The 56,728-nt window shown below is 66.5% G+C and carries 48 protein-coding genes and 1 pseudogene (1 of these 49 cut by a window edge); 14 read left to right on the top strand and 35 right to left on the bottom strand.

Annotated elements, in window-relative coordinates; translation table 11 throughout:
- From ACF8LI_RS21500 to ACF8LI_RS21490, 3 genes are all read left to right on the top strand, one after another.
- Positions 1–189, top strand: partial view of a carboxymuconolactone decarboxylase family protein gene (locus tag ACF8LI_RS21500; RefSeq protein ID WP_012204485.1) — the 3' portion only. It extends 210 nt beyond the left edge of the window; the window shows 189 of its 399 coding nt (coding positions 211–399); its start codon lies off the left edge, out of view; the stop codon is at positions 187–189.
- Positions 190–199: 10 nt separating this feature from the next.
- Entirely contained in the window at positions 200–1,063 is an 864-nt protein-coding gene (locus ACF8LI_RS21495; protein ID WP_392414043.1) for an NAD(P)-dependent oxidoreductase, read from the top strand.
- A 132-nt stretch (positions 1,064–1,195) separates the two neighbouring features.
- A complete protein-coding gene (locus ACF8LI_RS21490; RefSeq protein ID WP_034391666.1) occupies positions 1,196–2,179 on the top strand; it encodes a tripartite tricarboxylate transporter substrate binding protein BugD in 984 nt (327 codons plus the stop codon).
- Positions 2,180–2,353: 174 nt separating this feature from the next.
- On the opposite strand, the gene ACF8LI_RS21485 is transcribed toward ACF8LI_RS21490, so the two are convergent.
- Genes ACF8LI_RS21485 through ACF8LI_RS21475 form a run of 3 tightly spaced genes read right to left on the bottom strand, consistent with a single transcriptional unit; the run spans position 2,354 to position 4,257 of the window.
- Positions 2,354–2,566, bottom strand: a complete 213-nt coding sequence (locus tag ACF8LI_RS21485) for a DUF2788 domain-containing protein (protein WP_012204482.1) — start codon at positions 2,564–2,566, stop codon at positions 2,354–2,356.
- A gap of 56 nt (positions 2,567–2,622) precedes the next feature.
- Positions 2,623–3,456: a DUF2189 domain-containing protein gene (locus ACF8LI_RS21480; RefSeq protein ID WP_392414042.1), complete on the bottom strand. Its 834-nt coding sequence runs from the start codon at positions 3,454–3,456 to the stop codon at positions 2,623–2,625.
- A gap of 30 nt (positions 3,457–3,486) precedes the next feature.
- A complete protein-coding gene (locus tag ACF8LI_RS21475) occupies positions 3,487–4,257 on the bottom strand; it encodes an HAD family hydrolase (protein WP_392414041.1) in 771 nt (256 codons plus the stop codon).
- 91 nt (positions 4,258–4,348) lie between these two features.
- On the opposite strand from ACF8LI_RS21475, the gene hemH reads away from it, so the two are divergent.
- The 4 genes from hemH (at position 4,349) to ACF8LI_RS21455 (ending at position 7,943) form a co-directional block, all read left to right on the top strand.
- On the top strand, positions 4,349–5,446 hold the full coding sequence (gene hemH, locus ACF8LI_RS21470; RefSeq protein ID WP_141834017.1) for a ferrochelatase: 1,098 nt from the start codon (positions 4,349–4,351) through the stop codon (positions 5,444–5,446).
- Positions 5,447–5,592: 146 nt separating this feature from the next.
- Positions 5,593–6,567: a sulfurtransferase gene (locus ACF8LI_RS21465; protein ID WP_017404609.1), complete on the top strand. Its 975-nt coding sequence runs from the start codon at positions 5,593–5,595 to the stop codon at positions 6,565–6,567.
- Between the two features lie 93 nt (positions 6,568–6,660).
- Positions 6,661–7,758, top strand: coding sequence for a YeeE/YedE thiosulfate transporter family protein (locus ACF8LI_RS21460; RefSeq protein WP_016454056.1), 1,098 nt, complete (start codon positions 6,661–6,663; stop codon positions 7,756–7,758).
- 11 nt (positions 7,759–7,769) lie between these two features.
- Complete coding sequence (locus ACF8LI_RS21455; RefSeq protein ID WP_016449605.1) at positions 7,770–7,943, top strand: hypothetical protein; 174 nt, start codon at positions 7,770–7,772, stop codon at positions 7,941–7,943.
- A gap of 13 nt (positions 7,944–7,956) precedes the next feature.
- On the opposite strand, the gene ACF8LI_RS21450 is transcribed toward ACF8LI_RS21455, so the two are convergent.
- From ACF8LI_RS21450 to ACF8LI_RS21405, 10 genes are all read right to left on the bottom strand, one after another.
- On the bottom strand, positions 7,957–8,952 hold the full coding sequence (locus ACF8LI_RS21450) for a rhodanese-like domain-containing protein (protein WP_016454055.1): 996 nt from the start codon (positions 8,950–8,952) through the stop codon (positions 7,957–7,959).
- A gap of 110 nt (positions 8,953–9,062) precedes the next feature.
- Positions 9,063–9,983: an alpha/beta fold hydrolase gene (locus ACF8LI_RS21445; protein WP_392414040.1), complete on the bottom strand. Its 921-nt coding sequence runs from the start codon at positions 9,981–9,983 to the stop codon at positions 9,063–9,065.
- 62 nt (positions 9,984–10,045) lie between these two features.
- A complete protein-coding gene (locus ACF8LI_RS21440) occupies positions 10,046–12,250 on the bottom strand; it encodes a 3-hydroxybutyrate oligomer hydrolase family protein (protein ID WP_392414039.1) in 2,205 nt (734 codons plus the stop codon).
- 52 nt (positions 12,251–12,302) lie between these two features.
- Entirely contained in the window at positions 12,303–13,370 is a 1,068-nt protein-coding gene (locus ACF8LI_RS21435) for a branched-chain amino acid ABC transporter permease (RefSeq protein WP_392414038.1), read from the bottom strand.
- Between the two features lie 13 nt (positions 13,371–13,383).
- The gene (locus ACF8LI_RS21430; protein WP_392414037.1) at positions 13,384–14,385 is read right to left on the bottom strand and encodes a branched-chain amino acid ABC transporter permease; all 1,002 of its coding nucleotides are present in this window, start codon (positions 14,383–14,385) and stop codon (positions 13,384–13,386) included.
- Complete coding sequence (locus ACF8LI_RS21425; RefSeq protein ID WP_046240153.1) at positions 14,382–15,125, bottom strand: ABC transporter ATP-binding protein; 744 nt, start codon at positions 15,123–15,125, stop codon at positions 14,382–14,384. The genes ACF8LI_RS21430 and ACF8LI_RS21425 overlap by 4 nt, the downstream gene beginning before the upstream one ends.
- Complete coding sequence (locus tag ACF8LI_RS21420) at positions 15,122–15,904, bottom strand: ABC transporter ATP-binding protein (RefSeq protein ID WP_043791655.1); 783 nt, start codon at positions 15,902–15,904, stop codon at positions 15,122–15,124. Before ACF8LI_RS21420 ends, ACF8LI_RS21425 begins: the two co-directional genes overlap by 4 nt.
- A 3-nt stretch (positions 15,905–15,907) precedes the next feature.
- On the bottom strand, positions 15,908–17,101 hold the full coding sequence (locus ACF8LI_RS21415) for a substrate-binding domain-containing protein (protein WP_017406780.1): 1,194 nt from the start codon (positions 17,099–17,101) through the stop codon (positions 15,908–15,910).
- Between the two features lie 348 nt (positions 17,102–17,449).
- The gene (gene msuE / locus ACF8LI_RS21410; protein WP_016454049.1) at positions 17,450–18,031 is read right to left on the bottom strand and encodes an FMN reductase; all 582 of its coding nucleotides are present in this window, start codon (positions 18,029–18,031) and stop codon (positions 17,450–17,452) included.
- Positions 18,032–18,327: 296 nt separating this feature from the next.
- On the bottom strand, positions 18,328–19,230 hold the full coding sequence (locus ACF8LI_RS21405) for a LysR family transcriptional regulator (protein ID WP_016449615.1): 903 nt from the start codon (positions 19,228–19,230) through the stop codon (positions 18,328–18,330).
- A 111-nt stretch (positions 19,231–19,341) separates the two neighbouring features.
- Here ACF8LI_RS21405 and ACF8LI_RS21400 point away from each other — a divergent pair, with 111 nt between their 5' ends.
- From ACF8LI_RS21400 to ACF8LI_RS21390, 3 genes are all read left to right on the top strand, one after another.
- Positions 19,342–20,316: a Bug family tripartite tricarboxylate transporter substrate binding protein gene (locus ACF8LI_RS21400; RefSeq protein ID WP_392414036.1), complete on the top strand. Its 975-nt coding sequence runs from the start codon at positions 19,342–19,344 to the stop codon at positions 20,314–20,316.
- A gap of 54 nt (positions 20,317–20,370) precedes the next feature.
- Positions 20,371–21,228 carry a substrate-binding domain-containing protein gene (locus tag ACF8LI_RS21395; protein WP_392414035.1) on the top strand — a complete coding sequence of 286 codons (858 nt, stop codon included), beginning with the start codon at positions 20,371–20,373 and terminating at the stop codon, positions 21,226–21,228.
- A 119-nt stretch (positions 21,229–21,347) separates the two neighbouring features.
- Positions 21,348–22,451 carry a porin gene (locus ACF8LI_RS21390; RefSeq protein ID WP_310637094.1) on the top strand — a complete coding sequence of 368 codons (1,104 nt, stop codon included), beginning with the start codon at positions 21,348–21,350 and terminating at the stop codon, positions 22,449–22,451.
- 32 nt (positions 22,452–22,483) lie between these two features.
- On the opposite strand, the gene ACF8LI_RS21385 is transcribed toward ACF8LI_RS21390, so the two are convergent.
- Positions 22,484–22,762, bottom strand: a complete 279-nt coding sequence (locus tag ACF8LI_RS21385; RefSeq protein ID WP_392414034.1) for a hypothetical protein — start codon at positions 22,760–22,762, stop codon at positions 22,484–22,486.
- Between the two features lie 236 nt (positions 22,763–22,998).
- Between ACF8LI_RS21385 and ACF8LI_RS21380 the strand changes: the two genes are divergently transcribed.
- The gene (locus ACF8LI_RS21380) at positions 22,999–23,244 is read left to right on the top strand and encodes an AAA domain-containing protein (RefSeq protein WP_392414033.1); all 246 of its coding nucleotides are present in this window, start codon (positions 22,999–23,001) and stop codon (positions 23,242–23,244) included.
- A 263-nt stretch (positions 23,245–23,507) separates the two neighbouring features.
- Here the strand turns inward: ACF8LI_RS21380 and ACF8LI_RS21375 are convergent, their stop codons facing one another.
- Positions 23,508–26,600, bottom strand: a complete 3,093-nt coding sequence (locus tag ACF8LI_RS21375; protein WP_392414032.1) for a DEAD/DEAH box helicase — start codon at positions 26,598–26,600, stop codon at positions 23,508–23,510.
- A 566-nt stretch (positions 26,601–27,166) separates the two neighbouring features.
- The gene (locus ACF8LI_RS21370; protein ID WP_392414031.1) at positions 27,167–27,817 is read right to left on the bottom strand and encodes a helix-turn-helix transcriptional regulator; all 651 of its coding nucleotides are present in this window, start codon (positions 27,815–27,817) and stop codon (positions 27,167–27,169) included.
- A 379-nt stretch (positions 27,818–28,196) separates the two neighbouring features.
- Between ACF8LI_RS21370 and ACF8LI_RS21365 the strand changes: the two genes are divergently transcribed.
- A complete protein-coding gene (locus tag ACF8LI_RS21365) occupies positions 28,197–28,736 on the top strand; it encodes a hypothetical protein (protein WP_392414030.1) in 540 nt (179 codons plus the stop codon).
- Positions 28,737–28,855: 119 nt separating this feature from the next.
- On the opposite strand, the gene ACF8LI_RS21360 is transcribed toward ACF8LI_RS21365, so the two are convergent.
- Positions 28,856–29,521, bottom strand: coding sequence for a LexA family protein (locus ACF8LI_RS21360; RefSeq protein ID WP_392414029.1), 666 nt, complete (start codon positions 29,519–29,521; stop codon positions 28,856–28,858).
- Between the two features lie 299 nt (positions 29,522–29,820).
- Between ACF8LI_RS21360 and ACF8LI_RS21355 the strand changes: the two genes are divergently transcribed.
- Entirely contained in the window at positions 29,821–30,534 is a 714-nt protein-coding gene (locus ACF8LI_RS21355; protein ID WP_392414028.1) for a hypothetical protein, read from the top strand.
- Entirely contained in the window at positions 30,534–31,277 is a 744-nt protein-coding gene (locus ACF8LI_RS21350) for a hypothetical protein (protein WP_392414027.1), read from the top strand. Before ACF8LI_RS21355 ends, ACF8LI_RS21350 begins: the two co-directional genes overlap by 1 nt.
- Before the next feature lie 18 nt (positions 31,278–31,295).
- On the opposite strand, the gene ACF8LI_RS21345 is transcribed toward ACF8LI_RS21350, so the two are convergent.
- The 18 genes and pseudogenes from ACF8LI_RS21345 to ACF8LI_RS21260 form a co-directional block, all read right to left on the bottom strand.
- Positions 31,296–33,824: a TonB-dependent siderophore receptor gene (locus ACF8LI_RS21345; RefSeq protein ID WP_392414026.1), complete on the bottom strand. Its 2,529-nt coding sequence runs from the start codon at positions 33,822–33,824 to the stop codon at positions 31,296–31,298.
- Positions 33,825–33,935: 111 nt separating this feature from the next.
- Positions 33,936–35,042 (bottom strand): FecR domain-containing protein, encoded by a 1,107-nt coding sequence (locus ACF8LI_RS21340; RefSeq protein ID WP_046988654.1) that lies wholly within the window; start codon positions 35,040–35,042, stop codon positions 33,936–33,938.
- Positions 35,043–35,162: 120 nt separating this feature from the next.
- Positions 35,163–35,708, bottom strand: a complete 546-nt coding sequence (locus tag ACF8LI_RS21335; RefSeq protein ID WP_250439545.1) for a sigma-70 family RNA polymerase sigma factor — start codon at positions 35,706–35,708, stop codon at positions 35,163–35,165.
- A 162-nt stretch (positions 35,709–35,870) separates the two neighbouring features.
- Positions 35,871–37,037 (bottom strand): DUF4272 domain-containing protein, encoded by a 1,167-nt coding sequence (locus tag ACF8LI_RS21330; protein ID WP_392414025.1) that lies wholly within the window; start codon positions 37,035–37,037, stop codon positions 35,871–35,873.
- Between the two features lie 96 nt (positions 37,038–37,133).
- The gene (locus tag ACF8LI_RS21325; protein WP_061289062.1) at positions 37,134–38,666 is read right to left on the bottom strand and encodes a sigma-54-dependent Fis family transcriptional regulator; all 1,533 of its coding nucleotides are present in this window, start codon (positions 38,664–38,666) and stop codon (positions 37,134–37,136) included.
- A gap of 42 nt (positions 38,667–38,708) precedes the next feature.
- Complete coding sequence (locus ACF8LI_RS21320; protein ID WP_016449629.1) at positions 38,709–39,029, bottom strand: metalloregulator ArsR/SmtB family transcription factor; 321 nt, start codon at positions 39,027–39,029, stop codon at positions 38,709–38,711.
- 140 nt (positions 39,030–39,169) lie between these two features.
- Entirely contained in the window at positions 39,170–41,692 is a 2,523-nt protein-coding gene (locus ACF8LI_RS21315; protein WP_277849673.1) for a TonB-dependent receptor, read from the bottom strand.
- An 86-nt stretch (positions 41,693–41,778) separates the two neighbouring features.
- Positions 41,779–42,816 carry a siderophore ABC transporter substrate-binding protein gene (locus tag ACF8LI_RS21310; RefSeq protein ID WP_392414024.1) on the bottom strand — a complete coding sequence of 346 codons (1,038 nt, stop codon included), beginning with the start codon at positions 42,814–42,816 and terminating at the stop codon, positions 41,779–41,781.
- Between the two features lie 64 nt (positions 42,817–42,880).
- Positions 42,881–43,852: an iron chelate uptake ABC transporter family permease subunit gene (locus ACF8LI_RS21305; protein WP_392414023.1), complete on the bottom strand. Its 972-nt coding sequence runs from the start codon at positions 43,850–43,852 to the stop codon at positions 42,881–42,883.
- Positions 43,852–44,856: an ABC transporter permease gene (locus ACF8LI_RS21300; protein WP_392414022.1), complete on the bottom strand. Its 1,005-nt coding sequence runs from the start codon at positions 44,854–44,856 to the stop codon at positions 43,852–43,854. The genes ACF8LI_RS21305 and ACF8LI_RS21300 overlap by 1 nt, the downstream gene beginning before the upstream one ends.
- Positions 44,853–46,658, bottom strand: a complete 1,806-nt coding sequence (locus ACF8LI_RS21295) for an ABC transporter ATP-binding protein (protein ID WP_392414021.1) — start codon at positions 46,656–46,658, stop codon at positions 44,853–44,855. Before ACF8LI_RS21295 ends, ACF8LI_RS21300 begins: the two co-directional genes overlap by 4 nt.
- A complete protein-coding gene (locus ACF8LI_RS21290; RefSeq protein ID WP_392414020.1) occupies positions 46,652–48,466 on the bottom strand; it encodes an ABC transporter ATP-binding protein in 1,815 nt (604 codons plus the stop codon). The genes ACF8LI_RS21295 and ACF8LI_RS21290 overlap by 7 nt, the downstream gene beginning before the upstream one ends.
- Positions 48,467–48,629: 163 nt before the next feature.
- Positions 48,630–49,667 (bottom strand): FecR domain-containing protein, encoded by a 1,038-nt coding sequence (locus ACF8LI_RS21285; RefSeq protein ID WP_392414019.1) that lies wholly within the window; start codon positions 49,665–49,667, stop codon positions 48,630–48,632.
- A 9-nt stretch (positions 49,668–49,676) separates the two neighbouring features.
- On the bottom strand, positions 49,677–50,195 hold the full coding sequence (locus ACF8LI_RS21280) for a sigma-70 family RNA polymerase sigma factor (RefSeq protein WP_016449637.1): 519 nt from the start codon (positions 50,193–50,195) through the stop codon (positions 49,677–49,679).
- Between the two features lie 103 nt (positions 50,196–50,298).
- Entirely contained in the window at positions 50,299–51,603 is a 1,305-nt protein-coding gene (locus tag ACF8LI_RS21275; RefSeq protein WP_392414018.1) for an SGNH/GDSL hydrolase family protein, read from the bottom strand.
- Between the two features lie 1,121 nt (positions 51,604–52,724).
- Positions 52,725–53,199 (bottom strand): annotated as a pseudogene (locus tag ACF8LI_RS21270) (RHS domain-containing protein); the annotation flags it as partial.
- 81 nt (positions 53,200–53,280) lie between these two features.
- Positions 53,281–53,478 (bottom strand): hypothetical protein, encoded by a 198-nt coding sequence (locus tag ACF8LI_RS21265; protein WP_047218304.1) that lies wholly within the window; start codon positions 53,476–53,478, stop codon positions 53,281–53,283.
- 4 nt (positions 53,479–53,482) lie between these two features.
- Positions 53,483–56,728, bottom strand: a 3,246-nt coding sequence (locus tag ACF8LI_RS21260) for an RHS repeat-associated core domain-containing protein (protein WP_392429812.1), incomplete at its 5' end; no start/stop codon positions are given.

Here is a 56,728-nt window from a genome sequence, read left to right as displayed (position 1 = left end):
CTGGCCATGATCACGGCGCTGAACCGCCCGCATGAACTCAAGCTGCATGTGCGCGGCGCCATCAACAACGGCCTGACCAAGGAAGAGGTCAAGGAGGTCTTCCTGCAGACCGCCATCTACTGCGGCGTGCCGGCCGCCATCGACTCCTTCCGCGTGGCTTCGGAAGTCTTCAAAGAGATGGACATCTGAGGCCCGCAGCATGACCACCATAGGATTCATCGGCCTCGGAATGATGGGCCAGCCCATGGCCCACCTGCTGCACGCCGCAGGGCAAGCCCTGGTCATCCGGGACGCCGTGCCCGCCGCCACCGCACGATTCGCGCAGGAACATGCGGGCGTGGCCGTGGCATCCGGCGCGGCCGACTTTGCCGGCTGCAGCGTGGTCTTCACCATGCTGCCCGACTCCCGCATCGTCGATGCCGTGGTCGGCGAACTGGCACCGCACCTGCCGCCCGGCGCCTGCATCATCGACATGAGCTCGGCCGACCCCAACCGCACGCGCGCGCTGGCCGGCCTGCTGGGCGAGCGCGGCATCGGGCTGCTGGATGCGCCGGTCTCCGGCGGCGTCAAGCGCGCGATTGCGGGCACGCTGTCCATCATGGTCGGCGGCGATGCGGACCTGCTCGCCCAGTACCTGCCGCTGCTGCAGCGCATGGGCCAGGCCATCACCCATGTCGGCCCCGTGGGCGCAGGCCATGCGCTCAAGGCGCTGAACAACTATGTCTCGGCGGCGGCCCTGATCGCCACGGCCGAGGCCATCCATGCGGGAGCGGCCTTCGGCATTGCGCCGGCCACCATCGTGGACGTGATCAACGCCTCCACCGGCAAGAACAACACCACCGAAAACAAGGCCCACCAGTTCATGCTGAACGGTGCCTTCAACTCGGGCTTCTCGCTGGCGCTGCAGGCCAAGGACGTGGGCATTGCCCTGTCGCTGGGCCAGGCCATGCACACGCCCATGGCACTGGCCGAACAGGTCAGCGCCATGGCGGCCGAGGCCTCCAGGTCCCTGGGACCCGCCGCCGACCACACCGAGCTGTACAGGTACGTGGCCCCGGCCTGAGCCTGCGCCGTCTCGCCGTCGTCAAGGGCCGCATGCGGCCCTTGCCTTACTGCCTCACGCCACCAAACACGCCACCGACAACCGGCCGCACAGAGCCGGCGGCCCCTGCACGCGCCTCCAGGAGACAAACCCATGCGCCCCCTCATCCGCAATCCCCTCGCCCAGACCCTTCTCGCCGCCGCGCTGGCAGCAGCCAGCCTTGCCGCCCAGGCCTTCCCCAACAAGCCCGTCACCATCGTCGTTCCCTACGCGGCCGGAGGCTCCACCGACGTGCTGGCCCGCGTGCTGGCCGAGGCCATGACGCGCGACCTGGGCCAGCAGGTCATCGTCGAGAACCTGGGCGGCGCCGGTGGCACCATCGGCACCAGCCGCGTCACACGCGCCCAGGCCGACGGCCACACCCTGCTGCTGCACAACATGGGCATCGCCACGGCGCCCGCGCTCTACAGCAAGCTCGCTTTCGATGTGAGGCGCGACCTGGAACCCATCGCGCTGGCCGGCGACGTGCCCATGATCCTGGTGCGCAGCAAAGGCTTTGCGCCCGCCACGCTGGCGGACTTCATCGCCCACATGAAGGCCAAGCCGGGCGAAGTGCGCTTCTCGCATGCCGGCGTAGGCGCCACCTCCCACCTGTGCGCCATGCTGCTGCTGCAGACCACCTCCACCGAGGCCACCCTGGTGCCCTACCGTGGCACCGGCCCGGCCCTGCAGGACCTGGTGGCAGGCAATGTCGATGTCATCTGCGACCAGCCCGTGGCCACCGGCCCGCACATACAGGCGGGCATGCTCAAGGGCTACGCCGTCGCCACGCGCGAACGCCTGCCCTCCCTGCCCGATGTGCCCACCTTCGCGCAGGCCGGCCAGCCCGGTTTCGAGCTTGCCGTATGGCACGGCCTGTACGCCCCGCGAGGCACGCCCCAGGCCGTCATCGAGCGCCTCAACAAATCCCTGCGCACCGCCCTGTCCGAGCCCGCCCTGGTCAAGCGCTTCACGGACATGAGCGTCATCATCCCGCCCGCAGACCGCCTCACCCCCGACGCCCTGCGCCAGCACACCGCCGCCGAAATCAAGCGCTGGGACCCGGTGATCAAGGCTGCGGGGGCCAAGGCGGAATAGAGGCGCAGCAAGGAGCAGGCAGGCCAGGAAGATAGGCGCGCTGAGCAGGGCACAAAAACCCGACGCAGCCCAAAGCCTGGGACACCGAGCAAGGGCCGCCCCGCCGCGAGGGTGTCGTCCCCCTCCCGCGAAGCGAGAGAGGGGGAAGCCGCGCAGCGGCTCAGGGGGTGACGATCATTTTTCCATCCACCACTGGATGACGATCTTGGCGATGTAGCCGACAAAGCCCACGCCCAGGCCCAGGAAAATCACGAAGGTGCCGAACTTTCCTGCCTTGGACTGGCGCGCCAGCTGCAGGATGATGAACACCATGAAGAGGATGAAGGCCCCCACGCCATAGGTGAGGAAGAAATGGGCGATCTGTTCTTCTGTATACCCGAATATCACGACAACACCGTCCTACATCCTCCCCTGCAGGCCCGGCCGCTCCGGGCCCGCCCGGCTCAACGCGCCGGGAAGGCCGACGCATCGACCAGATCGCGGTACGCGTGCCAGCTCGCGTGCCCCAGCACGGGCATCACGGCCACCAGTCCCAGCAGCCAGCTGCCCAGGCCCAGCAGGGTCAACAACACAATGAGGGCGGCCCACAGTGCCAGAGGCACAGGGTTGGCCAGCACGGCCAACCAACTGGTCAGCACGGCCTGGCGCACCGTCACCCGCCTGTCCAGCATCAGCGGCATGGCCACCACGCTGGACGCAAAAATAGGCGCTGCCAGAAAACTGCCCAGCGCCAGCCATATCGCAAACAACTGCCCGTCGCGGGCCAGCACCACGTGCTGCACGAAATCCGCCGGGGTGGCGATGCGCACGGGCGAGAGCACGGTGATCAGCGACGCCGACACCAGCACCCAGCCCGTGGCCGCCAGCGACAGCAGCAGCCCGAACTGCACCAGGCACCAGTAGCCGCCCTGCCCCTCGGCCTTGGCCGCATGGCCGTTTTGCCAGCGCGTCCAGGTACGCCGCACCAGGGACAGATCGGCAGCCTCGCCACGCTCCAGCGCACGGCTGATGGCGTAGAGGCTGGTCGCCACGACAGGGCCGACGATCAGGAACCCCGACAGGGCCCCGGCCATCAGCCAAAAGCGATTGTGCCCCAGCGTCAAGATCAAAAACCCGATCAAGGTCAACACCAGGCCATGAGCCAGGCTCAGCCAGGGTGCCCTGGCCATGTCGCGCGCGCCACGCGCCAGCCAGCTCAGGGGGTGTTTCCAGCCGATGCTGCGCACGGCGGGGAGGACGGGGGGGTGAAGGAAAGCTGTGCTGTGGCTGATGGGCATGGCGTGGCGCGGCTTCGCGGGCAGGCAGGGTCAGCTGTCAGCCAGCCCCTGGCACAACTGCGCAAGGCTGGCCACCGTGACGTGGGGCGTGGACCCCTCGTGAGGCCATGCTACGCCCGTGCGGTTGAGCCAGACTGCGTGCATACCCGCATCCATGGCGCCCAGCGCGTCGAGCCGCGCGTCGTCGCCAATGTGCAGCACCTCGTCAGGCGCCACGCCAGCCGCCGCCGCTGCCGCGTGGAAAAAGCGCACATCGGGCTTGGCCATGCCGGCCTTGCTGGCGCTCAGCGCGGCATGGAAATGCTCGCCGATGCCCACCACATGCACGCTGGCGTTGCCATTGCTCAAGGCCACCACGGGCCAGCGCGCGGCCAGGAACTGCAGGGCGGGCAGCGCGTCCTCGTACAGGTCCACGCGCTGGCGCTCGGCAAAGAAAAGATCGAAGGCCGGCTCGGCCAGCGCGCCGTCGTCGCCATTGCGCTGCAGCGCCAGGCGGATGGACTCGCGGCGCAGGCCGCTCAGGTCATGGGCCAGGTCGGGACGATCGCGCTCGATCTGCACGCGGATGGCGCGCACGGCGGCCACGTCGCGCAGCGCCGCGGCCGTGGCCGGCGCATGGGCGTGCAGCCAGTCCAGCAGCACCTGTTCGGCACGCGAGATGGCCGGCCACACGGGCCACAGCGTGTCGTCCAGGTCGATGGAAATGGCGCGGATGCGGCCGCTGCGGCGCAGCTGCTGCAATGCGGCCAATGCAGGGTCAAGAGAGGATTCGGCGAGGGGGGCGATGGTGGCTTGGGACATGGTTCGAGCATAGCGAAGGCAGCCGTTGCCGGCAGCAGCCGGGTCATCCGACTCGCGTGGCAGGCGGCTCCGTCCTGCCACAATCGGCCCCATGCCTTCCCGCTTCGCGCCAGAACCTCCATTCCGCCACGACCAACCCCAGCGCACCGCCGTGCTGCTGTGCAACCTTGGAACGCCCGACGCGCCCACGGCCCCGGCCGTGCGCCGCTACCTGGCGCAATTCCTGGGCGACGACCGCGTGGTCGAGATCCCCAGGATTGCCTGGCTGCCCATCCTGCACGGCATCATCCTGCGCACGCGGCCGGCCAAGTCGGCGGCCAAGTACGCCACCGTCTGGCATGAGAAGGACGGCTCCCCCCTGCAGCACTGGAGCGCGCGCCAGGCCCTGCTGCTGCGCGGCTGGCTGGGCGAGGCCGGGCACAACGTGCTGGTGCGCCATGCCATGCGCTATGGCAACCCGTCCATCCCCAGCGTGCTCGATGCCCTCAAGGCCGAAGGCGCCACGCGCATCCTCATCCTGCCGCTGTACCCGCAGTACTCGGGCACGACCACGGCCAGCGTGTTCGATGCGGTCTACGACTGGGCCCGCACCCAGCGCCACATCCCCGAGCTGCGCTTCGTCAACCGCTACCACGACGACGCTTCCTACATCGATGCCCTGGCCCAGCGCATCGAGGCCCATTGGCGCGGCAACGGCCGTGGCGAAAAGCTGGTCATGAGCTTTCATGGCGTGCCCGAGCGCACGCTGCACCTGGGCGACCCCTACCACTGCGAATCACGCAAGACCGCCCGCCTGCTGGCTGAGCGCCTGGGCCTGTCGCCCTCGCAATACCTGGTGACCTTCCAGTCGCGCTTTGGCAAGGCCAAATGGCTAGAGCCCTATACCGAGCCCTCGCTGATCGAGCTGGCACGCAGCGGCACCAAACGGGTGGACGTGGTCTGCCCCGGCTTCACCAGCGACTGCCTGGAAACGCTGGAGGAAATCAGCCAGGAAGCGCGCGAGGCCTTCATGCATGCCGGTGGCGAGCAGTTCGAGTTCATTGCCTGCCTCAACGACAGCGCGCCCTGGATCACGGCGCTGAGCCGCATCGCCCAGCAGCATATGCAGGGCTGGCCCACGCAGAAGGCGCCGCAGGCCGAACTGGACGCCAGCCTGGAGCGCGCCAAGGCCGTGGGCGCACAGCGCTGAGGCCGTCCTGCATCCTGTGCACCGCGCCATATAACCCTGTCTCATGAGCAGAATGCATAAGCGTCTTTGTATATAGATGCTGCAAGCGGGACAATTGCACCTCTGTTGCTTGTCCCGCCGGTCTTCCATGGCCGGCCCCAGCCATCATGACCAAGACCTTTTCCCCTGCTCTGCGCCTGGCGGCCCCGCTGCTGGCGCTGGGCCTCGCCTGCACTGCCCTGGGCACGGCCCACGCCGCCGAACCCCTGCTCACGCCCGCAGGCGTGCAGGCCGCCGCCGGCCAGGACGCCGTGCGCATCATCGACATCCGCGATCCCAAGGCCTATGGCGAGCGCCACATTCCCGGTGCGCTCAACGCTCCCTACGGCAAATGGCGCGGCCCCGCCACCAATCCCGGCGAACTGCCCGAGCTGCCCAAGCTCACCGAACTCGTGCAGTCCCTGGGGCTGACGCCGGCCACCCACGCCATCGTGGTCTCCACGGGCGCGGACGCCACCGACTTCGGCGCCGCAGCGCGCGTGTACTGGACGCTCAAGCTGCTGGGCCTCAAGGAGCTGTCCGTGCTCAACGGCGGCATGAAGGCCTGGAACGAGCAAAAGCTCCCGCAGGACAACGAGGCCGTCAAAGTGGCCCGCAGCAGCTACCAGCCCCAGCTGGACACCAGCCTGATCGCCACGCGCGAGGATGTGGGCCAGCATGTCAGGCTCAGCAACGCCGCCCTGGTGGACTCGCGCCCCGACGCCTTCTACCAGGGCAAGACACGCGCGCCGGCCGCCAAGCTCTCGGGCACCCTGCCCGGCGCGCAGCAGCTGGACTTCAACCAGTGGTTCGTGCCCGGCACCTCCACCTTTGTCGATACCGCAACGGCCAAGCAGATCGCGGCCAAGGTCAAGCGCGAGCAGGGCCAGGACATGGTGGCCTTCTGCAACACCGGCCACTGGGCGGCCACCGACTGGTTCGGCCTGTCCGAAGTCGCAGGCCTGCCGGGCGTCAAGCTGTATGCGGGCTCCATGGTGGACTGGACGCAGCAGGCCGATGCGCCGCCCATGGCCAACCAGCCCGGCCGCGCCGAATCCCTGGCCTACGACGCCAAGCAGTGGTGGGAAAAAAAGTTCAAGTAAACACCCCCTGAGGCGCTTGCGCGCCTTTCCCCCGTGGCACGGCGCCTCTCTACCCGCTTCGCGGGGGAGGGCGACTGCATGGAGAAAAATGATATGAAACGACTTCCTCTTGCGGCCATCCTGGCCGTTTTCTTTGGCTGGCTGCTGTGGAGCGTCTCGGTGCGCCAGGCCGCGCTGTTCGCCGTGGGCCTGGGCCTGGGCGCGGTGCTGGCCGGCAAGCGCTTCGGCTTCACCACCGGCTGGCGCATGCTGATCGAGGACAAGGACGCCAGCGGCGTCTTCGGCCAGTTGCTGCTGCTGGCGCTGGCCGCCGCGCTGGCCATGCCGCTGCTGGGCCACTATCCCGAACTCACGGCTGCCCTGGGCCCGCCCAGCATCAGCCTGCTGGTGGGTGCCTTCGTCTTCGGCCTGTGCATGCAGATCGCGGACGGCTGCGGCAGCGGCACGCTGTACAAGGCCGGCATGGGCATTCCCATGAATGCGGCCATCCTGCCCGTGTTTGCCATCGGCAGCTTCCTGGGCAGCCTGCACCTGGGCTGGTGGCTGGACCTGGGCAACACCCAGCCCGTGGGCCTGGTCACGGCCTGGGGCTGGGCCCCTGCCCTGCTGGCCACGCTGGCTGCGCTGGCCGTGGTCGCGCTGGGCGTGGCCTGGTATGTGCGTGGCGCCAACGTGGCACTCAAGCGCCCCGCCAAGCCGCTGTTCGTGCGCAAGTGGGTGGTGGGCGCCGTGCTGCTGGCCGTGCTGGCCACGCTCAACCTCATCATTGCGGGCCAGCCCTGGGGCGTGGTCTACGGCTTCGGCCTGTGGGCCGCCAAGATCGCCAACGCCACAGGCGCCGTGGACCTGGCCGGCAACTGGTTCTGGAGCCAGCCCGGCAACGCCGCGCGCCTGCACGAGACCGTGCTGCTGGATGTGACCAGCATCACCAACATCGGCATCCTGGGCGGCGCCCTGTGGGTGGCTGCCGCCAAGCCCGTCAATGCCAAGCCGCTCACTGGCACGCAATGGATGGTGGCCCTGGTAGCCGGCCTGGTGCTGGGCTACAGCTCGCGCCTGGCCTTCGGCTGCAATGTGGGCGCCATGCTCTCGGGCATCTCCACGGGCAGCATCCACGGCTGGATCTGGGTGCCGCTGGCCTTTGCCGGCACCATCTTCGGCCTGCGCATCCGCCGCCACTTCAACTTCTGAAAGGACCCGCCATGACACAACAGAACAGCCTGCGCGCGGTCTTCTGGGCCGTGCTCGTCCTCTTCCTGGCCTGGGACCACCTGCACTCGCCCCCCGTGGACCTGCGCTTCGAGGCACCGCTGATCGCGGCCGGATCGGGCAAGGCCACGCAAGGCGGGCATTGCTCGATGCCGGCGGGCAAATAGACCAAGGCCAAGGTCAGGGGACGCTGGGCGCCGGCCCCTCATCCGCGCTGGCCGTCACGGGCAGCGGCGCGGTTTCCACATCGAAGCCGGCCGCCTGCCAGGCCTTGAGGCCGCCCACCAGCGGGCGCACGTTGGCGAAGCCCGCGCGCTGCAGCTGGCGCGCCAGCCGCGCGGCCGAGATTTCATTGGGACAGTCGCAATAGACCACCACCCCGTGGGGATGGTCGTGCTGGGGCAGCAGGTGCGCATGCGACTCGCCGCCATCGCGCGGGCGCAGCTCCCAGGACTGTGCACCCGGGATATGGCCCTGGCGGTACTGCGGCAGGGCGCGCACATCGATCACCGTGGGCTGCATGCCCTGGGCATGCAGGCCCGCCAGCTCGCGCACCGACATGCGCGGCATGCGCAATGAACGCACCATGCGGTGGCGCTGCCACCACTTGCGCACGATGAACAGCCCCAGCGCCACGGCCAGCAGCAACAGGCCCCACTGGCCCAGCGCGGTGAGCACGCCCAGCAGGTCTTCCACCGTGGAGCTGAACAGCGAGCCCAGGTACACGGCCGAGCCCACCCAGATCAGCGCACCCAGCCCGTCATACAGCACGAAGCTGCGCAGCGGCGTGCCCATCACGCCGGCCAGCGCGCTGGCGATGGAGGCGAAGCCCGGCACGAACTTGGCCACCAGCAGCGACCTTGCGCCCCAGCGGCCGTAGACGGTCTCGGTCTGGCGGATGCAGGCATCGGGCGACAGCGAGATGCGGCAGATGCGGCCCAGCACACGGTGGCCGTAGGCCTTGCCGGCCTGGTACCAGAACAGGTCGGCAATCAGCGCCGCGCTCACGGCCACGGCCACCAGCCACAGCAGGCGCACCCAGTCGGCGCCTTCCAGCGCACCGGTCACGACCAGCACCGGGTAGGCCGGAATCGGCGCGCCCAATTGCTCGACGAACACATTGAGAAAGACGATGCCGAAGCCGTACTCGCGGATCAGCTCCACCAGAAAACCCATGTCAGGCCTCTCTTGCCCAGACGGTGCCCGCACCCGAAAAAGAAGGCGAGGCTGCACCCGTCGCAAATGCTAGCGCGGCAGCAACATCCGCGCCCGGCCCGGGTTGATGCTCAGCCGCGCTGCAGATGCTCCAGCACCCATTGCCAGTGCGCGGGCACGTTCAGCGCCGGCGCATGGCCGCAGCCGGGCACCTCCTGCCAGTGCAGCAGGCCGCGCGCACCGGGGCCGCGCTTGGTCATTTCCCGGGCCACCTCGGGCAGCACCAGGTCCGAGTCCACGCCGCGCAGCAGCAGCACGGGGATCTCCAGCGCGTCGTAGTGCGGCCAGATGCCGTAGTCGTCCTCATGGGCCGTGAACTGCTCGATCATGGCCGGGTCGTAGTGCGGCGTGACGCGCCCATCGGGCAGGCGGCGCACGCTGGTTTCGGTGAGCTTGCGCCACTCGGAGTCGCTTAACCAGCCGTAGGGCCGGTAGGCCTGGCGAAAGAACGCCTCCAGCTCGCCCACCGTATCGAAGGACGGGGGCTGGCCCGCATAGGACCTGATGCGCGCCAGCGCCGACTCGGCCAGCTGCGGCGCATTGTCATTGAGCACCAGCGTCGCAATGCGTGCGCGCAGCGACGGCTCGAACAGGCCCGAGGCGCAGACCGTGCCGATCGCCCCGCCCATGGACGTGCCCACCCAATGCGCGCGCTCCAGCCCCAGCGCATCGAACAGCCCGCGCGCAATGCGGGCGTAGAAGCCCAGCCGGTATTCCTCGCGCGGCGCGCGGCTCCACTGGCTCAGGCCCCGGCCCAGCGTGTCGGGGCAGACCACGCGCCAGCCCTGCCCCGCCAGGAACTGCGCCAGCGCATCCATGTCGCGCCCCGTGCGTGCCAGCCCGTGCCAGGCGATGACCGTACCCGCAGGCTCCGCGCCGGGCGCAGGCTGCCAGTCCATGTAGTGGATCTCATAGCCCGAGCAGTGCGCGTAGCGGGAATCCGGCACGGCAACAAAAGGGGATGCGGACGAGGGTGATGCTGTGGAAGCCATGGAAGAAATCTCTGTGCAGGAGCGGCCGGCCGCCGTGGCAGCCGGCCGCCCCGGGGCCTGGCTCACTCAGGGATGCGGATCAGCCCGTCGCTGACCTCGATGGTGTTGGCCGTTGCGGGCCGCGTCACGAAGGGCGGCACCTGGGCCGCCGTGATGGCAGGCGCCGCGCCCGGCTGGCCGCCGCGCGGCGTGGTGCGCACCACCTGGCTGGCCGGCAGCGCGGTGCTGCTGCGCAGGTTGGCCCACACGGCATCCATGGCCTGGTTGAAGTACGGGTGCAGCGGCACGAAGCGCGTGTCGAAGCCGGAGAACGGCAGGAAGGCATCGAAATGCTGGGCATTCACCACCTCGATATAGCGCAGCCGCGTGCTGGAGCCATCCAGGCCACGGTTGAGCACCGTGTAGGCGCGCGCATTGTGGTTGACCGGCACCAGCGCATCGCTGCGGCCCGCCACGATGATGGTGGGCTTGCCGCGCAGCTTGGCTGTGTGCAGCACCTCGTTGATGCCGGCGCGCACGGCGTCGCTCTGGGCGCGCGTGGGCACGCTGCTCTCGGACAGGTTGAAGCCGGTCACCGGATCGAAGCCCGTCACCAGCGCGTGCTGGCACAGCGCGTTGTCCAGCCCGAAGTCGGCCACGCGCGTGGAGGGCGACACGGCAAACTGCCAGGCCTTGGCCCCGCCCACCGAGTCGTTGTAGACCACCGTGGCGGGCGTGCCGTTGGCCGTGCCATTGCCCGTGGCAAAGCTCTGGGCCAGCGCGGCCCCCGTGGCGGGCACCACGTCGCCCGTGGCATTGGCGGCCGCAAAGCTGGTGCGGCACAGGTTGGCATCCACGCCAAACCGGCCATAGGCCATGGTGTACATGGCCGACAGGATGGGGCCGTTGCCCAGCGCGTAGTGGGCGTTGTGCATGCGGTCGTGGTCGCGCGTCCAGCCGTACAGGCGCAGCTTGCTCAGCGCATTGGCGGCGCGGTCGGCCGTGGTGGCGCCGATGACCAGGCCCTTGGCGGCCAGGCTGGTGCAGCGTGCCTCGGCACGCGCCGTCATGGCGGTGAGGCCTATGTAGTTGAAGATCGAGGTCTCGGTCAGCGCCGCATCGGGCGCCAGCGCCGCGCAGGGCTGGTAGATGTTGCCGTAGGTGGTGTACTCGGCCAGCGTGCGGCCCGGGTTGGGCATGGTCGCATTGCCCACGGCAATGGTGTAGCCCTGGCGCGTGGGCATCTCGGTCACGGGTTCGGAGGCCACCACGCCGTCGATCAGGCCGTCCGTATCCAGCTCGGCCGCGCGCAGCACGGCCGCGCCGCCGTTGGAGGCCGAGCCCGCCAGCACCAGCGTGTTGTCCTTGCCGAAGGGCACGGGGTCCTGCGTGGTGCCATAGCGGGCATTGAGCACGTACAGCGCATAGCGGGCCGCGGCCAGCGTGTCGTTGCCCCAGTCCTTTTCAGGGTTCTGCTGGGAATGCGCGTGCTTGATGGCAATGCGGTTGGGAAACGCCGCGTTGTAGGCGGCGCGCGCCGCATCGGTCAGCCGTGCGGCAAAGAAGGACAGGCTGCCGGCATCCGTGCGCGCGGCGCGCGTGCCGTCCAGCTTGTTGACGGTGTCGTCGCTCAGGTTGTGCAGGCCCACGCCCTTGCCCGCGTCGGTCAGCGCCACGGCGCAGCCCTTTTTCAGGCCCCACTCGCCCGCCGTGCCGATGGCGCCATACACGCCGCGCGAGCCCGAGGACGGGCCCAGCACGATGCAGGGCCGGTTGCGGTCAAAGCTGTCCGGCACCTGCACGGCCACCATGGTCTGCTTGCGGCCCGTGCCGTCGTCCAGCACGGCCAGGTACTCGCGCCCGGGGATCAGCCCTTCGCCCGCAGTCACCTGCCCGTCTGCCGTGATGTTGGGGCCGTACAGCGTGCCGTAGCCGCCGCCCGCCGTGGGGTCCAGGATGCCCCGGTAGTTGGAGTACAGCGCATTGCGCCGAAGCTCCGCCGCCGTGGGATTGGCCGGGTCCGCGTACAGGGGCGCGGCTGCGGCGCCCAGGCCCGTCTTGCCCAGGCCGCCCGTCAGCAAGTCCTGCGTGGCTGCCGTGGCACCCGTGCCGGTGGCCGTGGCCGGATACACCGTGGCGCCCAGCTCGGTAAAGCCCTTGGGCAGGTCGTTGCTGGGCTCACGCTCGCCGCTGCCGCAGGCCGCCAGCGCGGCCGCCGCCAGCGCCGTGACGGCCCAGCGCCACGGGGTTGCAGGAATCGACGACACCATCTCTTCACGCTTCAACATGCCCATCTCCTTGTGGTAGTTCTCTGATGCACGAATGCGCCAGGGGCCCTGGTCAGGCTCCTGCGCGGGAAGAACGCAGACGCCCCACGACGCCCGTGGGGAAATAGTAAACCGACAACACAAACAGCACGCCCAGCCACAGCAGCCAGCGGTCGGGAGACAGCAGCGCGGCCAGCCAGGGCAGGCTGTGCGCGGCCTCGCTGGCCACGCGCAACAGGTCCTGCAGATAGCTCTGGGCGATAAGGAACAGCACCGAGCCGATCGCCGCGCCATAGATGGTGCCCATGCCGCCGATCACCACGATCAGCAGGCAGTCCATCATGATCTCGAACGACAGCGAGGTATCGGGCCCGTTATAGCGCAGCCACAGCGCCAGCATGGCCCCGGCCACACAGGCGAACAGGGCCGACAGCACGCTGGACAGGGTGCGGTACACCACCACCCGGTAGCCGATGGCCTCGGCACGGAACTCGTTCTCGCGGATGGCCTGCAGCACGCGGCCGAACGGGGAATTGACGATGCGCAGCAGCGCCAGCACCAGCGCCACGGCCAGCACGAACAGCAGGTAGTAGGTGATGATGCGTCCGTCGATCAGCACGCCCAGCACCTCGTTCTCGAAGGGCTCGAAGCTGGGCGACAGCCACTCGGGCAGCTTGAAGCTCAGCCCGTCCTCCCCGCCCGTCCATTCCGACAGTTGGGAGGCCAGCGTCTGGAACGCCGCCGCCACGGCCAGCGTGATCATGGCAAAGAAGATGGCCCGCACGCGCAGCGAGAACAGGCCGATGGCCAGCGACAGCAGCAGCGACACCAGCAGCGCCGCGCCCAGGCCCAGCGCCAGCGCACCCCAGCCCGCGCCCAGGCGCGACGATGCAATCGCCACGCCATAGGCGCCAATGCCGAAGAACATGGTGTGCGCAAAGCTCACGATGCCGGTATAGCCCAGCAGCAGATCGAAGCTGGCCACCAGCACCACGAAGATCAGCACCTTGGCCGCCACGTTCAGCGCCTTCACGCCAGGGAACACGAACGGCGCCGCCGCCAGCCCCAGGAAGATCAACAGCAGCAGCACCGCCAGCACGCGGCTGCGCGGCAGGTCGCCGGAAAGCAATCGGTTGAGCATGTCGATCACTCCTTCAGCGGTTCGCCACGGGATAGACGCCCTGCGGGCGCCACAGCAGGATGGCCACCATCAGCGCGATGTTGGAGAACAGCGCCACCTTGGGCACCAGGAACCCCGTGTAGTTGGCCATCAGCCCCACCAGCAGCGCGCCGATCAGCGCCCCGCCCGTGCTGCCCAGCCCGCCGATGATGATCACGATGAAGATCAGCACATTCACCTGCGCGCCCATCTGCGGCACCACGCTCTGCTGGTACATGCCCCACATCACCCCGCCCAGCCCGGCCAGGGCCGAGCCCGCCACGAACACGCCCACGAACAGGCGGCGCACCCGGTAGCCCAGGGCCTCCACCATCTCGCGGTCCTGCACGCCCGCGCGGATCAGCAGGCCGATCTTGGTGCGCGACAGCGTCCAGGCCAGCAGGGCAAACACCGCCAGCCCCACCAGCACGGCCACCACGCGGTACTTTTCCACGGCGGCATCGCCCAGCAGCCAGGCGCCCTTCATGCCTTGGGGCAGCGGCAGCGGAATCTGCTGCGGGCCCCAGATGAGCTTGATCAGCTCCTCGCCGATGATCATGCCGCCCATGGTGATCAGGATCTGCTTGAGATGCTGGCCGTACACGGGCCGCACGATGAAGCGCTCGAACGCCAGCCCGATGGCGCCCGCCACCAGCATGGCCACCACCATGGCCGGCAGCACGGCCAGCAGGTTGCGCCACAGCTGGTCCGACCCCGTCCAGTCGCCCATGGCGCCCAGCACGCTGGTGGCCACGAAGGCGCCCAGCGCGATGAACACGCCGTGGCCGAAGTTCAGCACGTCCATCAGCCCGAACACCAGCGTCAGCCCCGAGGCGATGATGAACACGATCATCCCCATGGCCAGCCCCGCCACCGTCAGCGTCAGCCAGGTCGAGCCCGAGCCCACCAGCGGCAGCGCCACCAGGGCCAGCACCGGCACCAGCAGCAGCGGCTTGAAATCCCAATCCAGCTTGTTCAGCCTGTTCAGCTTGTTCATAGCGAAAGCCCCAGCAGCGACTGCTGCAACGCCGCGTCTGCCGAGAACTCGGCCATGCCGCCCGCGTGCACCACGCGGCCGTTGTCCATCACCGCCACGCGGTCGCCCAGGCGGCGCGCAAAGCCCAGGTTCTGCTCCACCAGCACAATCGTCGTGCCGCCCGCCTTGAGCTGGGCGAAGGCCGCGATCATGTTCTCGATGATGGCCGGCGCCAGGCCCTTGCTGGGCTCGTCCACGATCAGCAGATCACGCGGCTCCACGATGGCGCGCGCCACCGCCACCATCTGCTTTTGCCCGCCCGACAGCTTGCCGGCCGGGTGGTTCCAGAACTTCTCCACGGCCGGGAACATGCCGAAGATCCACTGCAGCCGCTGCGCGTCCATGCGGTCAGCGCGCGAGGCGCCGCGCGCGGCCAGCAGCAGGTTTTCCTGCACCGTCAGGTCCGCGAAGATGCCCATGTTCTCGGGCACATAGGCAATGTTCAGCCGCGCGATCGCCGGCGTGGGCAGGGCCGTGATGTCGGCCCCGCCAAAGGCGATGCGCCCCTGGCTGGCCCGCCACAGGCCCATGATGGTGCGCAGCGTGGTCGTCTTGCCCGCGCCGTTGCGCCCCAGCAGCATGGTCAGCTGCCCGCGCGGCACGGCCAGGTCCACGCCATGCAGGATGTGATAGGCCCCGATATGCGTGTGCACGCCCGACAGTTCGAGCAGGTTCGGGTGGGAACTGTGGTCGAGCGTCATGCGGCCTCCTTCACAGCGCCCTGCTCCGGCATCACACCCAGGTAGGCCTGCTGCACCACAGGCGAGGCAATGACCTCGGCCGGCGGTCCATCGGCCACCAGCGTGCCATTGGTCAGCACGATGATGCGGTCGGCCAGCTCGCGCACCACATCCATCTTGTGCTCCACCAGCAGGATGATCTTGCTGCGGTCCTGCTTGAGCTTGCGTATCAGGTCCAGGATCACCGGCGCCTCGTCATGGCTCATGCCCGCCGTGGGCTCGTCGAACATATAGACCTGGGGTTCCAGCGCCATCAGCAAGGCCACCTCCAGCTTGCGCTGGTCGCCATGCGGCAGCGCGGCCACGGCCTCGTCGCGCCGGGCGGACAGGGCCACCTGGTCGAGGATGTGCAGCGCCCGCTGCGTGAGCGCCCGGTGGTCGCTCCAGATGCTCCACAGGTTCAGGCCGCGCCGGTGCGGCCCCTCGTCGCGCGCCTGCACGGCCAGGCGCACGTTCTCCAGCACGCTCAGGTGCGGGAACAGATTGGTGAGCTGGAACGCCCGTCCCAGCCCGGCGCGCGTGCGCGCCGAAGGGGCCAGCCCCGTCAGCTCGCGCCCGCCCAGCAGCACGCGCCCTGCCGTAGCCTTGAGCTGCCCGGAGATCAGGTTGAAATACGTGGTCTTGCCCGCCCCGTTGGGCCCCACGATGGCCGTCAGCGTGCCCGGCTCGAAAGCGCAGCTCACGCCGTTGACGGCCACATGGCCCCCGAAGCGGATGGTCAGATCCTCTGTGCGCAACATTGCTCAGCGGCCGTTGCGGATGGGGACCTGCATCTCCTCGGGCTTGATCTCGCGCACCAGCTCGGGCACGCCCCAGGCCAGCGCCGGGTCCACGCGGATCTTGAAGTGGTACATGCTCTGCAGGGCCTGATGGTCTTCCTTGCGGAAGGTCATCTGGCCCTTGGGCGTGTCGAAGCTCATGCCCTCCATGGCCTTGATCAGACCGTTGGTCTTGGTGTCTCCACCTGTCTTCTTGAGCGCCGTCACGATGGCCATGGCCGCAGAGAAGCCGCCGGCCGTGAAGAAATCCGGCGGCGTCTTGTACTGCTTGTAGTGCATGGACACCAGCGCCTCGTTCACCGGGTTCTTGGGAATGCCGTAGTAGTAGTACGTGGCGCCCTCCATGCCCGGCAGATTCTTGTAGGCCGCCATGGCGGGCAGGATGTTGCCGCCCGTGGCGATCTCGATGCCGTAGCGCTTGAGGTCCAGGTCCGCGATCTTGAACGGATTGCCCGCCCCGGCCCACACGATCCAGATGATCTTCCTGCCCGGCTGGTCCTTGAGCTTGTCGATCAGCCGCTGCGCCCCTGCCGTGAAATCCGTGGTGGCGGCAGGCAGGTACTCCTCATGCGCCAGCTTGCCCTTCTTGATGGCGTCCTTGAAGGCCTTCACCCCGTCGCGGCCGAAGGCGTTGTCCTGGGCCAGCGTGGCAATCGTCACGCCCGCCCTGTCGATGGCCACCGCATTGCTGATGGCGTCCTGGCTGGAGTTGCGGCCCGTGCGGAAGATGTACTTGTTCCACTTGTCGCCCGTGATCGAATCGGCCACGGCCGGCTCCACCAGCAAAATCTTCTTGTACTCCTCGGCCACCGGCAGCATGGCCAGCGCCACGCCGGACGATGTGGGCCCCACGGCCAGATCGGCCTTGTCATCGGAATACGCCGTGGCCAGCAGGCTCTTGCCCAGGTCGGGCTTGCCCTGGTCGTCCTTCTCGATCACCACCAGCTTCTTGCCATTCACCGCCATGCTGCCGCCCGTGGCGTACTCCAGCCCCATCAGCAGCCCGGCCTGGGTCTGCTTGCCATAGGCCTCCAGCGCGCCGGTCTTGCTGTAGACGTGGGCAATGCGGATCTCGCCCTGCTGGGCCAGTGCAGCAGGAGCTGCAGCGGCCATGGCGGCGAGTGCGATGGTGCAATGGAGGAAGGGGCGGCGGTGCATGGTTTGTCTCCTTTGGGGTTTTCGGCTTGATGGCCTGGCTGGGCCTGCCGTTTTGCAAGGGGACCATGCATGCTTTGTGCCAGGCACGCCCAGGCGGCACCCAGGCGGCACCAAGACAGGGACGGCCTTGTGCCCCCGGGGCCAGGCAGCCCGTGCCAGGGCCGAAAGTGTCTGGCCATTGGACAGATTCAGTGTCTTTTTCCAAGACAGCTGCCTGAATCCGATACAGGGCAAACCATGAATTCCTGGGATGTTCCCCTGCACCTGGCCCACCATCACGTCCTGGCCGGCCAGCAGCTTCATAAGTTCAGGAGGCCCATGGGCGTGGGGAGAAAACCGTTGTTTTCTTCAGGCAACAGCCGCTGATTCGGCCAGATGGGGCATGGTGCGCTGCCTCAGCTCGACCAGCGGCAATGCCCGCTGAACCGCCAGCGCGGCCCGCTGTAGCAGTGCCTCGTCGTGCAGGCGGTAGTCCACGAAATCCTTGTCGGTCGCGTAGACACCCAGTGGCAGGGTGCGCGCCTGGAAGAAGCTGAACAGCGGCCGCAACTGGTGGTCGATCACCAGGGCATGGCGCTCGCTTCCACCGGTGGCCGCCAGCAGCACGGGTTTGTCGATCAAGGCGTCCTGGTGGACGAAGTCGAAGAAGTGCTTGAACAGTCCGGTGTAGGCGCCGCGAAAGACCGGTGTGGCCACCACCAGCACATCCGCCTGCTCCACCGCCGCAAGCTCCCGCTCCACCGTCTCGGGCAACTGCGAGCGCCACACCGCGCCGGCAAGCTGCGGCGCAAGCTGGCCCAGCTCCACCAGGCGTTGTTCGCACGGAACTTCGTCGGCGATCAGATCAGACAGATGCTCTGCCAGGGCGGCAGACTTGGAGGGGCGCTGCAGTCCGCCGGATACGGCGACCAGACGAAGTGGACGTGTCATTGCTGCTCTCACGCAAGATGGCCGGGGTTCAACGCGGGAGCCGGTTGTGGCGACCATGCGGTCCGAGGTGAAGTGATGGCCATGACTGCTTCCCAAAATGCAAACGAACAATGGGAGCGGATGATATGGAGCCAAATCAATGAAGTAAAATGGTTTTATCTCACAATTACATGATTAAAACTCATATAAAGCTTTAAACCTGCCCCGTCGGTGCTGTTCGGGGAGCATCCGGGTCACAAGCGAGGCGGGCATCTGCATCGCGCACAAGCGGGCCGTTGCCGAACCGGCATTCCCGCTCAGCGGCCCGCTTCCTGGGCCTGCACCAGACACTCCCGCAAGGCCTGCGCCACAGGCCCGAGCATGCGATCGCGCCGCTGCAGCAGGCCCAGCGTGCGCCACACATCGGGCGCGGTCAGCGGCACGCCGCAGACCTGGGCATGGTCCTGGCGCAGGGCCAGCTGGGGCACGGCGGCCAGGCCCAGGCCCGCTTCCACCAGGGCCAGGGCGCCCGTGACGTGGTTGCATTCGTGCCAGGCCACGGGCTGCTCTGGCAGGCCGGCCATCACCTGGTCCAGCAGCAGCCGGTTGCCGCTTTGGTGGGAGACGGACACCAGGCGCTTGCCCGCCAGCTCGGCCCATTCCACCTGGCTGCGCCCGGCCCAGGCATGGCTGCGCGGCATGGCCAGCACATAGCGCTCGCGCGTGAGCGCCTCAAAGCGCAGCGACGGCTCCTGGCTGCCCGTGAAGCTCAGGCCGAAATCCGCCTCCCCGCGCAGCACGGCCTCCACCACCTGGTGCGCGCTCTCGTCGATGACGTGCACCTGCACATCGGGCTGCTCCACGGCAAAGGATTTCAGCACCGGGGGCAGCAGATTGGTGGCCACCGAAGGCACGCAGGCAACCGTCACGCGGCCACGGCGCAGCTTGACCTGGTCATCCACGCGCTGCACGGCCTCGTCCAGGCCGGCCAGGGCCCGGCGCGCCTCCTGCAGGAATTCATGGCCTACCTCGGTCAGCTTCACTTGCCGCGTGGTGCGCTCCAGCAGCCGCACGCCCAGCACCGACTCCAGGCGCTCCACGCGCCGGCTCAAGGCAGGCGGCGACAGGAAAAGCGCTTCTGCGGCCAGGCGAAAACTGGCCTTCTCGGCCGTGGTCACGAAGGCGATCAACTCCCCCATGTCGAATTTGATGCGCTGCATGCAACAGTCCCTCCAAAAGTTGCAATTCACAGAATAGCAGCCCCTGCATAGGATGGCGCCCTTGATAACGCTGCCCCCTGCGGGCAGGCAAGACCAACAAACGGAGACGACATGCACCAACGCAGACTGATCGCGGGCGGCGCCCTGGCAGCCCTTCTTTCCCTGGCCGTGGGCTCCGCCCAGGCCCAGGACTTCCCCCCCAAGAAACCCGTGGTCATGGTGGTCGGCTTTGCCGCAGGCGGCTCGGCCGACATTGCCGCGCGCATCATCGCCAAGAAGCTGGGCGAGAACATCGGCCAGAGCGTGGTCGTGGAAAACAAGCCCGGCGCGGGCGGCAACCTGGCCCACACGCAGGTGGCCAATGGCCCGTCCGACGGCTCGGTGCTGCTCTTCGGCTCCATCGGCCCGCTGGCCATTGCGCCGCACTTCATGAAGATCGGCTACGACCCGCTCAAGGACCTGGCCCCCATCACCATGGGCGTGAACTTTCCCAACGTGCTCGTCGTGCCGGCCGCCACCGGCATCAAGACCCTGGGCGAATACGTGGCCAAGGCCAAGCGCGAACCCGGCAAGCTGGACTTCGCCTCCACCGGCCCCGGCTCCGCATCGCACCTGGCCGGTGAACTGCTCAACGATGTCGCCAAGATCGACACCCTGCACGTGCCCTACAAGGGCGGCGCGCCCGCCCTGCAGGACGTGCTGGGCAACCGCGTGACCTCCTTCTACGCAGCCCCGCCCACGGCCCTGCCCCACATCGAATCCGGCAAGCTGATCCCGCTGGCCACCACGGGCCTCACGCGCCCGGCCTACCTGCCCAACGTGCCCACCGTGGCCGAGAGCTTCCCCGGCTTCAACGCCACCAACTGGTACGCCTTCGTGGCATCCGCCAAAACGCCCAAGCCCTTGCTGGACCGCTGGAACACCGAGCTGGTCAAGGTGCTGAACACCCCCGAAGTGCGCGACAACCTGCTCAAGCACGGCCAGACCGCCGCCCCGGGCACCCGCGAGGAACTGGGCCAGTTCATCGCCTCCGAGCACGCCAAGTGGGGCCGCATCATCCGCGAGCGAAAAATCACCGCCGATTGATTCCCTCGGCAGCCGTTAGCCGTTCCCCAACCATAAAAAACCAGGAGACAAACCATGACCGCCATCCGTTCCACCCCCCTGCAGTCCGCTGTGCAGTCCTCCGTGCCATCCACCCTGCGCCGCCGCACCCTGGGCGCGCTGCTGGGCGGCGCACTCAGCCTGGGCCTGGCCCTGGGCGCTGCCACGCCCTCCACTGCCGCCGCAGATGAAATCCGCGTAGTCACCTCGGGCGGCTTCTCTGCCGCCTATGACCAGTTGATTCCCCTGTACGAGCAGGCCACGGGCCACAAGGTCGTCACCTCGCGCGGTGCCTCCATGGGCAATGCGCAGGACTCCATTCCCAGCCGTCTGGCGCGGGGCGAGCAGTTCGATATCGTCATCCTCGCGGATGGAGCCTTGGACAATCTGACCGCCCAAGGCAAGGTGGAGGCGGGCAGCCGCGTGGACCTGGCGCGTTCCATGATCGGCATGAGCGTGCGCAAGGGCACGCCCAAGCCCGACATCAGCACCGTGGACGCGCTCAGGCAGACCCTGCTGGATGCCAAGACCATTGCCTACTCGGCCAGCGCCAGCGGCACCTACCTGGCCAACGAACTGTTCCCGCGCCTGGGCGTGGCCGAGCAGATGAAGGGCAAGGCCACCCGCATCCTCAGCGAGCGCGTGGGCGCCGTGGTGCTGCGTGGCGATGCGGACATCGGCTTCCAGCAGGTCAGCGAACTGCTGCCGTTCAAGGAACTGGAATTCGTCGGCCCCCTGCCCGATGAAGTGCAGCAGCGCGTCTTCTTCTCCGCAGGCGTGGCCACCGGCGCCAAGAGCCCTGAGACGGCGCGCCACCTGATCCGCTTCCTGGCAGCCCCCGCCGCCGCACCCATCGTGCGCAGCACCGGCATGGAGCCGGCGGCCAAGCCCTGACGGCAGGCCCCCGAGCCCTCAAGGCTCTCTAGGCACTCAAGGCCCTCGACACAGAGAGGGCCTTCACCCCTCCCCGGTTCGACCTCCATTCAGCGGCGCTGCAACGGCACTGCTGCGGCATGCCGCTGCCCAGCCCTATCACCCTCGCCACACCCATGAACACCAAAACCCTGGTGCTGATCACCCTCGCCGCCGCACCGCTGTCGGCCCTTGCGCAATCCAGCATCACGCTCTACGGCATTGCCGATACCGGCGTGCGCTACACCAGCGGCCTCACCGCTGCCAACGCGGCCAGCAACACCTCGGGCGCCGCGCTGTCCAGCGGCGTCAACACCACCAGCCGCTTCGGGTTTCGCGGCCGCGAAGACCTGGGCGGCGGCATGTATGCCCTGTTCAACCTGGAAACCGGCCTGAACCTGGACACCGGCACCACCGCCAACTCCAGCAAATTCTTCGACCGCGCGGCCATCGTGGGCCTGGGCGGCAACTGGGGCCAGGTCACGGCCGGCCGCCAGACCAACCTGCTGGCAGATGCCATCAGCCCCGTGGACCCCGTGGGCATGCGCTTCGCCGCCTTCAACCCCAACATCGCCACCGCCGCGCTCAGCAGCCACGGCCTGGGCGTGGAATACGGCAGCGCGGGCGCCACCACGGGCTCGTACCGGCTGGACAACTCGGTCAAGTACACCGGCCGCTTCGGCGGCCTCACCGCCCGCGCCATGTACAGCTTTGGCGAGACGGCACAAGGCGGCTCCGCCCGCTCATCGGCCGGCGCGGGCCTGGCCTATGGCACGCAGACATGGACGGTCTCCGGCGCCTACCAGCGCTTCAAGACCGCAGACCAGTGGGAGCTGAAAGCCGCCACCCTGGGCGCCAGCTACAAATGGGACAACCTGCGCCTCGCGCTGAACACCGCGCGCAGCGACGGCCAGACCAACGCCACCACCAGCCGCACCGTGCAGCGCGTGCACTCGCTGGGCGCCACCTGGTCTGCCCGCAGCACGCTGGACCTGACCGCCGCCCTGTACCGCGTGGAACGCGAACGCAGCGGCCGCGCCGCAGACGGCTACACCCGCGCCCTGCTGTTTGCGGAATACAAGCTCTCGCGCCGCAGCAAGCTGTATGCGGAACTGGACCGCACGCATTGGAGCGGAGGGTTTCAGGGCGGGCAGAACAAGGATGTGGCTACGGGGGTGACTGCGGGGTTGATGCATAGCTTCTGAGGGGCACTGCGAGCACTCGCCCCAATGCCAACTCAGCCGCCCAGCTTTTTGAACGGCGTGTCGGAAGTGATCCAGCCCTTGCCTTGGGGGCAGATCACTTCCTTGTAACGCAGCTCCTTTTCAAAGCTCCACTGCTGGCCGAGTGCGCAAACGTCCCCTGCATTGAGGACAAATGCCACCGTCTGTGGATCGCCTTTTTTCAGCAGAACATCGACGCTTTGCGTCGCTTCCCACCGCCCACTCGGCGACTGGCTGCATCCCAGAGTTGCCAGCAACGCCATGATCGCGCCCCTTCGCAGTACGTTTCTCATCAGCTGCCCTTCTTGTAGTTGTCGCGCGAAGACTTTCGAGCGACTGCTGCAGGCTGACTGCAGTCTTTCAGCTCTTCTCTGCCAATGTCTGATACTAGAAACAACAGACATTGAGAGCAGCGCGGAAAAGATCAATTGATTCGGTAACCGACGGAGGCTGGGCTAACTACAAATTGGTCGATTCAGTTCAGAGACGGCACAGGCAGTGAATAACTACACTTGACGCCGACTCAACTGTGTTCCGTTTGTGCGGCACGGTGCACAACTTAAAGGGCAAGGAAGCCGACTTTGTGATCTTCTTGCTGGGCGGTGATCCGAGCAGGCCGGGTGTGATTTCAAGCTTTGCTGGCCACAAGCCTAATCTGGTCAACGTGGCTATCACGCGGGCCAAAAAGCGCTTGTATGTCGTTGGCCACGGCAACTTCTGGTCCGGCTCCAACGATTCCAAGGGCTGCTACCAAACCATGAACAAGCTGCTTTGAGAGTACTGTTCGCCCATAAAAAGCCGCTGTTGAGCGTAATGCCATTCACTTAAGGAAGGTCTGCATAAAGCGATTGCAAGCGCAATATTGCCTGGATGAGCTGCTCACAAGCAAGAGCACACGGGCCATACACAAGTTCACGGGGTCAACACTTTGCCAAGGCATCACATGGATCTTCCCTCGTACGCCCCAAGCCAGACGCTTGGACGATGCCCGCCCCGCGATATCAGCGGATTGCCCGACAGTTCTAGGTGGTGCCATCTCTATGGCCTTGCCGCCGTCTTACGCGCGGGCGCTTTTTTTTTGGCCGGCTTCTTTGGGGGCGCCTTAAATGGAACGTCAAAGATGGTTACGCGCACGCCAAGCTGGCGCGCGTAACCTACCAGGCCATCGAGCAAGTGGAGCAACTGCGCAGTCTCCGATGTTCTTTTTGACGGGTCTTTCACCGCCGCCTGCAACATTGGCAGATCGCAGCAGCCCGTGGTTGCCAACACTACATGCAGCTGTGCGTTGGCAGTGTTGATGATCTCGTCTCGAAGCTTCTGCCACAGGTCAGCTCCGGTGGGGCACTTTGTTGGTCGCGTGTAGAGACGAGGAATGTTCGTGTTGTTCCACCTAGCTTCCTTGGTCCATGAAGCGATCCCCTCTGGGACTTCGTTGTTGCGGGCCATGTAGACGAGGTTCTTCATCGCCTGAGCTACGACATCATGGAATGCTGAGGCGGAAATCCCAGCACCGGCACCGGCTTTGGCGTGCACAAAGGCAAGTTCGCGTTCGTCGAAGTTCGCCAGCACGAAGTCTGCGCATTCGGAACCAAGGTCGTCACAGATGATGAGGTCTGGCACGAAGTTCATAGGCAGGGCGCCCTCTGCGATTCGCTTGAACAGAGATCCCTCAATGAAGCTGGTGGCCTTCCCTCCCTTTACCTTGGCCTGGGCGAGTTCCTCTTTTGTTCCCTTCTCGTTGCTGCAGGCCGCAATCGCAGGAGTAGTGATCTGACCGAACAAGGCGCGCTCAGCATGCTCGTAGTCGATCATGTAGAAGTTTCGGCCCTGATAGACCATCTCCCCGCCGACCAGCCCGATCAACAACGTTTCCTGGTTCTGATTGAGGTAGTCCGCGAAACTGCGCTTTGTGCTTCGCCCATCATCTCTTTCGTGTACGTGCACGCTGCCAGCACGGGCCTTGAACCAGAATCTACCTCGAGATTTCTGATACTCGATAGTGAGTTCGACCTCAACCGAGGTGGTCGGATCACTGCCGACTAGAAACTTGAAGGTGCACTCGAACAGGCCAGTTGTGCCAGCTTTGGGATTGATGTCGACCGACGATGAAAAAATCAAGAGATTGGTGCCGTCAGGCTTTGTCACGGCTACGCCAGGCAGCGCAAGATCAACGGAGATCGCAACTGGAACTGGCGCATCAGGTGGTGTGCACGTTTGCATGTAACGTTGCAGGACGGGATGGTCGGCGCTTGTATTCGAGAGCGAATTTCCGATAGTCATTGCCCAAGCTTTGAATGCAGACAGGGAGTGCTGTCTGCGTGCGCGCTCTGAGAGTTCCTCGCGTACGCGACCGCGATGGAGACCGACATATCGGCGCCCTGCGGCCGAAGCTCCACGGGCCGCGCGGCAGATCTGGACACGATCAGTCAGCGAGGCGGGAATACTGTTCAAGTCGTGGCCACGGAGTTCCGAAGCGCGCAGCACCGTGTCAAACGGAATCGCGCTGCTAACCGCAACGTTCGTGACACGATAGCTCCTGTCCAGGAGCCGCGCAAGATCTGTTGCACCAAGACCCACAGTGAGGTTCTCTAGCAAGGCCTCTGGATATGTCCCGGTCGTGTCAGAGACGAGAAGGAAATCACCAGCGAGAACCGCGCAGTGAGCTTCCAGCTTAACCTCGTATAGGGACGTGTCTTCGAGCAAGCGAGAATTCGCAACTGAAGCGTAGACCCAAAGCGCAAACTGCGCAGACTGCTGACATGGCGCGTTGGGCGTACCAAGAATGATCGCATCGGTCAGGTTTAAACTGTCCGTTGAGTCTTCGATGTAGGCCTTCAGAGTGAACCCGGGCTGAACTCTTCGTATTAGGACACTTGGGGCAATCGCGACCTGTGGATTATCGGAAAGTACATCCGTACGGAACCGCCTCCGAAAGCGACCGTCGAAATACTCGACGGGTGGCTGAGACTCAAGTATGCCCTCCACCACTTTGCGAAAATGCTCTGAGTCATGAACGGTGGCACTGACCTCGAAGTCTCTATATGCAAGCCATCGTTCCTTGAGTCTGAAATCGACTGGCGAGAAGACCATCGCGGGAACATCGCCGACGTCGGAGGCATTTTTGCGAAGTACACGGCCGATCTGCTGCACCAGCTTTCGATCGTTGTTGACATTACACACGAAGGCGAGCGCGCAGAAGCGATGGTCATCCAACCCCTCTGTAAGTTTGTTCTGATGCACCCATATCTCCGCAGGATGATCCAGCGCCGGAACGTCTTTCACGAAGTCGGCATCGGATGAACCTTCGAACTGCTCGTGGATGCCGACGACCTTTAGTCCCGTTGCCCTGAGCACCGCAACCGCGGATCGAATGTCCGCTGCAGTTGCGCAGCAGACAATGGCTCTTGGATTTCGGCTCGCCAAGCGGTCGTCTTTCTTGGCTGCAGCCCATGCACGCGCAAACGCGCGACACAGCACCGGAACATCCTGCGAACTGCCCAGAGAAGCGAAGTCGAGGGTTCTGATGATCGCTTCAGCCTCGGCTTGCGCGTGAGTGAAATGAAACACCGAGTCTGTCGTGGCCTTGATCCGGAAGAGCTTCAGGTCGTTGCGGTATGGCGTCGCGGTTAGCAGCACGGTCGGCTTAGCCATACTCTTGACGGCCCTGCCCCACTCGATGGCCGGCTCGTAGTGACACTCGTCGACTACTATCGTGTCTACGAAAGACGCTAGGTCGTAGTACAGCGCCTCGTTGGTCCGTTTCAGGTCGGTCAGAGTGCTGAACGTGCAAACGATGACCTTGACGCGATCGTCCTTGAGTGTCGCCTTTGCCGAAGACGGAATGAGATCAACGACCGTGCCTGCCGGAGCAGCTACGTTCAGGTTTTGCCAAAAGCCCGTTTTGAGCGCTCCGATCATCTGATCTCGAAGGTTTGTCCAAGGCGTCAGGACGAGGGTTCGTCCGGTTGAACTTAACAGTGACAGGCAGGCAATCACGCCAGTTTTCCCCGTCCCGGTTGGCATTCGCACCAAGCAAGGATCTGCGCTCTTCCTCAGGTGAGCAATCAGAAACTGGATGGCGTGCTTTTGATGCGTCCACAAGCTTAGCCCGGACGGAAGTTCTTTGAACATTGTCGCTTCCTCACTCTCGTTTTGCAGAGACTAGCAGAGGAAAGCTGTCATGCGCATGGCTTCTGCCGCCGAGCCACTTCCGATCGGGGATCAGGACGGCGCCGAGTTCATTGACCCGCGCCATCGTTAGGGCAGGGACCAAGGTACCCGTCAACGTACAGTGGAGGCGTGCGGGTTGACTACACTGGGGCTTATGCGAAGGCCAATATGAATCCGGACGTACAAACGCAAACGTAGTCGTTTCTGAACGAGTCCTTCCGCACCAGGTCTGTGAGGAGAGAAACTGTTGGATAAATAGGAAGGGCCGCAATAAGCAGGTATGCGGTCATCCGGCGGAAGCTCGCGTTTGTCCGCAATCGCTGCAAAGCCGACACCCACATCCCACAGATCAGCATGACCAAATGGGTCGATACCAGACCAGAAACTAGACGACCGGCCAAGCCGGTTGATCAGCTCCGAGGGAGAGCCCAAGCGCTTGGCTCTGCGACTGCCCCATCCCAAACGCATGCACAAGGCATGCAAGTTTTCGCGGCGATGGGGAAGTCAGCCATCAAGCCAGGACAGGCTCAGAGCTTGGCCCCGACCCATATGGCTCGCCCTTGCACCAGGCCCTCAGCCTTCCCGGCAATGACGATATCCGGGTGCTCGCTTTTATCAGCGTTGTCGGCCACGGCATGCCAAACGTCACCCACCCGCTGAAAGCGCCGCACAAGCATCTGCCCTTCCCACGCGAATGCATAGACGCTGCCACGGCGCGGCGTTCGATCCGCACGATTGAGCAAGAGCACGGCCCCGTCCCGAATCGTGGGCTCCATGCTGGTTCCGGTGACATGGACGATGCCCGCGTTCACCGGGCTGACGCCGATAGCACGCAGAAAATCGCGTCGGAACTGTAGAGCCCCGAGTTCCTCGACAAGATTGGTTTTTCGAGAGCGTTCGGGCGCGGCTTCAACATCCAGGCGGACGAGCTGGATGAAGTCCTCACCTTCCGCGACACGGCCTCGCAATAAGGTATCTACGTCCACACTGAAGTAATCCGCAAACTTCTGCAGTGACTCCATTCGCACACCGGTTTCCCCGGCAACGATGCGCTGCAAAGTGCCCTGCCCGATGTCGAATCCAGCACTCTTCATGTCACTACGCAGGCGCCCGATCGCCTTGCCCTTGATCATCAGGGCAACGTTTTCGGCCAATGTTGCGTTCACGAAGCTGCGCATGGGCAGCATTCTTTGGTCTTGCTATACCGATTTCGGTACGATAGAGTTAGTGCAAATTCACTTGAATTCGCCAGTTTTGAAGAGCCAGCCTATGGCTCAACTTAAAACTCCTCATACCGCTTTCGGTGAAGCTGTCCAAACTCTGGATCAACTTGGCCGCACAAGCTTCAACTAGACGCAGACGCCTACATCCATGCACATCACTCACCACTTCACCCCTGGTCTGCGCTTCGCTGCGCAATGGAAGTACGCCGCCCGCGCGCCATCGGGCCGGGCCTGTTGGTCGCGGCTGCCGCTGGGGCAGCCTGATGCGGGCAGGGCTGATCCGCATGGCGCCTGGTGGTGTGTGCGGCGCTGCGCTGCCGTGCTGCGGCGGGAGATGTGGCAGTCGGTGGATCTGCCTTCAGACATGCCCTTGCGGCCGGGGCCGGAAGATGTGGCGCTGACCCTGAACGCGCTGATGCCGCGCTGGCAGGTACAACTGAGCGCAGGGGCCGGGCACATGTCCATGCAGTCCTGCACCCAGGCGGTGATGGCAGGAGGCGGGGCGGTGCTGCAACTGCAGTCAGAGGCGCTGCACCGGCGGCCGCAGAGCACGTTCTGGGCCTGGGTGATTGGCGTGGAGATGCATCAGAAGATGCGGCCCGCGCCGGTGAAGCCATGGCCCGCAAGCCGCGCGCCCCGCCCTGCCGCGCTGCTGACCATTCCCTTTGGCTGGAGCATGCCCTGGGCCTGCGGCTATGCGGCGCGGGTGCAGATGAACAGCGATGGGCGCTGCGACGTGGATGGCATTGACGGGCAGTGGCGCGAGTGCCGCTGCCTGGCCGCAGTGACTCTGTCGCCCGCGCGAGATGGCCAATGCGGTCAAGTCGACCAATTCGGCCATGCCGGCCTCCTGCAGGGGCACCCACTGTGTTGATACCTGCCCGAGCCGGAAGATTTGCCCAAGCCGCTTGTCCCTTGCCGCCATCCATGAATCACGGGCGCGGCAGCCGGCAGCACCAAGGCCGCCGCAGCGGTGCCAAGGCCTCGGCCCTGCTACCGGGCCTGGAACCGCCGGCGATGCTCCACCACGGTGCCGCGCAACTGCAGCGCCTGCTCGTCGCTGGATAGTGTGGGATGGTCTTCGTTGAGCGGCACCAGCTCGAAGATTTCCGCACCGGCCTTGTCCAGGCCGCGCACCCGGTACTTGCGCAAGATGGCCTGTTGCCGGGAGTCGGTGGCCAGCACGCAGTCCCCGGGCCGCGGCGGCAGGGCGGGATCGATGAGCACGCGGTCCCCTTCCCGGATTTCCGGGGCCATGGCGTTGTCTTCCAGTCGCACGAAGAACGCACGGGGCGATGCGTTGTCGCTGGCGACTTCGATGCCCAGGAAATGCTCATCGTTGGCATCGTCCATGGCGTCTTCTGCGCTGCGGCCGCCGGCCTGCTGCAGGCCAAGCAGCGGGTAGCGGCGCGTGCCCTGGGGCAGGTGGCGCTGCAGCGCTGCGGCATCGGCCGACATGGGGCCCTTGCCGCATTCCAGCCACAGGGCCGAGACACCGCACAGGGACGCGAGCGTGGCTGTTTTGGAGGTGCCGTTTCCGCTTCTCTCAAGGTCGGCAATGGTCGATTGCCCCATGCCCGCCTGGCGGCCCAGCTGCGCTTGGGTGAGGCCCGCGAGACTGCGAGCGCTTTTGAGGCGTTGGCCGAAATCGGTTGACATGCTCCGTAGCTTACGGAAAACCGATATGTCAAATTCGATTGTAAAAAAATCGACTTTTCGATAGCATGAAACTATGGAATGGAAAGACTACCTCGCCAGACTTGCAGCGAAGGGTGTCAGTCAAAGCCAGATCGCCCGCGAAGTGGGCTGCGGTCAAGCAACGATTTCTGACCTCGCATTGGGCAAGACCAAAGAGCCGCGCACATCCCTGGGTATGGCGCTCATGCGCATCGGGGACCGCTGTGGCATCAAGACTCCCTACGGTGCCAGCCCTTCGGCACACGATGACGAGAGGTCCCGTGGCTGAGACCGCGCACGTCACCCACCGCTTCACCCCTGGGCTGCGCTTTGACGGGCTGTGGACGTACGCGGCGCGCATGCCGTCAGGCCGTCGCTATTGGGCGCGACTGCCGGCAACCCGCGCAGGCGGCGTGGCTGCAGCAGATCCACAGCGCGCGTGGTGGTGCGTGCGCCAGTGCGTTGCGGTGCTCAATCGCATGCCCTGGCATTCCGTGCATCTGCCCCCGGGCCTGCCTGTGCAGCCGGAATGCGGCGATGTGGCATTGGCCCTGGGCGCAATGCTTGCGGACTGGAACGTCAAGGTGCTCGACGAGAGCACGGCACAGGCGCCGCTGCTGCGCAGCACCGATGCGCTGCTTGCCAATGGCTGCTCTTTGCTGCAGTTGCAGGCCGAAGATTTGAGTGTTGGCGCGCCACCCGTTTTCTGGGCCTGGGTGGTCGGCGTGGAAATGCATGAGAAGTTCAAGCGCGCCAAGCGCACTTCGGCCTTTGACGTGCCCGGGCGTCCTCGCGCCCTGCTGATCTGGCCCTTCGGCTCGAAATCTCCCCTGACAAGGAACCACGCCTTGAGGATGACGGTGGATGGCGAAGGGCTGTGCGGTGTGGATGGCATCGATGCGCGCCGGGGCCGGTACCGGTGCATCGGGGCCATTACCGTGGCGCAGTCGGACAACCACAGCGCCGGCAACGGCGGCCTTTTCGGATCCGAATAATGCAAAAGCCCGACGACGCACCAGAGCCATGTGAGCGGGAGGTTCCGCAGGAAGACATCTGTCTCGATCACCGCCTCATCTGCGGCCTGCGCTTTGATGAGCACTGGCAATACAGGAGACGCACGGAATCGGGCCACACCAGTTGGACACAGCTGCCGATGGCATCCGACCCCGTTGCCCCGGCCGACCCCTATGGCGTCTGGTGGTGCGTTCGCCGGTGCACCGTGGTGCTGGAGCAGCGAAGCTGGCTGTTCCTGCAGCTTCCCACTCACTTGCCCGCTGTTGCCGGCGTGCAGGAGATGGCGCAGATCCTCGATGTGCTGATGCCCGATTGCAACGTGCAGGCACATGCGCAATGCGCCGAGACACACTTGCTCTGCGCCCATGCGGTGGAGCAGGCAGGAAGTGCATTGCTGATGCTGGAGTCGCCGGAATGTGACGGCCCCAAGCCCGGCATTTTCTGGGCCTGGGTGGTGGGCTACGAGCCGCAACTGCCTTTGCCGTGCACCGAAGATTGCGTTGCACCCGACACGTGGCAGCCACTGGACATACAAGCCATGGCACCGCCCCAGGCCCTGCTGGTCCTGCCCTTCGACTGGACCATCCCCTGGTCCAGCGGATACCCCACCCGGATCCAGGTGCAAGCCGACGGGTCCTGCCATCTGCAAAATGCCGACGGGCCATGGCACCCATGCCGTTGGCTTGGCACTGTCACGCTTGGAGCCAGGACCGCACCGGCCTGACGGTGGCCCGCCTGCCTCTCAGATGCGCGGCGTGTACTTGAGCGTGAACATGACGTTGCGCGGGTCGCCGAAGTCGTTGTTGCCGTTTTGCTCGGCAAAGCCGGGGATCCAGTAGCGCTTGTCGAAGACATTGTTGAGGTTCATGGCAAGGCTGACTTCGGGGGTGAGCTGGTAGGCCAGGCGCATGTTCCAGACGGTGAAGCCGGGGACCTTGAAGGAGCGGTCATAGCCCAGGGTATGGGTCTGTGCAGTGAAGCCGGCACCCACGTTCAGGTGGCTCCATTGACTGGGCAGGCGATAGGCGGCCCAGGCGCGCAGCATGTGCCGGGGCGTCCAGGTGCTGAAGACCTTGCCCTGGTTGACGGGGTCGCTGAGGAACCTGGTGGTGTTGTAGGTGTAGCCGGCCATGAGCTGCAGGCCGCGCAGCACTTCGCCGCTGACTTCGGCTTCCAGCCCCTGGCTGCGCACCTTGCCCGAGGCGGTGGAGCAGTACCAGTCGTCGCAGGCCATGCCGGAGGCTACGTCGTTGACGGCGCGGTTCTTGTGGTCATAGCGGAACAGGGCCAGCGAGGTGTTGACGCGCCCGTCCAGCAGTTCGCCCTTGAGGCCGATTTCGTAGTTGGTGCCGATGATGGGGTCCAGCACGTTGCCGGCCACGGTGCGCTCGGACTGCGGCTCGAAGACGCTGGTGTAGCTGCCGTAGGCCGACCACTGGGGCGTGAGCGCATAGACCAGGCCCGCATAGGGCGTGATCTCGCCCGATGCGGTGATGGAGGTGCGGGCATTGGACAGGGGCACGCTGTAGAGGTAGTCGTACCAGCTGGCGCGTGCGCCCGCAATGGCGGTCAGCGGCTCGGCCAGCTTGGCACGCCAGCTGGCGTAGATGCCTTTTTGCTCCACGTCGTACCGGGGCAGGGTCTTGATCCCGCCCCCGGCCATGATGGTGTCCAGGTTCTGCCAGGGCCGGTTGTGGTCGATGTTGAAGATGTTGCCGCCCGGCGTGAAGGTGCGCGCATACATGTCGTTGGATTTGTACCGGGAGTAGTTGGCGCCCACGGTGATTTCATTGCGCAGGCCCAGCGCCTGGAAGCGGCCGTTGACGAAGGCGTCCAGGCCGACCTTGGTGGAGTCGAAGTCGGTGACCCAGTTGGCATAGGTGTGGCCGCTGCCGTCGGCCGCGACGTTGCCGTGCATGCGCTGGTGGGCGGAGGTGTTTTTCTCGCTCATGCGCAGGGTGGAGACCTTGAGCCTCCAGTCGGCGTTGAAGCGGTGGTCCAGGTCGGCATAGAAGGTGGTCTGTTCTATGCTGGCCCGGTTCCACCAGGCGCCGACGAAGGTGGAGCGCGGCAGGCCGAGGTCGCGTCCATCGGCAAAGCGCGGCAGGCCCCGGATCATGGGGCGGCCGTTGCTGTCGGAGTGGCTGATGCCCAGGCCCACGGTGGTGTCGGGGCTGATGTCGTAGTCAAGGGCGGCGTACAGGGAGCGCGTGCGGTCGTTGACGTAGTCCACGAAGGAGTGGCTGCGCGATTCGTCCAGCACGACGCGGCCGCGCAGGGTGCCTTCGCTGTTCAGGGGCCCGCCCGCATCGAGCTGCAGGCCGTAGCGGTCCCACGAGCCGGCACGGGCGGTGATGGCGACGGTGCGCTCCGCCTGCCCGCGCTTGCGCACGAGGTTGACGGCACCGCCGGGGCTGCCCGTGCCCTGCAGCAGGCCGGAGGCGCCGCGCAGCACTTCCAGCCGGTCATAGAAGACCATGCCTTCGGTGCCCCAGTTGCCCAGGGCGTAGTTGTTGCGGGGGATGGCGACGCCGTCGTACTGCCAGGCGTCGATCTGGAAGCCCCGGGCCGAAAGCACCATGCCCTGCCCCACGCCCTTGACGCCCACGGTCCCGGTGACGTTGTTGGCGGCCACGCGCAGGTCGGTGATGCCCTGGTCGTCCAGCTGGCGGCGCGTGAGCACGCTGACAGATTGCGGTATGTCCTTGAGCGCCTGGTCGCCCTTGGTGATGCTGATGGCGCGCGCGGCCAGGGATTCGGAGCCCTCGGTGATGGCGCTGCGCTCTGCCTTGGCCGAGACGTTGACGGGCGCAAGGGTGAGCGAGCCGGTGGCCGCCCCCTGGGGCATGCGCCGCACGATGACGGCGCTGCCGTCGATTTCCGCATACAGGCCGGTGCCGGCCAGCAGGCGGCCCAATGCCTCGGAAGCGCTCAGGCGGCCTTCGACGGCGGGTGCGGTCCTGCCCTCCACCAGTGCGGGCTGCACCATCAATTCAAGCCGAGCCTGGCGGGCCAGCGTGTCCAGCGCCTGTGCCAGGGGCTGGGAGGCGATGCGGATCGGCACCGGCACGGAGGCCATGGCCGACGCGCCACCCGCACCACCCGTACCACCCGCGCCAGGCAGCGCCTGCAACGGAGCCTGGGACTGGGCGCGGGACGGCGCGGCCATGGTGGCCAGCAGCAAGGCCGTGGCCAGGGCCAGCGGGACGGGGGTGAAGAGGACGGAACCGGGAATGGAGCCGGGAATGGAAATGGAACTGGAACGGGGCATGAGGGAAATCTCCGGAAGGCTGCGAATACGAATCCTTCTCAGGTAGACGCACGGCACGGCAAAACCCCAACCCGCCCGTGAAAAATTTTTGAGGAACTCGCAGCGCCCGTCTCAGGGCGCGGCGACGATGAGGGTCTGCGCGCCTTCCCCACCCTGGGGGTCGAGCAGGCGCACGGGCAGCACCTTGGGCAGGGCCTTGCGGAAGTTGTCCAGGCGGCGCGGGTCGAAGGTGCCGGACAGGCGCATGGCGGCCACGGCAGGATCGCGCACCGCCAGGCGCGTGGGGCCATAGCGCTCGAATTCCGCCAGCGCCTGCGACAGCGGCACGTTGTCGAAGCTGACGCGTCCGTCGCGCCAGGGCGCGATGCCGGCAGGCGGCACGGCGCCGACAGCCGAGAGGCGGCCATCGCCATCGGCCTGCACCTGCTGGCCCGCAGTGAGCAGCACGGCATCGGAAGGGCCGGCCGCAGACACCCGCACCTGCCCTTCCTGCACGGCCACCTGCACCGGGCTGCCGGCCGTGTGGCGCACGGCAAATTGGGTGCCGACCACGGTGACCTTCACGCTGCCGGCGAGCACATCGAAGGGCCGGTCCGCATCGCCGTGCACCTGGAAGACGGCCTGCCCTTCGGGCAGGCGCACTTCGCGCCGCTGGCGGTACAGCGCCACATGCACGCGGGTGGCGGTGTCCAGCCGCAAGCGGCTGCCGTCGGGCAGCTCCACGTTCAACTGCTGGCCGCGCCCGGTGGCGTAGTCCTGGACAAACAGGGGCCGGCTCTGCCAATGCTCCCAGGCCATGCGGCCCGCGCCACCGGCCACCAGGAGCACGGCGGCCGCCAGCGCGGCACGGGGCACGGCGGCCGTGCAGCCGCGCAGCCAGGCCAGCGGAGCGGACCATGCTGGCCGGGCTGGCTGGACAGCGGGGGCGGGCCGTGGCTGCGCCCTTTGCCCGAGCAGGTCCGCGGCCTTGTCGGCAGCCAGTTGGCGACGCAGCTGCTGGACGGCGGTGTCAGGCAGCGTATCAAGGCGGCGCCAGTCGGCCTGCCAGCGCTCGAAGGCGGCCCGGTGGTCCGGATCGACGGCCAGCCAGGCCTGGAAGTCCGCATCATCGAAGGCGGCCTGCGGCTGCTGGCTGAATTGCGCAAACCAGTCCAGCGCCTGGGCATCGGCGCTGCGGCTGGCATCGGTGGGCCGGGCTGGGGGGAGGTGTTCAGTCATGCGAATGACGCAGGCTACAGGGAAGCAGACGCACGGACAGCCGCGAACCCAACCCCGCGTGCGGGGCAAACGGGGTGAGGGCACAGGCCGCAGTCCGCGCAGGCCATGCAAGGTCTGGCCTCATCGAGCGTCTCCCGGCCGGGGCGATGCGGCGGGCGCAAGCGTGCCGTCCATGCGGTCCTGGCAGGCGCGGCAGGCCTGCATGCCCAGCTTGATGTGGCGCTCGACCATGGTGGTGGAGATGCCCATGTGCCGGGCCACTTCCGCCTGGGACATGCCGTCGAACTTGTGCAGGATGAAGGCCTCGCGGCAGCGCAGCGGCAAGGCGCCGATGGCGGCCAGCAGCGCTTGCACGGACTGGGAGGACATGGCGGCGATCTCGGGCTCGCAGGCCTGGGGGCCGGCCAGGTCATCCGCGCCCTGCGCCTGCGGCCCGGCATCCAGCGGCGCATGCGCTCCACGCACCTCGCTGCGGCGGTACTGGTCGATCACCAGGTTGCGCGCTGTGCGGTACAGCAGGGCACGCGGTTCGGCAATGCCCTCTCCAGAGCGCTGCACGGCCAGCAGGCGCGCATAGCTTTCCTGTGCAAGATCCTCGGCCGTGTCGCGATCCTTGACGGCCCTTTGTAGGAACCTCAGCAGTTCTCGGTAATAGCGTACGACCACGGGAGCCAACAACGGATCAGTCAACGGATGGCCATGCCCGGCCGCCTTGGCCCAACGGCAGGCGGTGCCGGGGGCTGCGAAGCGGCGAGTATAGACAGTTGAATGAGTTTCAATCTCAAACAGGAATATAAAGAGGGCCGGCTGTGCGGCCATGCCACGTGCTCAGGTCGGCGTGTCCACGTCATCCCAGTCATTGCCCTCGAAGCGCACCAGCCAGTTCAGGGCGTGGTGGCGCTCCATGAGCACGTCGGCGTTCAGCCCCGCGGGCGCGGGCTGCTGCTGCACCTGGGCCTGGCGCACGATCCAGTGCAGGCGGTAGTGCTGGTCCAGGGCGTCGAGGATGTCGCTGTCGGGCCGCATGCGTGCGGCATGCAGGGCGCCTTGCAGGTCGCCGGCCTGCAGCAGGACGCGCGAGGTGAGCGGCACGTCGCAGATGGCGTCGGGGAACGGCAGCGCATCGACCAGGCCCAGCGCCCATTCCAGCAAGTACGCGGCTTCGTAGCGCCAGCCGAACTTGGCGATGGCCTCTTCGGAGGGCTGGGCAGTGGCAATGAAGTCACGCTCGTTGGGGGTGAGCGCGGCCTGGGCGGCTGGCAGGCGCTGGAACAGCTCGTCGGGCGTGAGCGGTTCGCCACTGTTCATTGCTTCGTTCAGCGATTCGGCGCGCACGGCCACGGCCAGCAGGGCGAAGGCGCGTGCGGCGATCTCGTCGGGCGCGCGCATGCGCAGTTCGGGCTCGGAGATCAGCGGCGGCAGGCTGGCCGCTGGCGTGAAGCCGCGCTGCGCCAGCGCCTGCTCGCTGCGCTGCTTGCGCTGCCAGGCCTGCTGCGGATAGGGCAGCGCGGCCTGTTCATCGGGCTCGGCGCCGTTGGCGGCCAGCAGGATGCGGCCCTGCGGGTCGCGGATGCTGCCGTCCGCCAGAAATGCGATGGCGTTGGCGCGCTGCGCCCAGCCGGCAAAGGCATCGAGCTGCTCCGGCGCAACGCCCAGGCTCAGGTGCTGCTGCACGCGCTGGATATGGCGCATGGCGTGGTAGCAGTTGCGCGTCATCTGCCCATCGCCGCGCCCCAGCACATAGCCGACAAAGCCGGAAAGATGCGGTGCCAGCTCGGGGTCCGACAGATCGCGGCGCCCGGCCAGCGTGTGCGGAAAGTCAATCGCAGGAAGGTCCCAGACGGTGCAGTAGGCGTTGATGAGTACTTCGTCCTTTGCAGCATCCGCCTGGGGTTCTTGCAGCTGGCGCTGGTGTTGCTGGTGTTCCTGTGGGCGAGCGGGCTCGGGTGCAGGCTTGCTGAATGCGGTCTTGAGGCGGGTAAGGAGGTTTTTCATGTTCACGGACTGGGTTCCGGGATGGGCTCCGGGATGGGGAACAGCAGGAATCGCCCTGCCTCTTGGCCACGGTACGGCCTGCAGATGGCGGGTGACTCAGCCCCCCAGCTCCAGCACCGCCATGCGGTCATACAGCGTGGCCCGCGAGATGCCCAGCTGGCGCGCCGTGGCCAGTTTGTTGCCGCTGTTGGCGGCCAGGGTGGCGGTGATGGCCTTGCGTTCCAGCTCGGCCACCTGCTGGGCCAGGGGGCGCAGCAGGTCGGTGTCGGCGGGGCTGTTGTGGGCAGGGGACGGGGCGGGCGCAGTCTCGGGGCCCGGCGCGGGGGCGGCAGGTTCCACGCCGGATGAGCGCAGCACTTCGCGAAGTTGCTCTGCGTTGATGGCGGTGTCTTCGCTGCGCATGGCGGCCTGCTCCAGCACGTTGCGCAACTCGCGGATGTTGCCGCGCCAGGTCTGACCGGCCAGCAGGGCCAGGGCGTCGGGCAGCAGTTCGGGCGGGGGCATGTCGTTGCGCAGGGCCAGTTCTTCGGAGAGGACTTCGACCAGGGCCGGGATGTCGCGCCTGCGTTCGCGCAGCGGGGGCACGCGGATGGGCAGCACATGCAGGCGGTAGAAGAGGTCTTCCCTGAAGCGGCCATCGCGCACCATCTGCGGCAGGTCGCGCGAGGTGGCGGCGACCACGCGCACGTCAAAGCGCACGAGCTGGTTGGAGCCCAGCGGTTCGATCTCGCCTTCCTGCAGCGCGCGCAGCAGCTTGGCCTGCAGGTTCAGGGGCATGTCGCCGATTTCGTCGAGGAACAGCGTGCCGCCGTCGGCCAGCCTGAATTTGCCGTCGCGCGGCTTGCGGTCGGCGCCGGTGAAGGCGCCGGGGGTGACGCCGAAGAATTCGGCCTCCAGCAAGGCGTCCGGCACGGCGGCGATGTTGACGGTGACGAAGGGGCCGCCGCTGCGGGCCGATGCGGCGTGGATGGCATGGGCCAGCAGCTCCTTGCCTGTGCCGGTCTCGCCCAGCAGCAGCACGGGGCTGAGCGACTGGGCCGCGCGGCGCGCCTGGCGCTTGACCTCCACGGCGGCCGGGCTGCTGCCTACAAAGCTGGCAAAGCTGTACTTGGCGCGGCGCTCGCCCTGCACGGCCACGCGCAGGCTGCGGTTGCGCTGGGCGGCCAGCTCGCGCCGGGCCTCGTCCAGGTCGCGTTGCAGAACGGCGAACTTGCTGATCAGGGGCTGCAGCGTGGTCTCCGGCTGGTCGAACAGCACGATGCCGATGGCGCCGATGACCGCGCCCGCATCGTCCTTGAGCGGGATGCGGCTGACCACGAAGGTGCCGGCGCGGTTGGTGAGCAGGTCGATGAGCACGGGCTCGCCGGTTTCCAGCACGCGGCGCATGCGGGTGTTGGGGATGACGTCCTCGACCATGTGGCCCAGGAACTCATCTACCGAGGCCACGCCCAGGTCGGGCAGGAAGCGCTGGTAGCCCTCGTTGACCCAGACGATGCGCCCCGCCCTGTCGGCCAGGAACATGCCCTGGCTCATGGTGGAGAACAGCTGGAACATGGAGCGCGCTGCCAGCGCGAGGATGCCGTCGGCATCGAGCGGCAGGGGCTGGACCAGGGTGGGTGTGGGCGGCATGGATGGCATCCTAGCCGAGTCGCCCCTGCCAGGCTGCGGCACTCAGCCCTGCTCGATGGCGACCTGGGTGCAGATGGCGCAGCACATCTGCGCAGCCTGCTCGTTGGCGATGAAGTAGTAGATGCTGACGCCTTCGCGGCGCCGGCCCAGCACGCCGGCCTGGTACAGCGTGTTCAGGTGCTGGGACATATTGGGCTGCGTGGTGGCGATGCTGGCGAGCAGCTCGGTCACGTTCTTCTCGCCATTGCACAACACGCTGATGATCTTCAGGCGCACGGGCGCCGCCATGGCACGGAACAACTCCGCAGCGCTCTCGAAAACGCTGTCGTCGCTCAGGTCCATGCTGTCATTGCGGCTGTCCATAGGCGTCTGTCATCCTGGTATACGGCGGGAGGGCAAGGGGGCTGGCATGCTTTGCCGCCCGACCGGGCTAGTTTATAGCCCGCAGGGCGGCAGCGCAGGCTCGGTGCGGCTTGATGGAAGGCAAGCCGCCCTGTCATCGCTCAGAAATCAACCGTGGCCGACAGCATGAAGGTGCGCGGTGCGCCCAGCCCGAGGCTGGTCCACAGCGGCGTGGCCCAGTAGGCCTTGTTGGCCACGTTGGTGATGCTGCCGCGCAGCGTGAGCGGATGGCCGGCCGCCGTGGTCACGTAGCGCGCGCCGATGTCGAACACGGTGCGGCCCGGCACGGACAGCGAGTTGTCGGCATTGATGTACTGCCTGGAAGCCGTGGTGGCGTTGGCCGTCAGCGTCAGGCCCTGCACGGCGGGCAGGTCCCACTCCACGCCCAGCTTGCCCTGCAGCCTGGGCACACCCGCCGCCAGCTTGCCCTGGTTCACGCCGCCTGCCGTGCGGGTGAGCTTGGGCTGTACGTAGGCAATGCCGCCCATCAGGCGCACGCCCGTGGCCACGTTGCCGAAGAAGCCCCATTCCACGCCCCGGTTGCGCTGCTCGCCGCCGAAGGAGAAGACGTTGGAGACGGGATCGGTGTAGCCGTTGGGCCGCTGGATCTCATAGAGGCTGAAGGTGTGGGCGAAGTCGCCCAGGTCCAGCTTCAGGCCCAGCTCCTTTTGCCGGGACTTGTAGGGCGCGAACACTTCGCCCGCGTTGGCCGCCGTCATGGGTGCGGTGGCGCCCTGGCTCAGGCCTTCGATGTAGTTGGCGTAGACCGAGACACGCTCGCTGGCCTTCACCAGCAGCGCGGCGGCCGGCGTGGTGGCGCCTTCGTCATAGCGCGCGGTGCGCGCGCCCGTGGCCACGTTGAAGGTGTCGCTGAGCACCTGCTGGCGGCGCAGGCCCAGGGTGAGCTGCACGCGGTCCTGCGCGAAGGACAGGGTGTCGGCCACGCCGATGCTGGTCAGCCGCAGTTCGGTGCGCGAGATCGGGGGCGCGTTGAAGCTGGTGGCCGGGCCCCAGATGGGGTGGTAGATGTTGGTGATCCAGTCCTGGGCCAGCACGTTGCGGCGGCCGAACTGCTTGTCGGTATGCGTGTAGTAGGTGGCGTTGAGCGCCCACTGGTGGCCCACGCCGGCCGTGTTGAACTTGCCCTTGAGGCCGGCCTCGGCCGACTTCTTGTCCATCTCGAAGCCCAGGTCGGCCAGGTTGGTGCGGTAGTCGCCGGCCGTGTTGAAGACCTGGATCAGATAGGCGCCCGTGGAGCGGTACCGGGTCTTGCTGGTGCCCACGGCGGCATAGGCCGTGACGCGGTCGCCCAGGTCGAGTTCGCCGCGCACCATGGCGCCCTTGTCCTTGGTGTCGTAGAAGGCCCAGCTGGGGTTGAGCAGGGTGTCGGCCTTGGGCGGCCTGGGCACGGGCAGGCCTGCGGCCAGGTTGATGCCGCGGTTCAGGCCGTCGGTGCGGTCCTCGCTGCTGTACAGGTCGGCCGACAGGCGGGCACGATCGCCGCGCCAGTCCAGGCCCAGCGAGGCCAGCCGGGTCTCTTTTTCCTGATGGTTCACGGCGCCGTCGCCGTCGCGCAGCACGCCGTTGAAGCGGATGCCGAACTGCTTGCGCTCGCCGAACCGCCGGCCCAGGTCGATGTGGGCGCCCAGCTGCGCATCCGACATGAAGGAGGTGGTCAGCCGCGTCAGCGGCTCGTCGCCCGCGCGCTTGGGTACGAGGTTGACCGTGCCGCCCACCGAGCCGCCGGGCGGCATGCCGTTGAGCAGGGCCGAGGGGCCCTTGAGCACGTCCACGCGCTCGAACATTTCTGGCGATGCGCGGTAGAACGGCGCCACGCCGAACAGCCCGCCAAAGGTCACATCGCCGATGCTGGAGCTGAAGCCGCGAATGGAGTAGTTCTCGCTGATGATGCCGGTCATGCCCGTGCTGAACACGGTAGGGTCGGCGGCGGAGATCACGTCGGTGATGTCGCGGGCCTGGCGGTCGGCGATGAATTTCTCGGTATAGCTGATGGTGTTGAAGGGCGTCTCCATGAAGTCCTTGTCGCCCAGCAGGCCCATGCGGCCGCCCGTGGAGACCTGGCCGCCGGCATAGGCTTCCGGCGCCTGCTGAGCCTGTGCGCGCACGGTGACGGCAGGCATGAGCACGCCGCCGTCCACGGGCGCTGCCGCGTTGCGGTCGCGGCCCAGGGTGTAGCTGCCGTTGGCTTCGCGCAGGGCGCGCAGGCCCTGGCCGCGCAGCAGCTCGGCAAAGCCTTCGGCCACGCTGTAGCTGCCCGACAGGCCTGCGCTGCTGCGGCCTTGCAGCAGGCTGGAATCCACCGTCAGCTCCACGCCGGCCGCTGCGGCAAAGGCGTTGAGCGCCTGGCCCAGCGGGCCGGCCGGGATGCTGAAGGCGCGGCGGGCCTCGCCGGGTGCCGCCCCGGAGGCGGCTCCAGATGCGGCCCCCTGGGCAGCCGCCTGCGCCAGCGCGGACGGCATGGCCACGGCCAGGCCCCCCAGTGCCAGGCCCGCCATGCAGAGCATGTGCACGGCGATGGCCGTGTGCCTGCAGGCAAAGGCCGGGTGCGGCAGGGGGCGCGATGCGCCGTTGTGCGCGGGGCGGGATGGATGGCGTAGTGCCATGCGGGACTCCTTTCGATTCGGGTAGGCGTTGGGTGTTTCACCTTGTCTTCCGAACGAGAAAGCCAAACCCTCAATCGAGAATGCGATCAATTTGCAACCGCAGCGGCCACCGGGCCCGCGCCCGCTGCCGGCGCATCGCCGTAGCCCTTGAGCACGTCATCGACCATGAGCTTCACCGAGGTCACGCTGGCCGCCGTGACGTACCAGGCCTCGGAATCGACGAAGACCACGCGGTTGTTCTTCCAGGCGCTGGTCTGGCGCAGCAGCGGGTTGTCCATGCCTGCGGCGTCCATGCCGGGGCGGCGCTGCATGATGGCCGTGCGGTCGATCACATAGAGGATGTCCGGGTTGGCCTGCTGGATGAATTCGCTGGAGATGGGCTGGCCGTGCAGGTCGGCCTCGGCCGCCGTGCTGGCGGGCCTGACGCCCAGCGCGTTGAAGACAAAGCCGTAGCGCGACTGCGGCCCGAACGAGGTGAAGGCGCCGTTGTTGTGCATGACGATGAGGGCCGTCTCCTTGCGCCCTTCGGTGGCGCGCCGGGCCTGGGCCACCTTGTCGTCCATCTCGGCGGCCTTGGCGCGCGCCAGGTCCTGCTTGCCGAAGATGCGGCCCAGGGTCAGCAGGTGATCGCGCACGGTGTCCAGGTGCCGGGTGCCGCTGTTCCTGAAGTCCACGTCGAAATGCACGGTGGGCGCAAAGCCCGAAAGCTCCTGGTAGGCGCTGGCCTGGATGGGCGAGATCAGCACCAGGTCGGGCTTGAGCGCGTGCACGCGCTCCAGGTTGGGCTGGACGATGGAGCCCAGGTCCTGCACGCTGGCATCGTCCTTGTACCGGGCCAGGAAGTGGGGCACGAAGTCCTTGGGCATGCCAGCAATGGGCACCCCGAGCTGGTCGAGGAAGTCGGCCTCGTTCATGTCCAGCGCGGCCACGCGCTGCGGCGGGCGCTCCACCACCGTGGTGCCCAGCTGGTGCTGCACCGTGACGGGCGTGAACTCGCCGGCCGCCGCCTGCGGCGCTGCGGCCTGTGCCGACGGGTTGGCGGGCCGGTCGCAGGCCGACAGGGCCAGGGCAGCGGCCAGGGCCAACATGGGAGCGTGATGGGGAACGCGGAACAGACGGGTCACGGGCTTTCTCTCCTGAAAAATGGGATGCATTGCGTTGGGTGTTTTTGGGAGGCCGGGGGCCGGCTCAGGCCCGGCCGCGCCCGCGCACCATGAGTGCAAGGAAGTAGCTGCCGCATACCAGGTTGACGAGGATGCCCACCGAGGTGCGGTAGTTGAAGACATGCTCCACCGCCAGTTGCGCCGCGATGAAGATGGACACGGCCACGGCACAGCCCAGCGGCAGCGTGACCCGGTGGCGCGCCGTGCCCGCCAGCGCATAGCTGATGTGGGCCACGAAGATGCCCATGAAGGCCGTGGGCCCCAGCAGGCTGGTGGACACCGCCACCAGCGCGGCAATCAGCGCCAGCTGCAGGCGCAGCTGGCGCTGGTAGTGCACGCCCAGCGAGATGGCCTGCTCGCGCCCCAGGGCCAGCACGTCCAGCACGGGCAGGCTGCGCCGCACGATCACGCAGGCCACGGCCACGATCAGCGCCGACCACAGCAGCTGCGCGGGCCGGGCGCGGTTGAACGAGGTGTAGCTGTAGCCCTGCAGCACCGAGAATTCGCCCGGGCTGATGCGCAGCTGCACGAACTGCGTGAAGGTGCCTATCACCATGCCCAGCACCAGGCCCAGCAGCAGCAGGAAGTACACGTTGTCGCGGCCCCCGCCCAGCAGCCAGCGGTGCAGGGCCCAGGAGTAGCCCAGCATGCAGGCCACCGACAGCCAGAAGTTGCCGCTGGGGCCCAGCACCACCAGGCTTTGCACGCCCATGGCCAGCACCAGCAGCGCCTGCAGCAGCAGGTAGACCGCCTCATAACCCATGATGGCGGGGGTGAGGATGCGGTTGCCCGCAAGCGTCTGGAAGACGATGGACGACAGCGCAATGCAGATGCCGCCGATGACGATGGCCGACAGCCGCGTCAGCCGCCGTGCAATGACATAGCCGAAGTCCAGCCCCGAGCCCAGCAGCAAGAAGCAGGCCGCCAGCGCGACGACAACCACGGCAACCACGGCAGCCGCAATCCACGCGGTGGTGTGAGGCAAGGCCTTGCGCATCACGGCCTTCTGCGCAGGATGAGCACGAGGAAGAGCACGCCGCCCACGCTACCCGCCGTCAGGCCGATCGGCACCTCGAAGGGGTGCATGATCAGCCGGCCCACGATGTCGCAGGCCAGCAGCAGCGAGGCGCCGCTGAGCGCGACGATGGGCAGTGTGCGGCCCAGGTTCTCGCCGCAGCGCATGGCTACCAGGTTGGGAATGACCAGGCCCACGAAGGGAATGGCGCCCACAGTGATGACCGTGGCCGAGACGGTGACCGCCACCAGCACCAGGCCCAGCGTGGCCAGCGCCGGATAGCTCAGCCCCAGGCTGGTGGCCATGCCCTCGCCCATGCCCAGCACGGTGAAGCGGTGCGCAAACGCATAGGTGAGCGCCACGATGGGCACGATGAGGTAGATGATCTCGTAGTGGCCCTGCACGACGCGCGAGAAGTCGCCCAGCAGCCAGCCCTGCATGCTTTGCAGCAGGTTGTGGCGGAAGGCATGGAACTCGGCGATGGCGCTGAGCACGCTGCCGTACATCAGGCCGACCACGGGCACCAGCACCAGGTTGCGCAGGCGCATGCGGCGGATGATGGCCACGTACAGCAGGCTGGCGCCCAGGCAGAACACCAGCGCGAACACCATGCGCCAGGCCACGCCCCACGCGCCCGAGGTGAAGGCCGAGGCGGGCGCCACCGTCAGCGACACCAGAATGCCCAGCTTGGCCGCATCCAGCCCCCCACAGGTGGCAGGCTCCACAAATCGGTTCTGCACGATCTGCTGCAGCACGACGCCGCACACCGACAGCCCCACGCCCGTGAGCACCAGCGCTGCCAGGCGCGGCAGGCGGCTGGCCGTGAGGGTGAGCCAGGCATCGCCCGACAGCGACAGCAGCTGCCCCCATTCCACCTGCCGCGCGCCGGTGAGCACGGAGGCGCAGCACAGCGCGGCAAACGGCAGCAGCCACGGCGCCAGGCGCGGGACCTGCGTCCCTGTCGTTGGCTTCGCAGGCTCGCTCAACGGAGGTCCTCACCCGTGCCCGTGCCCGTGCCCGCTACCGTGCGCGTTCCCGCAATGCGCCAGCCCTTGGCGGCGCGCCGCCGCGCCAGAAAGCGCGCATACAGGCCTTGCGCCTGTGCCAGCTGCTGCGGCGTGCCCTGCTCGCTGACGCGGCCCTGGTCCAGCACGATGATCTGGTCGGCCATGGCCACGGTGGACAACTGGTGGGCAATCACGATCAGCGTGCGCCGGCCGCGCAGCCGCGCCAGCGCCTGGGCGATGGCCGCCTGGTTTTCGGCATCCAGCGCGGCCGTGGCCTCATCGATCAGCAAAATGGGCGCATCCTTGATGAGCGCACGCGCGATGGCGATGCGCTGGCGCTCGCCGCCCGACAGGCGCGCCCCGCCCTCGCCCACCGGCGTGTCCAGGCCCTGCGGCAGGCGCTCGATGATTTCGGCCACGCCGGCCTGGCGGGCGGCTTCCATCACCTCGGCATCGCTGGCCTGCGGGCGGCCCATGCGGATGTTGTCGGCAATGGAGCCCTGGAAAAGGTAGCTGTCCTGGAAGATCTGGCTGATCTGCCCGGCCAGCCGCTCGCCCGCGATCTGGCGCACGTCGATGCCGCCCACCAGAACGCTGCCCTGCTGCACATCGAAAAAGCGTGCGATCAGCCGCAGCACGGACGACTTGCCAGAGCCCGAGGCCCCCACCAGCGCCGTCATCGAGCCCGGCTCAACGCGCAGGCTCAGGCCGCGCAGCACCTCGGGCTGGCCCGGCCCGTAGCGGAACACCACATCGCGCAGCTCCACCGAGGCATCGCGCGGCGCCTGGGGCACGGCAGGCTCGGGCAGCGGCTGGACCGCGAGGATGTCGCGCACGGCATCGAGCTGCACGCGCGCGGCGCGCAGCGAGTCGGCGTAGCCGGCCACCTCCAGCAGCGGATCGACATGGCGGCAGGCCAGCAGCAGGGCCACGATCACGGGGATGGCGGCTTCCATTCCCATGCCCTGTGCTGCAACGCCGCCCAGGCGCTCGTCCAGCCACAGCGCGCCGGCCACCAGCAGGGCCGCAAACACGGCCTGCACGGCCCAGCCGTTGAGCACGCCCGACAGCGCCGCCAGGCGAATGGACTGCGCGCCGGATGCGCGCTGCCGGCCCAGTGCCTGCTCCAGCCAGCGCGTGCCGCCGCCTTCGCCATTGAAGGCGCGCAGCACGGACTGCGCCTGCGCAAACTCCACCATGCGCTGGCTGGCGCCGGCCATGCTGCGCTGCAGGCGTTCGTCTGCACGGCGGCCCAGGTGCGCGGTGACCAGCAGCACGCCTGCCAGCAGCGGCAGCGCCAGCAGTGCAATCAGGCCCATGCGCCAGTCCATGGCACACAGCGCGGCCACCACGGCAACGGGCGCCACGGCGCCGCTGAACACGGGCGTGAACACATGGGCCGGCAGCTGGGCCACCTCCATCATTCCCTGCGAGACAACGTGGTTGAGCCGGGCCGTGTTCTCGGGGGTGAACCATCCCACGGGCAGGCGGGCCACATGGTCACCCAGCCGGTGACGCGCCACGCGCAGCACGGCGGCGCCCAGGCCCAGGCCGGCCTTTTCCACCTGGCGCTGCCAGGCCCAGCACAACACCACGCCCGCCAGCAGCACGGCCAGCCAGGCTGCGGCGCCGCGCGTATCGCCTGCCAGCAGGCGCGACAGCACGGGCACCAGGGCCGTGACGACCAGGCCGCTGAGCAGGCCATGCAGCACGGCCATGCAGGCATAGCGGCGGAAAAGCCGGGCGTCGTCGCCCAGCAGTTGCATCAGGGTCTTCAGCATGGGGGCAGCTCCGGGGCCAGGGCGGGGGTGGAAGGCAGGGATTGGGAGGGCTGTGATTCGTACCCGCCCAGCGCCCACAGCCGTGCGTAGCGTCCGCCCAGCGCCAGCAGCTCGGCATGGCGGCCGCGCTCGCGGATGGCTCCGCCTTCCACCACAAGGATCTGGTCCGCATGCATGACGGTGTCCAACCGGTGGGCAATGACCAGCATGGTGCGTCCGGCGGCCAGGCGCGACAGGGCTTCCTGAATGGCGGCCTCGCTCTCGGCATCGGCAGCGGCCGTGGGCTCGTCCAGCACCAGCACGGGCGCATCCAGCAGCACGGCGCGCGCAATGCTCAGGCGCTGCTGTTCGCCGCCGGACAGCTGGGCGTCTTCGCCGATCACCGAGTCATAGCCGCGCGGCAGCGCCAGGATGCGTTCATGGATGTGGGCGGCGCGCGCCGCCTCTTCCACCTCCTGCGCGCTGGCCGAGGGCCGGCCCAGTGCGATGTTCTCGCGCACGCTGGCATGCACCAGGCGCACGTCCTGCAGCACAAAGGCCAGGTGGCGGTACAGCTGCCGGGTCTCGATCTGCCGCAGGTCCACCCCGCCCAGCGTGATGCGCCCTTCGTTCGGGTCGAAGAAGCGCAGCAGCAGCCGGGCGAGCGTGGACTTGCCCGCGCCCGAGCCCCCCACCACGGCGGTCACCGTGCCGGGCCTGAGCGTGAAATCCATGCCCTTGAGCACGTCATGCCCCGCCTCGTAGGCATGGCCCACGCCTTCGAAGCGGACTTCGCAGCCTTGGGGCAGCCTGTATTGATCGGCGGCCGGTTGCTCCAGCACGGGCGTGCGCAGCAGCGCCTGCACGCGCTGGGCAGCGCCCGTGGCGTGGTTGAGCGCATGCAGGTTGAAGCTGAGCAGTTGCAGCGGCGCGCTGATGCCCGGCGCCACCAGGGCAAAGGGCAGCACGTCCACGGGCGCCATCCAGCCCAGGGCCGTGAACAGCGTGCCAAAGGCCAGCACCACCCCCAGCACGGCTACGGACGCGATCAGCGCATTGGCATTGGCGCGCGCCGACACCAGCGGACGCGCAAAGCCGAGGAAGGCATCGGTAAAGCCATCGACGGCCTCGCGGTAGCTGCCATGGGCTCGGCCGCTGGCGCCAAAGGCCTTGACCACGGGAATGCCGTGCACGAACTCCACCACCGCGTTGTTGATGCGCGCCAGTCCCGCGCCAAAGGCCGGCATGTGGGCGCCGCTGGCCTGCATGGCATGGCGCATCACCAGAAAGAAGATGCCGAACGGCAGCGCCGAGACCAGGGCCATGCGCCAGTCCATGGCCACCAGGTAGACCGCAGAAGCGGCCACCGTGCCCGCGCCGCGCCCCACCGTGGTGTAGAAGTGCGCGGTCAGCTCGTGCAGGGTGGCCACGTCGTCCTGCATGGCCTGCTTGACCTGGCCCGAGGCCCGCTCGGTGAACCAGCCCAGCGGCACACGCGCCAGCCGCTGCATGGCCGATAGGCGCAGCCCGTGGGTGAGGCGGTTGTCGGCCAGATGGGCGACCAGCTCGCCCGCCGACACCAGGGCCATGCCCGCGAACAGGCAGACAAGGCACAGCGCGATGACGCGCCAGGCATCTGCCGCCACCATGCCGCCATCGGCCAGCGCCAGCCGCGCGATATGGGCGATGCCGGCCAGCGGCGCCAGCGCCAGCACGGCGCCCGCAAACGACAGCAGCGCGGCAAGAACAAGCTGCGCGCGGATGGGCTGCAGCGTCTGCGCAATGGGGCCGGGGCCGGCCTGGGCGTCATCGGCCTCGGGTGAGTGCATGGGTTCTCCTGGAAGGCATGGCGGATCAGAAAAGAACAGAAAACAAGGGCTCTTGCCTGTCTTCCGAACGAGAACGCCAAACCCTCAATACCCAGGGGCAGAAAGTTGAATCAGCCGGTAACGGGTTCCGAGAAACGGGGAAGGCGCCGCGATGAAAGAAGCCTCAGCCCGCCGCCTGCACCGTGACCCAGTAGCGCGTGCGCGCGACCACCTGCACGGGCAGGCCCAGCGCCAGGTTGTGCAGGGCGCGGTCGGTATCGCGCAACGAGAACACGCCCGTGACGCGCAGGCCGGCCACCTGCGGGTCGCAGCGCAGCAGGCCTGTGCGGTAGCGCGCCAACTCGGCCACCAGCTCGCCCAGCGGCATGTTGTCGGCCACCAGCACGCCGCGCGCCCAGGCGGCGGCACTTTCCTGCGCAGGCACCGGAGCCCGGGCCTGCTCGCCAGTGAAGACGGCGCCCTGCCCCGCATCCACGCGCACCACCTGGCCCGGCGCCCTGGCAGGACGCACCTCCACCGCGCCCTCGAACACGGCCACGCGGGACTGCTCATCTTCCTGGCGCAGCGTGAAGCGCGTGCCCAGGGCCTGCACCGTGCCGTGGCGCGAGCGCACGCGCAGCGGGCGGGGTGTGCTTTGCGGATCGGGCGCGGTGGTGACGAGGATTTCGCCGGCGCGCAGCAGGATCAGGCGCTCGGCCTCGTCAAAGCGCAGGTCGATGGCCGAGGCCGAAGCCAGCACCACCTGCGTGCCATCCGGCAGCGTGATCTCTCGGACTTCACCACGCGCCGTGCCATGGCTGGCGGCGGCAACCTGCCATGCATCGGTGCCGCGCACCACATGGGCAATGCCTCCGGCCGTGGCCATGAGGCCCAGCAACTGCATGGCACGGCGGCGGCCCCGGGGCGCCGGCGACGCAGCGGAGGTGTCCGCCAGCGTATGCCGCGCAATGCCGCCGGGCACGCTGCGCAGCTTGTCGTCAAAGGCCTGCAGCCGGCTCCAGGCCAGCTCGTGCCGCGGATGCTCGGCACGCCAGCGGGCGCAGGCGGCGCGGTCTTCGTCGTTGGCGTCGTCAGCCCACAGGCGTGCCATCCATTCGGCGGCGCGCTGGACGATGGCCGGCTCCAGCGGCTCGCTGGCGGACGCAGTTGCGCAGGCGTCAGTGGATGCGGCTGACGCGGCCGATGCCGGAGATGAAGACATGCCGGCCACTCAGCACACGGCGCCGTGCAGCGCCTGGTAGCAGGCCAGCAGGCCGGCAGCGATGTATTTCTCCACCGAGGACACGGACACGCCCAGCTCGGCCGCGATATCTCGGTAGGCCATGCCGTCGAGCTTGCACAGCAGCAGGGCCTTGCGCGCCTTGGGCGGCAGGCCGTTCAGTGCGGCATCGATCTCGACCAGGGCCTCCAGCGCCAGGGCGCGGGCTTCCTCGGAAGGAGCCATCTGCTCGGGCAGCAGGGCCAGGGCTTCAAGGTAGGCCGCCTCCACGCGGCGGCGCCGGTACAGGTCGATCACCAGGCCATTGGCGATCTGGGTGAGATGGCGGCGGCGCTCATCGGCCGGGGGAACGCGGCCCGTGCGCAGCAGCTGCAGGTAGACGTCGTGCGCCAGATCGGCCGCATCAAAGGCATTGCCCAGCTTGCGGCGCAGCAGGCCGCGCAACCAGCCGTGGTGATCGGTGTAGAGAATTTCGACTTGTTGCTGAAGCGCAAACTCGGCGGCGGCCACAGTACCCCTCCCTGTGCCCCAGGGCGCAGGCACGCCGGGGACGTATGACAAATGAGAACCATTTGCATTTTATATGGAAGCCAGCCCCCGCCGCCGCGACGCACTAGCGCTGCGGCAGGCCGGGCAGTATGGCGTTCAGGTCTACCGCGTTGGCCATGGCGCGGTTGCCTTCGTCGCCAGGATGCAGGTGGTCGCCCGAGTCGAAGCGCGCCGCCATGCGTGCCGGGTGGGCGCTGTCGCGCAGCACGGCGTCGAAGTCGATGACGGCATCGAAGGCGCCGCCCAGGCGTATCCATGCATTCACCTGCCGCCGCAGGTCGTCCTTGCCGTCCTGGTAGTAGTCGTCCAGCGGCGTGCCTGGCAAGGCGCCCTCGAAAGGCGGCAAGGTGGCGCCGATCACGCGCAGGCCGTGGCTGCGCGCCCTGGCAACCAGCTGGCGATAGCCCTCTGCCATGTCCTGCAGCGTGGGGCGCTGCGCCCGCGGCGCAAAGGCCGTGCCGGGCCAGGAAATATCGTTGATGCCCAGCAGCACGATGAGGCTGCGCAGACCGGGCTGGGCCAGCACATCACGCTCCAGCCGCGCCAGGGCATGCTCGCCCATGCCATCGGACAGCAGGCGCGCCCCCGAGATGCCGGCATTGACCACCGCCGCGCCGTGCGGCGCAAGGCGCGCGGCCAGGAAATCCGGCCAGCGGCTGTCCCTGTCCAGGCTGGCCGTGGCGCCGTCGGTGATGGAGTCGCCCATCACCGCTACCACGGGCGCCGCAGCTTCTGCCTCGACCTCTATGCCCGCCAACAGCGGGCGGGCCGTGCTGCTGATTGCGCCAGGGTCCGAAGTCCGCAGCGCCGCAGCCGCGGACTGGTCGCCCGCCACGATCCAGCCGGTCTGACGCCCATCCCAGTGAAAACTCTGCACAGGCGTGGCACCGGGCAGGTACAGGCTCACGGCCACCTGCGACAGCGCCGCCAAAGGCAAGGCCACAGGGTCGCTGACCAGGGATGCGCCTGCGGCAATGGTGGCTTGCGCGCTGCCGCCAAAAGTCACGGCCTGCAGGCTGCCAGCGTCAATGGCGCCCTCCGGCAACGGCTTTGCCACGGTCGCCCTGCCCACGGTCACAGGCTGGCCGCCATAGGCGTTGGTCAGCACGATGCGCAGGCGCGGCCCGCCCAGGCTGATGCGCGCCACCTGGCGCACGGTCTGGTCCTGCAGAACGGCGGGCAGGTTGGTAGGAAAGAGGAAGTCCGCCCCCCAGACTGGCTGCGGGCTGGCCTGCCACGTGGCAGCCCAGTTGGAGGCTTCAGCCGAACCCGCCGGCACCGTCGAATCCGCCATGGCTGGCGTGGAAATCACAAGCGCCAGAAGGGCCGCGCCCGAGGCCGTGGAAAGCGATGGAAAAAGTTGCCGCATGCAAGGAATCCGATGTCTGTCGATGGCGGGATCATGGATTCAAGGGCTGCGCGGGACTAGACGGTCTGCTGGAACACCATCTGTGAATTTAATTCACGATGAGGCCTGTGCTGTGCTTTGGCAGCGAGGATGGGTTTGGCGTGCCCAGATGGTCGCAGGGATGGCAGGGAATGGCGATGCGCCGTTGCCATTCTTTTCCTGCCCTTGAAGTTAGGCTGCATTTAACTGAACTTGCTTTGTGCTGTGCGCCGTGGCGCTTTTTTATCACCAATTTTAGACGGAGCTTTCCATAGTATATTTTGTATATATACTATTTCTTGAAACGGATGATGATGCAAACACTTGTTATAACAAAAATACAAGTTGATGTTATTATGGAAAATTTATTATCAATAAAAGGTATTTTGAAATTAATAATGCTCTCAAAAAGAAATAGAAGGAAAATATATGCCATTGCATATACTTTATTCTTCGTACATTTGATTTTTGTTACGCAATATATTGAGAATATAAAAACCAGCGTATCTACTGAAATTAAATAGATGGCAGATATATCGCCTGATGCCCAGCAGGTAGCGGGCCACATAAATGCTGTGCATGCTATGAAACTGTAATTCCTCATTTTATTTACAGGGGCAGGTGAATCCATTTATGTCGCCGGATTTAAATGCTTCCCACGCCTTCTTTGCACTCTCAAATAGAGAGCTATCCTTACTGGGGACAATCGATTCCTTGCCTATATGAATAAGAATTTCCGCAGCACTCTCTTGTCCAGTCCACAGTTGAAAACCCGAGTGAAATGGGAACGTCGCATCTTGTATAGTGTGCAATGCCGCGCCGAAATGGAATAGTGCTGAGTCCATATCGCCAGATTTTTTGGCGTTCAGCGCTTTCTGCGATTCATTTTTTATAAATTTATTTGTGGCGGCACATGCCCCTGCTTTGGTCTGACCGGGGCGTCGCATCGCGTGCATATGACTAAACTCCGGCGTTTGGTGCTCAGCGCTATCGGCCCACACATGACCTCTTGCGACGGCCGACAATTGTGATTGACTTATCTCTTTGCCAAAAACCAAATAACCGGCTCTTTGATGCACGTATGCGCCTTTCTGGGAAGCCCATAACCCTAATGGGTCAATTTTTTGTAATGAAATCAATGGATAGATACTTTTATTCATGCCGCCGCTTAACCCAATAGGATCCTGATTGACATAAATCCCCACCACCGGATCGTAATACCGATGCCGGTTGTAATACAGCCCCGTCTCCCTGTCATGGTGCTGCCCCGGCAGCCGGATCGCCTGGTGGATGCCCTGCGGGTTGTATTCCTGCAGCACATTGCCCCAGGGGTCCAGCTTCGCGGCCCAGGCCACCTGGCCGTTCTGGTCCGTCAGGGCCATGGGTGTGCCCAGATGGTCGCAGTGGTAGTGGTGGATGGCGATGCGGCCGTGCTGTTCTTTTTCCTGTTCCTGCAGCTGGGCCTGCATGCTGCCCAGCAGGCGTGTGGGTGCTGTCTGCCTGTTCACCCAGCGTGGCTTGGGCGCCGGGCGGCAGGTCCAGCGTGTGGGGCAAGTGGCGGGCAGCGTCTTGCTGCACGGCACTAAATAAGAGTTATATCGCAAAGTCAAACGATGAGATTTTCAGAAATCTCAGTGGATCCTTCACCCTGATACCCCACTAATCTGCCTCCTCCGCCAATACACCCCTGATTATTGGATAATTTAAAATCCACGCCAGAAGAACCCCAATCAGAAAAAACCATCTATTGTCTGCAACAATAGACATTCCAACGCCAGCAAAGAAGAAAATTATCCCCAATATTTTTCCTAACATCAAAACAATCTGGTATTTTTTCTTTGAGATTTTTATGATCATATGGTTATTTGCATTGACAAGTAAAATTATTTTGATTTGCAACAGCCCCATAACCAGCATTCATAGCGACCAGCTGAGTTGCTCCTCCCGTGGTTGGTTGGACAAATGTTCCCGGCACCGCTCTTACATAACCAGTCGTTTTATTAATAGCCACCGGTATGGCAGAACCAGGTGGCACAAAAGGATTCCTTGGATATCCCCCCACTGAGGATGCGTATTTACCAGCACCAAATAATCCAGCACTTGAGGATTTTATCCCCGACTGTGCGATACCTGCTGCTCCCGCTTCAGTTGTGAAGTGTGTAAGTGTTTTTGGAATTGCACCTACCGCGTTAGTGGCAAGTGTTGCCGCTGCGCCGGTCACAACACCTGACTTGTATGCACCTGTACATTTGTCAATTCCGCCATCCACCCCCAAAGAGTCACGCAGAGATTGACCTTTAAGTAATCCAAAACTCATAGTACTCAATATCCCATCACCCATTCCTGCCGAAAAGTCAACGACCCCTTGCGGCAAGGAAGGCAATGATGCAAAAAATGAAAGGCCTAAAGTATCTATTCTGCTAATCGGCTCCCCACCTGTATAAGAATATATATTCAATCCCCCCATCAACCCGATCGGATCCTGATTCACATAACTCCCCACCACCGGATCGTAATACCGATGCCGGTTGTAATACAGCCCCGTTTCCCTGTCATGGTGCTGCCCCGGCAGCCGGATCGCCTGGTGGATGCCTTGCGGGTTGTACTCCTGCAGCACATTGCCCCAGGGATCCAGCTTTGCGGCCCAGGCCACCTGGCCGGTCTGGTCCGTCAGCGCCATGGGCGTGCCCAGGTGGTCGCAGTGGTAGTGGTGGATGGCGATGAGGGCGTGCTGTTCTTTTTCCTGTTTCTGCAGTTGGGTCTGCATGCCGGTGAGCAGGCATGCGGTGCTGTCTGCCTGTTCGCCCAGCATGGCCTGGGCGCCGGACGGCAGGCCGTGGTCCAGGGTGTGGCGCAGGTGGCGGGCCGCGTCTTGCTGCATGTCGCGCGGCATGGCGTCGAGCATGGTTTGCATCAGGGCCAGGGCCGGCGCGTGGTTGGGGTCGTCCGGGTCGGGCAGGCCTGCGGCGATGGCTTGCACCAGCAGGTGGGGCTCGTCTTGGGGGTCGCCGCTGGCCGTGGTGCTCAGGCGCACCAGGGGGGTGAAGCTGCCGGGCTCGTAGATGGTGTGTTCTATGTGGCGCGTGTCGCTGCCGTGCTGCAGGCGCTCGGTGTGGATGAGGCGGTCGCCGTCCCAGCCGTAGTAGTGGGTGCGGGTGGATTCTGTGGAGTCCGCGCTTTCCACTTGCTGCTTCAGGCGCCTGCCCAGGGCGTCGTAGGTGTAGCGGCTGTGGTGGCGCAGTTGCTCGGCGTTGCCCTGGATCTGGCTGCTGCGCACGGCGATGAGCTGGTGGGCTCCGTCGTAGTGCAGTTGCTGCTGGCTGTGGTCTGCCTGCATTTGCGCGATGCGGTTGCCGCAGGGGTCGTAGCGCCAGACGCGGTCTTCGCTGAAGCCGATGCGGTTGTCTTCCCAGCGCTGCACGGGGCCTTGCCGCTGGCCTGCAAGGTGGCCCAGGCCCATGAGGTTGAAGTCGGTGTGCCGCCAGTGGGCGTGGACCTGGGCGGCCCAGTTGTCCTGAGGGCTGGCATGACCGGGGGCGCCGGACGCACCGGACGCGGGCAGGCGGTTGCCTGCGGGGTCGATCTGCCAGCGGGTGGTGGTCTGGGGCTGCTGGCTGTCGGTGGCCGCTCTGAGGCGCCCGGCGCTGTCGTAACCGTAGCGCAGCAGTTGTGCGGCCTGGCCCGGGGCGCCGGCCTGTTCAATGGCAACGAGCTGGCCCAGGCTGTCGTAGTGGTAGCGACGGCCGAGGATCTGGCCTATGAGGGGCTGGACCAGGTGATCACGGCCTTCCATGCTCTGCAGGCCTGTGGTGCCCAGGGCCGTGAGGCGGCCCAGGCTGTCCCATTGGCGTTGCACCTGCAGGGGGTTGTGTGCATCTGCTGCGGCGGTGGGTGGGTGCAGGCTGCGGCGGACTTCGCGGTGCAGGTTGTCGCGTTCGAAGTCGATGAGGCCGGCGCCGTTGAGCTGCAGTCCGTGCACATGGCCTGAGCCGTAGGTGAGCCAGGCGATCTCTCCCAGGCCTTGCAGCTGGCTGTGCTGGCGTGCGCCCAGCGCATCCAGGCTGTGGGCGATGCGGTGTTCGTATTCGATCTGGTCTGCGCCGCCGCCCCCGTTGCCGTGCTTGCCGGGCCGGTACAGCTGCTGCACTTCTGCGGTGATGCGGCCCAGGGCATCGCGTTCCAGTGCTATGCGGCTTTGCAGTTGGATGGTGTTCTCTGCGGTGTTCTCTGCGGTGTTCTCGACGGTGTGCTGCCAGACGCTGGCGGCCATGAGGCGTCCGGCCGCATCCCATTCGTAGCGGTGGGTCTGGGCCGGCGCATGGGCCGTGGCGGGCAGCTGACGTTCGACCAATCTGCCGCCTTCGTCCCAGCGGTAGTGGCTGCTGCTTTGCCGTGCGGCGTTGCCGTCCGTGGCTTCCATGAGCTGGCCTGCCGCATCCCAGCGGTAGCGCTGCAGCCGCTGGTCGAACCCTTCTTCCTGCACGAGCCTGTCCAGCGCGTCCCAGGCAAAGCGGCTTTGGGCACCGTTTTCGTTGACGAGACGCGTGAGGCGGCCAGCGCTGTCGTATTCGAAGCCCAGGGTGAGGCCGCCATGTGTTCGCTGGACCAGCCTGCCCCAGAGGTCGTAGCGCAGGTGGATGCTGGGGTCGGCGGCCGGTGCAGCAGGGCTTTGTCCCCCCATGAGAGGGGTGAGCGGGGGTTGGGCCGGTTCGATGCGCGTGAGGTGGCCTGCGCTGTCGTAGTGGTAGCGCTCGATCTGGCCGTTGGGCAGTTCGCTGGCCACGATGCGGCTCTGGCCGTCGCGCTGGTGGCGTTGGCGCTGGCCCAGGGCGTTGCCCACTTCGATGAGCGCACCCCAGCGGTCGTAGTGGTAGTGCGTGCTGTGGCCCGAGCAGTCGGTGTAGCTGAGCAGTTGGCCCGCGTCGCTCCAGGCCAGCTGTTTGCTGCCGCCCTGGGCGTCTTCGATGCGCCGGGGGCTGTCGCAGGTGAGCGGCGCTTCCTGGGGGTCGGGGTAGTGGTAGCGCTCGGTGCTGCCGTCGGCCTGGGTGATCTGGGTGAGGCGTCCCCAGGCGTCGTATTGGTAGCCGGTGGTGGCGCCTGCCGGGTC

This window comes from Delftia sp. WSY_12 (genome assembly GCF_043104645.1).
GTDB classification, from domain to species: domain Bacteria; phylum Pseudomonadota; class Gammaproteobacteria; order Burkholderiales; family Burkholderiaceae_C; genus Comamonas; species Comamonas tsuruhatensis.
The sequence above is the reverse complement of the archived record's forward strand: the minus strand, read 5'-3'. Positions and strand labels throughout refer to the sequence as shown.

Excerpts from the sequence above, each read along its gene's own strand:
- ACF8LI_RS21495 (WP_392414043.1), top strand. The coding sequence starts at position 200 with ATGACCACCATAGGATTCATCGGCCTCGGAATGATGGGCCAGCCCATG.
- ACF8LI_RS21490 (WP_034391666.1), top strand. The coding sequence starts at position 1,196 with ATGCGCCCCCTCATCCGCAATCCCCTCGCCCAGACCCTTCTCGCCGCC.
- ACF8LI_RS21480 (WP_392414042.1), bottom strand. The coding sequence starts at position 3,456 with ATGCCCATCAGCCACAGCACAGCTTTCCTTCACCCCCCCGTCCTCCCC.
- ACF8LI_RS21475 (WP_392414041.1), bottom strand. The coding sequence starts at position 4,257 with ATGTCCCAAGCCACCATCGCCCCCCTCGCCGAATCCTCTCTTGACCCT.
- hemH (WP_141834017.1), top strand. The coding sequence starts at position 4,349 with ATGCCTTCCCGCTTCGCGCCAGAACCTCCATTCCGCCACGACCAACCC.
- ACF8LI_RS21465 (WP_017404609.1), top strand. The coding sequence starts at position 5,593 with ATGACCAAGACCTTTTCCCCTGCTCTGCGCCTGGCGGCCCCGCTGCTG.
- ACF8LI_RS21460 (WP_016454056.1), top strand. The coding sequence starts at position 6,661 with ATGAAACGACTTCCTCTTGCGGCCATCCTGGCCGTTTTCTTTGGCTGG.
- ACF8LI_RS21455 (WP_016449605.1), top strand. The coding sequence starts at position 7,770 with ATGACACAACAGAACAGCCTGCGCGCGGTCTTCTGGGCCGTGCTCGTC.
- ACF8LI_RS21450 (WP_016454055.1), bottom strand. The coding sequence starts at position 8,952 with ATGGGTTTTCTGGTGGAGCTGATCCGCGAGTACGGCTTCGGCATCGTC.
- ACF8LI_RS21445 (WP_392414040.1), bottom strand. The coding sequence starts at position 9,983 with ATGGCTTCCACAGCATCACCCTCGTCCGCATCCCCTTTTGTTGCCGTG.
- ACF8LI_RS21440 (WP_392414039.1), bottom strand. The coding sequence starts at position 12,250 with ATGTTGAAGCGTGAAGAGATGGTGTCGTCGATTCCTGCAACCCCGTGG.
- ACF8LI_RS21435 (WP_392414038.1), bottom strand. The coding sequence starts at position 13,370 with ATGCTCAACCGATTGCTTTCCGGCGACCTGCCGCGCAGCCGCGTGCTG.
- ACF8LI_RS21430 (WP_392414037.1), bottom strand. The coding sequence starts at position 14,385 with ATGAACAAGCTGAACAGGCTGAACAAGCTGGATTGGGATTTCAAGCCG.
- ACF8LI_RS21425 (WP_046240153.1), bottom strand. The coding sequence starts at position 15,125 with ATGACGCTCGACCACAGTTCCCACCCGAACCTGCTCGAACTGTCGGGC.
- ACF8LI_RS21420 (WP_043791655.1), bottom strand. The coding sequence starts at position 15,904 with ATGTTGCGCACAGAGGATCTGACCATCCGCTTCGGGGGCCATGTGGCC.
- ACF8LI_RS21415 (WP_017406780.1), bottom strand. The coding sequence starts at position 17,101 with ATGCACCGCCGCCCCTTCCTCCATTGCACCATCGCACTCGCCGCCATG.
- msuE (WP_016454049.1), bottom strand. The coding sequence starts at position 18,031 with ATGACACGTCCACTTCGTCTGGTCGCCGTATCCGGCGGACTGCAGCGC.
- ACF8LI_RS21405 (WP_016449615.1), bottom strand. The coding sequence starts at position 19,230 with ATGCAGCGCATCAAATTCGACATGGGGGAGTTGATCGCCTTCGTGACC.
- ACF8LI_RS21400 (WP_392414036.1), top strand. The coding sequence starts at position 19,342 with ATGCACCAACGCAGACTGATCGCGGGCGGCGCCCTGGCAGCCCTTCTT.
- ACF8LI_RS21395 (WP_392414035.1), top strand. The coding sequence starts at position 20,371 with ATGACCGCCATCCGTTCCACCCCCCTGCAGTCCGCTGTGCAGTCCTCC.
- ACF8LI_RS21390 (WP_310637094.1), top strand. The coding sequence starts at position 21,348 with ATGCCGCTGCCCAGCCCTATCACCCTCGCCACACCCATGAACACCAAA.
- ACF8LI_RS21385 (WP_392414034.1), bottom strand. The coding sequence starts at position 22,762 with ATGAGAAACGTACTGCGAAGGGGCGCGATCATGGCGTTGCTGGCAACT.
- ACF8LI_RS21375 (WP_392414032.1), bottom strand. The coding sequence starts at position 26,600 with ATGTTCAAAGAACTTCCGTCCGGGCTAAGCTTGTGGACGCATCAAAAG.
- ACF8LI_RS21370 (WP_392414031.1), bottom strand. The coding sequence starts at position 27,817 with ATGCGCAGCTTCGTGAACGCAACATTGGCCGAAAACGTTGCCCTGATG.
- ACF8LI_RS21365 (WP_392414030.1), top strand. The coding sequence starts at position 28,197 with ATGTGGCAGTCGGTGGATCTGCCTTCAGACATGCCCTTGCGGCCGGGG.
- ACF8LI_RS21360 (WP_392414029.1), bottom strand. The coding sequence starts at position 29,521 with ATGTCAACCGATTTCGGCCAACGCCTCAAAAGCGCTCGCAGTCTCGCG.
- ACF8LI_RS21350 (WP_392414027.1), top strand. The coding sequence starts at position 30,534 with ATGCAAAAGCCCGACGACGCACCAGAGCCATGTGAGCGGGAGGTTCCG.
- ACF8LI_RS21345 (WP_392414026.1), bottom strand. The coding sequence starts at position 33,824 with ATGCCCCGTTCCAGTTCCATTTCCATTCCCGGCTCCATTCCCGGTTCC.
- ACF8LI_RS21340 (WP_046988654.1), bottom strand. The coding sequence starts at position 35,042 with ATGACTGAACACCTCCCCCCAGCCCGGCCCACCGATGCCAGCCGCAGC.
- ACF8LI_RS21330 (WP_392414025.1), bottom strand. The coding sequence starts at position 37,037 with ATGAAAAACCTCCTTACCCGCCTCAAGACCGCATTCAGCAAGCCTGCA.
- ACF8LI_RS21325 (WP_061289062.1), bottom strand. The coding sequence starts at position 38,666 with ATGCCGCCCACACCCACCCTGGTCCAGCCCCTGCCGCTCGATGCCGAC.
- ACF8LI_RS21320 (WP_016449629.1), bottom strand. The coding sequence starts at position 39,029 with ATGGACAGCCGCAATGACAGCATGGACCTGAGCGACGACAGCGTTTTC.
- ACF8LI_RS21315 (WP_277849673.1), bottom strand. The coding sequence starts at position 41,692 with ATGGCACTACGCCATCCATCCCGCCCCGCGCACAACGGCGCATCGCGC.
- ACF8LI_RS21305 (WP_392414023.1), bottom strand. The coding sequence starts at position 43,852 with ATGCGCAAGGCCTTGCCTCACACCACCGCGTGGATTGCGGCTGCCGTG.
- ACF8LI_RS21295 (WP_392414021.1), bottom strand. The coding sequence starts at position 46,658 with ATGCTGAAGACCCTGATGCAACTGCTGGGCGACGACGCCCGGCTTTTC.
- ACF8LI_RS21290 (WP_392414020.1), bottom strand. The coding sequence starts at position 48,466 with ATGCACTCACCCGAGGCCGATGACGCCCAGGCCGGCCCCGGCCCCATT.
- ACF8LI_RS21285 (WP_392414019.1), bottom strand. The coding sequence starts at position 49,667 with ATGTCTTCATCTCCGGCATCGGCCGCGTCAGCCGCATCCACTGACGCC.
- ACF8LI_RS21275 (WP_392414018.1), bottom strand. The coding sequence starts at position 51,603 with ATGCGGCAACTTTTTCCATCGCTTTCCACGGCCTCGGGCGCGGCCCTT.
- ACF8LI_RS21265 (WP_047218304.1), bottom strand. The coding sequence starts at position 53,478 with ATGATCATAAAAATCTCAAAGAAAAAATACCAGATTGTTTTGATGTTA.